Consider the following 56,136-nt stretch of genomic DNA (forward strand, 5'->3'; position numbering starts at 1 on the left):
GGAATCGTGAAAGTTACACTAAATTTTTAGAGCCGACCTTCAGAATTAAACCAGACCTGAAGGTTAGTTTGCTTGAGGATTTTAAGACCTTAAAACGAGGCTTCTTCCCAGACATTTTTGGCAAGAACGAACCTTACACTGCTCCAAATGCTATTGTCACATCGCGTGTATACCACCTCCATCTCCTGTTCACTAAGCAAGAGCGAAATAGCCACCGAAAAAGGTTCAGTTGCACGAGCAATCGGGCTCTCGTTTACACGCAACACGCCAAGTACCCGGACGTATATAGCTTGCTGGCTATATTCCCCGACAATGCCCATAAATTAGCTAATGACAACGACATAATGAACGAGATAGCCAAATACGCGGCAGTCTTCCAGAAATTAACAAACCCGTAGTTACCTGCAGCTCCATGCCTTTCTCATTCGTAGCGTGATTCCATTACGATAATTTTCATATTTTTTAGTCACTTAATCTAGTCTTTGCGCGTATGCATAAATATACAAGGAATAACGGTACAGAAAGCGGCATGCAAAATAACCACAAAATAATGAACATGCCATACACACCGCTATTCACGCCAATGTGACGATCCCAAAAGGGTTTGGTCATTATCTTAAGGGCTAGTTTCTCCGAAGTATAATATGAGAATGGGTACAGGACGGCGCTTAAAACAAGATATGTAACCACAAATGGCATATAAGGAGCATAGGCAGGGAAAATGAGTCCGTCATTCATATCGCGCACTATAAAATAGATCAGATAGCCATAACCACACCATCCCCATAAGCAGTGCCGTAAATAATATTTTAAGGTCATCCTCTATGATTCCTTCATAGCTATACCGTTAAAGCTATCATATCATGAATTGACGACGTACCCCCTTCGAGACCAGGCTGCATCGAGACAGCCATAGACGCAAACATGACTGAACTGGCACCGGACAACGATGGGACATAACGCATAGACAAAGGTGATGTCGCAAACAAACAAGCGGGAAAATGACACTGCCCAGATGACTAATTTTCAAAAAAAAGCCTTTCTATGATTCCATACTTGGTAGGTATGGAATCATTAGACAAAAGAGGGTATTTTAGGTTGATCTCAATAAAAACAATGCCTAATATACTGTATATAAACACAGTATAAAAAGCGTCATACAGTGGCCGGACTATGAAAAACACGTTTGACAGAGCACGCGCAGCGGAAAACACGTCACAGGAAGCTATCACCTATCTGGATCGGGCATCGCAGATGGATGCCAGGTCGGTCTCGATGCAGGGTGCCGATCTGACTTTCGCCGACGCATTTATGTTATTCACTCGCTTATCATTATTGATAACTCGCCGCCGGCCCGAGATAGCTGTCCATTGTGTTTTGATACACGTACTCCCGCACATTGCTCAGGAAAAAGTAAGTAAGCTTAATAGAATGATGGTGAATCAGCTGGTGAACCCGCTTATCCTTGAAGGGAAGATCGTGATGGGTCGCCGTGTTTTTTCCATCATGAAGCAATTCCTGGGCTGGTGTGCCTTCCAGGGGATTATCGAAACGTCGCCCCTGAATGATATTTCGCTGAACAAAGTTGCCGGCGGCGCGAAGACGACTCCGCGGGAACGATGCCTGACGGATGCTGAGGTTTGGGTATTCTGGAATGTCTGGGACTATTTCGACGTATGCCCGGGCACGAAATGGGCAGCAAGGCTTTGCCTCGTTGCTGCCAGACGTCCCGATGAAGTGCTGCGGGCCAGAGTAAGCGAGTTCGACCTTAAACTTAATGTATGGAATCAAGGGTCTCGCAACAAATCGGCCCGGCCGCACACTCTTCCGATGAGCTCACTGATGCGGAAATGCGTGGAAGAATTGATCGATTATGGCGCCGGCAGCCAGTGGCTCGTCCCGTCGAACAAAAAGAAAGCTGATGCACCTATGTCAAAGGTGGCTATAGCCCAGGCGTTGAGACGGATTCTGGAGCGGCCGGAGCTGGTGGAAGTTGAGTCGTTTACCCCACGTGATCTGCGTAGAACGGCGCGCAGCTACTTCCCGGCCCTTAAAATTTCGCAGGAAGTATCACGTAAGATCATGAATCATAGTCTGGAAGGTATCGACCGCGTTTACGACCGATATGACTACATGGATCAGATGCGAGAAGCCCTTGAGAGCTTCTCATCGTACATCTCGTCGATTGTTGAGCAACCGGATTTAGAAGAAATTGACCACAAAATGAAGGGAGATCGCCTATCCACCGAGCTGATCAGAGTAAACTTCTCATAGCTTTTTAATTGCTTCGACAACCTGCTCAACACCATCTGTCTGGCTTGGAAAGCGGTTTCTAAAAGCCTCGAGAACCTGACGTTCTTCGGGGGTTAGTGGCGCAATGCCTTCATCTCGTAAAAATTCTGCGAGTTCTGGCTGGCGAGCTTCAAGCACCATCATCATGAGCCGCACTGGATCTGCATTAAGCGCCTCAGCCAGTGGACGAACTTTATCGACCGGCAGCGGGATTTTTCCCGATTTAATCAGGGATAAGTTGTTCGGATTCTTGTAACCCATCTCACGGGAGATCGCCGACTGACTTTTTGGCGAGACAGTGATTAAAGAATCGATGTAGGCGACGTAACGAGCGGTCTTCTCATCGGCCATTGTCATTGTAGTTACTATCCTCGTGTGATCTTATTGTATGGTAAGTACTTACCGATATTACAGCAACGGCCAATATTGTAAAGTCTTACCGGCGGCTATTTGCAGGCACTTATTGTCCATAAATTACACAAAACAAGGCATAAACGAATGTAACCCGGTACTTCTGTTGATTTTTTTGATTATTTTTGTTTAAGACATTACGATACATTTTTATTAACTTTTATATCAATAGGTAGTACCATCTCCTCCAAATGAAACCTGTTGATTAGGATGCTATTAATGGAAAAATTGTCATCTAATTTACTTGCTCTGAATGTAGGCAATGTTTTCGCGCTGACACACCTGGAGGCTGCTGAAGTACTATCTGAGTTACCCAATCGCCAGGTAAATGTCAGAGCGCGTGATGCGACGGTTTTCCGGTTCTCTCTGGAAAATGGCTCTTACACGCTGATCAATACTGGCGACCTCTCTTTCGCGGTTCGAATCAACTAAAATATATAACCCGCCTATAACTCATTGATCCCCTGCGCGAATTGCTACATTCCCTGTTCGCGCAGTGATATTTTCTTATATCAGAAAACAACTTGTTTACTCGATAAGGAAAGCACATGGCAACCAAACCCAGCAAAACTGTACTCAAAGAGGTACAGGACTTCCGCGATTCCGTAAAACGCGTCGTTGGTCTTCTTTCGGGAAAGAACATACCTGTAGCTGAATGCGGAGATACAGCATACGTTCGCTACAATAAAAAGGGTGAGCCAGTCATGGTTAACATCCCATCCATACCAGATGATGCCAACCCTGCGCTTATGAATGCGATACGTGGATTCCTTGATCACGAAGTTGGCCATCTCCTTTTCACAGACGAAAAAGTCGTCAAAAAAATGCGCAACACTAAGGCATTTGGTCTCTGGAACGCTCTGGAAGACGTCTACATCGAGCGTCGCATGAGTGAAGTGTTCGCCGGCAGCCGGCGGAACCTTCTGTCCACACGTAATCTCATGATTGACAAATATTTTAATCCCCATATTAAAAAGGCAGTTGAGATGTGCCGCGGGGATCAGCGAGAGCTGTTCCTAAAGTTCTTCCTTTGTCCTGTTCTCCGGGCATGGGATGGCCAACCAACCTTTGTAGATTTCATGGAGGAGCACTGGCGCCTCATCGATAAGCCTATTGCCGTTCTGAAAGAGTTCGGCGTCGATGAAGCTGTCCGTCGTATGGATAGCACTGAGGATTGCGTCAAGGTTGCTGCAGCCATGGCTAAGATCCTGCGAGAAATGACGGAGAACCCAGAAGGCCCGTTGCCTGAGCGCGAGTCCTCTGCAACCAAAAAGAGCAAACGCGAGAAAAAGACCAAACCAGAGGAAGACTGTTCAGACGAGCCAGCTGCTGGACACGATACTGAGGCTCATGACGAAGAGGAGCCCGACAGGACACCAGACGACTTTAGCGCTGACGATGATGGTGATAAAAACCCAGACAAATCGATAGGTAAGCACATACCTAATAAAGATGAAGATATAAATGATACAGAAAGTGATACTGGAGATAGAGATTCCGGCTGTGAAAAAGTTGATGACTTGCCTGACGGCGGAGAAACGGCAGTAGATGAGCCTGCTACAACTCTGGGCTCGGATGCAGGGGAAGAAGTGGATGATGAAGGTGATTACAACCCATCCACGGATGATAGCGCTAAGGACAGGCCCGGCAGCTCCTCTGATGATAGCGAAGCTGTCGAGGACGGTGAAGGTGAAGGCAAGGCAGACAAAGACGGTGGCAAGGAGAAGGATGAAGGGGATCGAGACACCTCTGATGAATGCGATGCCGGCTTTGCCCCACACGCTGACGATATGTCTCTTGATGATGCTCTCAAGGCATTAGAAAACGTCGATGAAGAGATAGGTTCTTCCACCGAAGATGCGCTGGCGTCGGCAATCAAGTCGGAGCTGGCCAGCGCATCATTATCTGATTACCGGCCATACAATCGCTCCTACGACTTCCTGGGGCCAATTGACGAGGCGGAAGGGCATATTATGCGCGCCAGAAAAGCTTTCGGCGCAATCCCTATGTATTCGCCCGTAGATCGCTACCGCATTGTTCCAGAGGGTAGAAAACTGTTTGAGATGAAGGTGGAGAAGCATCTGTCTTCCTCGGTGTCATCTACCTTGGCCAAAGACCTGGAGCGCGCGATCGCCAGTCGCAACCGTGTTCAGTTCATCCCTGGCCAGCGTCGTGGACGCGTACATGGGGCGAGTCTTTACCGACTGTCGATGAATGACGATCGGGTATTCCGGAGAAAAGAAGACCACAAGGCCGTGAACGCGTGCGTTCAACAGGTCATCGATTTGTCAGGTTCAATGGGCGGCCGCAAAATCGAGCTCGCGCTGGCATCCGCATACACACTGGCTGACGCCCTAGATCGTATCCACGTGCCGAACGTCATAACCGGCTTCACTACGTATGGCAATCCGGATGTAGCAACTATGTCGAAACGTGGGTTTAGCCGCTTTGAAGCGCTTATGCTGCCGATTATTAAAAACTGGCATGAAAAAGCGAACTCCCCAGAGATACGTGCTCGTATGGGATGTGTGGCGGAGACTTTCCCCCTGCTAAACAACGTGGATGGCGAGAGCATCGCACAGCTGGCTTCTCTGTTTGCAGGGCGTATGGAAGACAAGAAGATCATGATTGTGCAGAGCGACGGCGCCCCATGCGCTGCGGGAGATGGCTTTAGTAACCATCTGCGCTCTGTAACGAATGACATCGAAAGCACAAGTGACATCAATCTGTTGGCCATTGGCATTCTAACGGACGCGCCGCGCCGGTATTACAAAAACTATGCGCTAGTGAATAAGGTCGAAGAGTTGGGTACGTCAGTTGTCAGCGAGTTATCTCGTATCATTTTAGAGTAAACCTTGCGCCCTATAAAATAAGTAACTAGTTACTATAAAGCCTGATACATTTGTATAGAATAGAGCCCAGAAACGACAACAAGTAAGGAAAAACACATGACCGCGACTGCGCTACCACAAGACGCCCACTCTGATGCCGTCACCTGCAAATGGTGCGGAAAATCCTTCCATCACCTCAAATCCCACATTTCGATGGGTCGGTGCGAAGGAATTCCGGAAGAAGCCAAAGGGCTTGGTGTGGATGACGTAGTGAAAATGTACACCACAACATTCCCCGGGGAACCAACGCTGTCTCCAAAGGCCATTGAAGCGTTAAAGAATAAACGCTCTGAGAAGGCTGGCGCAGACGGCAAAATCGCGGATATCAGTTCCCCCCCTGGCTATGCAGGGACAGTCGAATACAAAACAGAGCTTGTCGCCGCGCACGAACTGCTTGGCCTGACTATCAAGGAACTTGGCACGCCCCGAGGCAAACCCCTTCAGGTGACGGTCAACATCAACACGCCATATCCGGAGTTCGTGCCAGAAGTGAAAGCCGGCTATGTATACGGCGACTTCGATCTGATTAAAGACATCTTCATGATGCTGGAGATCGGCATTCCTGGTTATCTGTGGGGTCATGCTGGTACGGGGAAAACCTCCTTGCCAACCCAGCTTTGCGCGCTCCTGAATCGCCCGGTTATCCGCTCACAGCATACGGCATCAACTGAGGAAGCCCATATTACGGGCCAGATTCTGGCGCGAGAAGGCACAACCTACTTTGAACCAGGGCTTCTGTCGCTGGCGATGAAGAACGGTTGGGTCTATCTGGCAGACGAATACGATTTTGCATTCCCGCAGATTCTGGGGATCTACCAGCCAGTTCTGGAAGGCGAACCACTCGTAATCAAAGAAGCGACACCAGACTGGCGTCGCGTGGCGCCGCATAAGCGCTTCGCCTTCATCGGTACAGGCAACACTAATGGTTCAGGTGATGAAACGGGGCTTTATCAAGGAACGAACATCCAGAACGCGGCTAACTTCTCTCGCTTTGGCATCGTATCTCACGTCAAGTACATGAAGCCTGGTGCTGAGGTGAACATGCTGGTTGAAGCGGGAATCATCCGTGAATACGCCGAAAAAATGGTTAAGTTCGCCAATCTTGTACGAGACGGATATGAGCAACACCTGATCAGCCAACCAATCGGCCCGCGTGAGCTGCTTCTGTCCGCAAAAATCGGAATGATGCGAGGTGATTTCGCAGCCGGCATCGAGAAGTCATTCATCAATAAACTCCCCTCCACCTCTGCGCAAGCGGCGCGTGAAGTGGTTCAGAAAATCTTCGGTTAATCGTGCGTAAAGGTTGTTTTGGATCTCTTATCGCAGCTTCTGAAACTGGCGCAGCCTGTTTGTCATGCGCTCACAGGCCTGACTGCCACCAGGCAGCCAAAGGAGTTGCGATTTCGATATACGGGAAGTTCGTCGGCTTCCCCAACGACAAAATTAAGAAAAAACAGAAGGTAAAAACACATGAAAGCACTGATGGTCAGGACTGATTTTTCCCTGGGAGAATCAGCACTGAAAGCAGAGCACGCAGTAAAGGTAGCAAAGGAGGCTGGCTATACCGCGGTTATCTCTGCTGACACGATGAATATCGCCAGCGTTATCCCCCTGCAGCGAGCAGCTGGCGATGAGATGGCGGTGATCTGTGGTGTTAAGCTGAATGTTGTCGACGATCCAACATACGAGTACCGGGCTAAACTGGCTAAAGAGTCTAATGGATGTATGGAATCATTGGAGCGTGGACGTAACTACTGCTTCACCGCACTGATTAAAAACGAGCAAGGTTATCGCGACATTTGCGAACTAATGACTTTAGCCAATACCCGCGAGCAGTTTTACTTCGTACCACGCCTGGCGCTCGAACAGCTGGCGGCTACTTACGCTAAAGGCAATATACTGTTGCTGACTTCGGATATCGGCAGCGTATTCCAGCGCCCGGACTTCGCTAAAATTATTAGCGCGCTGATTACTGCCGGCGGACGCGAGAATTTCTACAGCGTGGTTTATCCGCACCCTACGCCATTTTATGACCAGATCAACGTGCGAGCCATGAAAGTGGCAAGCGCACTGAAAATCGAGCCCGTTGCGTTTTACCCAGCTTATTACGAAGGGGTTGATGACGCTGACATCAAAGACATCGCCTACATGGTGATGAACAATATCAAAGTCGATCAGCCACACCGGCTGCGTATCCCCCACCAGCGCGACAATGCAATAAATGGTCGCCGTCATCTGCTGCAGGCTCTGAAAGAGTTTTCTGTCCGGATGGGCGTATCTGTGTCTGCCGCCATGGCTTCTACAACGCAGGACTCCATCGTTAAGGCGTGCGAATGGCGCTGGCACGAAATGGCACCGGCACTCCCAAAAATGGCAGACGATGAGCCTGCAACGTTGATGAAGCTGGCTGTCGCAGGGCTTCGAAAACGTCTCAGCAACAAAGAATTTGGCTACACGCCACCAGCTTCCGAGCACCGCGTTTACGTCGATCGCCTCAAGTATGAAATGGAGACGCTCACTCGCCTGGGATTCTGCGGTTATTTCCTGATGGTTCGCGATCTGATGAATCATAGTCGCGAGACTGGTATTCCTGTCGGGCCAGGTCGTGGTTCATCCGCCGGCTCTCTGGTGGCATGGTGCATCGGCATTACTAACGTTGACCCAATCCGTCATGGTCTTCTGTTCGAACGTTTCATTAACCCTGAACGTCTCGACTTGCCGGATGCGGATTTGGACTTTAGCCAGGCGCGGCGCCATGAGGTGATCGAGTATCTGAATGCCCGATATGGCGAAGAGTATGTTGCAGGCATTCCGAACTTCACTTATCTGGGCGCCGCTTCCGCGCTGCGCGACACAGCGCGTATTTATGGCGTTGATACGGCTGATATGGCGGTTTCCAAGGAGCTTAAGACCCTGGAGGATGACAGTCTGTCTCTGTCGGAGCTGCTCGAGCAGCTGGCCAGCCTGGACAAATACGCCACCAAACATCCGGACGCATTTAAGGCGGCGAGCAAGTTGCAAAACCTGATGCGTGGCTTCGGCCGTCATGCTGCAGGGATGATTGTCGCTGGCGTACCTCTGACGGAACGTACCCCAGTAGAGCGACGTGGAGACGCGCGTTGCATCGCATTCGATAAACGATACTGCGAGGCCATGGGGCTGATCAAACTGGACGTTCTGGGCCTGGCCACTCTCGATCTGCTGGATAGCGCAAAACGTTACATCAAAGAGAGCACCGGTAAGGACATCAACCTCGATGCCATCCCACTGGATGATCGCAAAGTACTTGATGGATTCGCCGCGGGGTATACGCAAGGTGTGTTCCAGCTTGAGTCCGGCCCCATGAGGAAGCTACTCAAAGATCTGGGTGGTGGTATCGAGCCAATGAGCTTCAAAACCGTTGTGGCCACAACTGCGCTTTTCAGACCAGGTCCAATTCAGTCAGGCATGTTGGACGACTATGTTGCTGTGGCCAAGGGCTTCATGCCACCGCAATCACTTCACCCGGTACTTGACGAGCTGACTGCTGAAACAAACGGCGTCATTCTCTATCAGGAGCAGACGATGAACGCTACGCGACTGCTGGCTGGCTTTACCATGGCCGAAGCTGATGGCGTGCGTAAGGCGATCGGCAAGAAGGATATGGAAAAGATGAAGAGCATGGGCGAGAAATTCATCGTTCAGGCTCAGGCTGGGTGGATCGACGTCGTTATGGAGGATGGCACGGCGCAGCGCATACACCGCGCAGAACATTTTAAATGTGAAGATGGCAAGTTGCGGACAGTAGAAGAGGCGTTGGATGCCGGCGTTCAGCTGCCGATGGCAGTTGTTAGCGTGACAGGGTCACATCCTGGGTTATCTGAAACAAAAGCCAGTGAAATCTGGCAAGCCTTCGAGAAGAACGGTGCGTACCAGTTCAACAAATCTCACTCAGTAGCGTATTCGTTGATCAGCTATCAATCCATGTGGCTGAAAACGCATTTCCCTGCAGAGTTCTTCGCCGCAGCGCTCACCATTCTTGGCGAGGACAAGCACCAGGGACTGGTAAAGGATGCCTTAACCTATGGCATCCGCGTACTGCCACCCGACATTAATATGTCCTCGAATCGCATCGAGATCCGCACGCTCGAAGATGGCAGCCAGGTACTTTACGCCCCGTTCTCTGCGGTTAAAGGATGTTCTGAAAATGGGTGCCAGGCCATTATGCGAGCGCGTGAGAAAGTTGGTGGCAAGTTCGAGTCGCTGGCGCAATTTGAGGAAGCGGTCGAGAAGCGAGCCTGTAACAGCCGAGTACGTGAGTCTCTGCAAAAGGTTGGGGCATTCGCCTCTATTGAACCTGGCAGTATGCCGGCGACCGATCCGGAACGTCTGCGCGATCAGGCAGAGCTGATGGGCAATCTAGTGATCGATGCGGTGAAAGCTTCACGCCCATTTGAAATGAACCCAAAACGCTCTGCAGAGGTCAATGTGCTGATGACTCGCATGGCCGCAGAAATGGGTCTGGGCGATGAGTTGATACGACCAAGCATCGGCATTAAGCCGAAAATTATGGTCATACTCGACAATGCCAATGGCAATGATGCACGTACCGGCTACTTCATGGAGAACGGCTACGATGACTTCAAAGCCAAGTTGCTGGTTTCTGGTGACCTGCGTATGGGTGATTTGTATGTCACTGGCGTGTGTAAAAAGGTAAAGGATAAGGAAAAAGACTACACCAAAGATGAGATCGGCCAGTTTATCGATTTTATGCGGGAAGAGATAAACCTGGTTCGTCCAACCTACGTGCTGACGTGCGGCAGCCGGGCGACATCGCTTTTCAATAACAAGAGCAAGCCATCCGATCTTGTTGGGCGCAAAGAATATCTGCCAGACCTGGACGTTACAGTGTTCTATGGATTTAACCCGAACATTTTGTACTTCCGTCCAGAGGAAGGAGAAAAGCTGGAAGCCATTCTGGCAGAGGTAGCGGAGACTATTAACAAATGAATAAAGGAAAACACATGAGCGCAGCGGATAAAATTGCTCAAGAGCTCACAGCAATACCACAGGAGTTTCAGGAGAAGGCGATTGAAGCCACTCTTCGCTCCCAGTTCTGGGAAATCATTGACTGCCCTGTCACGCTCGATCTGGCATTGGCGTTTGCAAAGCAGGATGGCGCCGATCCTATTTGTCGATTACGGAAATGCGCGCGTGCGCTGGCATTAAAAACACAAGATCCAAAGGCGTGCCAATATCTGCTGGAGATTTATGAATCTGACAAACCAGAAGAAGAGCTGGCTTCATTTAAAGCGTTCCGTGCCCGTCTTGTCCTGAAGGTGGCCAAGGAGTTCATGGAGGTGAGCAAGATAGGCGACGTCAGAAGATACCGGCTTAAGAGGCAGACCAGAGTCACTCTATCAAACATATTCGGTAAAAAAGTAGCATAAAGAATGCCCCGCCCTATGGCGGGGCATTCTTTGGAATCAGTGTAAAATTTACTCCGTTCTAACAGAATTGAGACATAAAGCCACATATTTTCAAGGGATGATCTTGTTTATTCTCGTGAATTTGGGAACATATTTGTAGCACCAACAATGGTACTTAACTGGACTACACACTCTCATAACGGAGCCTTTGGGTTAGGGATATGTTAAAAAAAACGCTAATAACGGGGATGAGTTTCATAATGGTTGGCTGTGCTGGCATGAAGATACCGAATTATGATGAGGTCAAAACAAGCCCGCACTACACTGAATGTCGTGAGTTCGCTGCCGATGTTTACAAGAATAATGGATACAGTAAAGAGGCCAACACGGTGATTTTGAACATGGACGACCGCAAGGCCCAAGCGATTGTTTCAGGATGCGTCGTGACAATGAGCAAGAACAGCATCGAAGAAGCAAAGGCAGACTTAAACAAAAAGGCTGCAGCTTATGGAATGATCAGCGGTGCTTGTTATAACACATCATGTCGAGTCGACACTGAACAGCAGTTAAAGGCTTATACCCTTGGGAGCTATTACGCTTCATCTAAGAAATTTCCTGAGCAGATGAAACCTGAATTTTGAGGAAAAATAATGCCCCGCACGATTAAAGGCATAGCCATCGTCGCTACCTCACTAATACTTTCCGGATGCGCCTTCCCAGACAAGGATGGCGACTTTGGTGCATATGTACACAGCTGTCAACAATACGCCTATGGTAAAGCCTATGCTTTTGAACATAGAGATTTAGCTTATAAGATTTGCAAAGATGCGGCGAAACTCTGGGGCGACGAAGTCCCTGCCTATGTTATTCGGCAAATCAAGCTTCACCCCGAAATCCCAGAAGATGAGATTAAATACGCGGCAATGGCCGGGTCATTGGGAAATAACTAAATTCACAAAATATAACCCGCCAAACGGCGGGTTTTTTGTTTGCATACTCCATTTATAAGCCCCTCCGCACCCTCCACACCCTCCACACCCTCCACACCCTCACGACACATGTTCTACCAGCTGATTTCTTCATGGTAATATTAATACAATTTAGTAAGTGAACACTTAACAAAATGAGCACCGAAATTTACGAAAAAATCATGACCGATCTGGAGTTCGATCGCGACAATCTGGAAGAGGTCTGGCGGCAGCAACCGAGGCTGTTGATGGAGTACGGCGCAAGACTAGCGCGCGCAGAACGAGAGGTTGCAGATGCTAAACTCTCCCTCGATGCCATAGAGGCAAAAATCTACGACATTGAACGTAAGAACTTGAGTATGAACGGAATAAAGTTCAATGAATCGGTACTGGAAGCTAAGGTTCGCACAAGCCCACAATACCTTGCGAAGCGCCAAAAACTGGATGACGCACGTCTGATCGCTGACATCTATAAGCACGCTGTCACCGCCTTCTCTCACCGTAGAGACATGATCGTGCAAGCCTCGAAGATGGCCATCGTAGAGATTGAACGACTGGGCGCCGAACGTTTCACAACCACCCGATAATTTTTGATAGATAGTAAGTAAGTACTGATCTATTATTATGTACGCTTTTAAGAGCCACGAACAAGCGAATGCCCCAAGCGCAAAGCGCCCATGGCCATAATCACAACAAGGAGAAATACATGTCTAAGTCATTACTTGATCTGCTTAACAAGACCCGCGGCGATATTGCTTCCAAACGAGGCAATAACGTCGACCTAACCCGTCTGAAAGACGGTAATAACTATCTGCGCATCTTCCCCAACAAGGACGATCAGAACGGTGTGTTCTTCCAGACTTTCGGTATGCACTACGTTAAGCATCAGAATGAGGAGGGCAAAGAAGTTACCACTGCCTATATCTGCGAACAGCACACCCACAATCGTGCGTGTCAGCTGTGTGAGATGGTGATGGAAGGTCGCGCTCGCTACAAAGGCAACAAGGCAATGGAAGAGCGTATCGGCCAAATGCGCGCTACTCCACGCTACCTGGTCAATGGCGTACTTTCAGCTCGTGAAGACTTTGGCGACGCAGAAAAATGCCAGCTGATTGAGCTCCCGTCCACTGTGTTCGACGATATCTGCAAAGTGATGTCTGAGGATATCGCAGATGATATCGGCAACCCGTTAAGCAAAGAAGAAGGCTATGCGTTCCTGATCAAACGCACCGGCTCCGGTCGCGATACCAAGTACGACGTATCCCCAAAACGTAAAGTCTACAAGGGCGATATCCCAGAAAAACTGTGGTCGACCCAGCATGACCTGATCGCTTACGCCAATCAGGCTGATGAAACTCGTCTGCTGTCCACCGTTCGCACCATGGGGCGTCTCATTGGTATTGCTGCACCTGCCGCCGCCACCGCTGCCATTTTCTCACCAGCTGCAGCCAGCGCAGCTACGCTGCCTGGTTTTGGCACCATCACTGGCCATACGGAAGGTGCAGCTGCTGTAGCCACGACCTCTACCCCGGAACCAGCAAAAACATCTCTGGTAGACGAAGAGATCTTACGTGCCGCAGAGGCAGAGTTCGTACCAGAGCCGGAAGAAGTTAAAGCATCAGCTGCTGCCGCCACTACAACTGCGGCCGCGACCAGCACCTCTAATGACGATGAAGGTCTTGACGATCTGCTGGCGGAATTAGAATCGCTTTAATCCCAGGCCATGACTGTTAAGGCGTCTACGGACGCCTTACTTTTTGGAAGGAGTTTTCCGGTGAATTATCTCTTAGTGGATGGTAACAGCCTGGGCTATTACCACCAGCAATCTGACAAATTACATAACGGCGAAATGGAAGTTCAGGCGGTGTTTGGCTTCGTCAAAAACGTTCGTCGCTATGCGTCCATTCTTCACGCACGCCCCATGATCCTGTGGGACGGCTTTAGCGACAAGCGTCGCGACTATTACCCGGATTACAAAGCAAATCGCGATGAAGATCCGGAAATGAAGAAGATGAAAGAAGGCTTTGCAGTCCAGAAGCCTTACATCCTGAAAATGATGGCAGCCCTTGGCGTCAACCAGCTGATCGCCAAAGACGCCGAGGCCGATGACCTGGCGGGGATGCTGGTTGGTCGTCTTGCGCCACAACCAACGGTCGATCATATCTACCTGCTCACCGGCGACGGCGACTGGCTGCAGCTGGTTCGAGAAAAAGTCAGCTGGGTGAGCCTTCGTGAAGACGCCAAACACAAGCAGGTGAACTTTGAGCAGTTCCCAGAGCTGATCGGCCTGCCTACTCCTCGTGCTTTCCTCGAAGCCAAAGCTCTGCAGGGGGATACCTCCGACAACATCAAAGGTGTAGGCGGAATTGGTGACGGTGGCGCCAAGGAGCTGCTGCACGAATGGGGAAGCGTCGCCGCTATGGTGCGCGGCATTAACGACGGCTCGATCGTCATCAATAAAGGCCGATACAAAACGGCATTCAACAAACTGGCCAAAAATGTCTTCAACGAGAAGACCGGCTGCCGGATGCTGGAAGCCTTCAAACGCAACATGACGCTGATGAACCTCATCGATACCAAGTTCCCACCCAGCGAAATCGAAAAGATAAAAGGCGCACGTGATTTGAAAGCCTTCGAACTGCTCTGCCATGAGCTGAACTTCCGGTCATTCCTGGAAGATCTGGACGTGTTCGTTTTGCCTTTTGAGAGGTACTGCTGATGTTGAAATCACTCATCAACGGCAATACGACCACGCCTACGATGCTGGCTAAGGAGATTGTCTTCTTCCATGGAGAACATGCCGTTGTTGCTCTGCCGCGCATTCTCGGCGCGGCCGGCATGAGCGTGACAGAACGAGAGTACGGGCTCGCAATAAAGTTTGATGAAGCCGCCGCTTCCAAACGCATCAACGAGACAAAAGGAGCCTAAGAATGGCAAAAGGAAAATCAGCACTGGCAATGGCATTAAAAAAGAAAATCGGCAGCAATGACGAGATCCAAAAGGTTTCACACTGGATTGATTCCGGCTTCCCTCCGCTGAATAAAGCCATCTCCGGGCGCTATGACGGCGGTTTCCCAAGCGGACGTATCGTTGAGATCTTTGGGCCGCCAAGTGCTGGTAAAACCTTCCTGGCGACGGCCGCCATGGTCTCCGCTCAGAAACAGGAGGGTCTGGCTGTATTCCTCGACCACGAAAACAGCTTTGATGTTGGTCTGGCGGTGGCAAACGGCCTGAATGCGGATGAGGATGACGGCCAGTGGGTCTATAAGCAGCCGGACACGTTCGAAGAATCGGTTGAGCTGATAGGCACCATCCTGAAACTGGTGCGAGACGAAGAGCTGATCCCCGCAGACGCCCCTATTTGCATCGTAGCCGACTCCCTTGCGTCAATGGTGCCAAACTCCAAAGCCGAGAAGTTCGACAAAATGGCGGAAGGTACAGCGAAGGATAAAGATCAGCTAAACATGAACGATAATACGGCCCTGGCTCGCGCCACGAGCGCCAACTTTCCAACGCTCGCGCTATGGGCGCGCAAGTACAATGCCTGCATTATTTTCCTTAACCAGGTTCGTACAAAAATCGGCGTGATGTTTGGCGATCCGACCACCTCCCCTGGTGGTGATTCTCCGAAGTTCTACGCCTCAGTACGTATTCGTCTTGGCGCTTCTGTCATGAAGGATGGCAAAGATAAGATCGGGCAGGACGTGGGCGCCGAGTGCATCAAAAACAAAGTGGCACCGCCATTCGGCAAATGCTCATGGAAATTCTACTTCGACCCGACCCGCGGTCTGGACGTTATCGAGTCACTGGTTGAGCATATGCTCGAAGAAGGATACCTGCCAAAGAATGCCAGCGGCCGCGTAGAGATTGGCGACAAGAAGTATACCAAATCGCAGATCGTCGACATGTATAGAGAAAAACCTCTTTCGGAAATTATTGCTGCTCTGCAAGCTATTGAAGACAGACGTACTAAGGAATCTAAGATATTGGTTGAGGGTGATTAAGTTAATTAAAAAGGCGCTAGTATGCGCCTTTTTAATTAAAAGAAATCTTTACTATCCTTAAAACGTTCATAGACCTCTTGCTCCCTTTTATTCCAAGATTCATCTGTTATGTAATTAGGTTTCCATTCTAAACTTTCCCAACCACTAATTAAAAAAGCAATAGCAAAACGGTCGTCGTTATTAACCATGGTGTTCGAGCCAACGTCGACTTTAGCCACTAAACCTATTGCTTTTAAATACCCAACTGCATTAATTACCTCTTGTTTTGATAGAGTCAACTTACCACAAATGATTGATAAATTTACTGAAATATAAACCTCCCCTCTAGACCTTATCATCAAAAGATAAAGGTATACCTTTAGAGCATTTAGTTCATTAACTCCCCGGTTAGTCATTGCTTCAAAAGAAGGGATATGACTCTTGTCGTCTACCACTCCCTTGTAGGGCATTTTGCACCAAAAACCATGACTTGTGCTGAAGTCAGCCAAATCTCTACCTTTTTCTCTTGGCTTGCAATTTATTAGTATGTATCTTTTCTTTCTCTCGCCTTTTGTACGAATAATCTTAGCCTCTTCGAGGGCACGTAAACCAGAGTTGATCAATTTTCTGCTCAAAGAACACATTGCAGCAAAGTCGTCATAGGTTAAGTTCGCGCCGATCTTGCCTTCTTCATCAATATCTGACTTTAAACAAATTACGATAAAGAGCTTAAGAACAGAAATTCCCTGAGAAACTTTATTTTTCTTTAAGCTTTGTAAGAATTTTTTATCTCTCATTATGTAGTAAGGCATTGGCTTCCAAAGTGGGTTCATTTCACTTCCCCATGACCAAATAGTAAACAAACAAGAGTAAGGCAGCCGCGACAAACAGTTTCGTTAACTCATCCGCTACGTCAGCAAGACGTAACAAGCATTTTACTATATTTTCCATAGACATACTCGTATCCTCGTTCAAATATTTGGTTTGTTGAAATTAGTATGCGGCTTTACCTAAAGACTTAATAGTCTTTAGGTAAAGCTCTTTCTAGAATAGAGGTACACATAAACTTCTTATAAAACAGAAGGATAACTAAAATTTATAGTTCACGAGAATACTGTTAGAGTTCACGAAAGTATTACTCTAGCTTTCACTCTCTAAGAAATTTCATGACGACATCAACACTCTTTTCTAGAAGTGCATATCAGTCCGCATAACAAATGCCTTGCTTGACGCATTGAACGCCTCTAGGAGATCACTAAGATAAGTAAGTACATACAAAACAAAGGAGAAGTACATGAGGATGATGTAAAGCCAATCTGTGCGGAAGATGCTTAACATCTTGAGCGAACACTAGGCATTAGCACTCTTTTGCAACCATTTACAGCTCAAAATATATAAGTTAGTATTTACCTATTATGAAGATATACATAGATATCCTGTTACTCATCTTTTCAATACTGTTTATGTTGGACTGCCTGATGATCGGGACACTCAAGAAAGCTCTGTCTCCTGTCAACGGAACCACTGTGAACATGCTCGCACTGGTGCTGGTCGTCACCTCTACAGCACAGGTCTACACAGGGATAGTGGTATGAGAAAAATAACGCTTCTGCTGGCCGCCCTCTCCTTTTCTCTGCTGGCGGATACCCGGATTTACCAATGCGATATGACCGTATCGCAGATGAAAAATGATCAAATCAGCAGACCTACTAAAGCTGACTTCGGCGCGCTGGTCGTTGATAGCGGAGAGCAGTTCTATGTCGTCCGCGGCGATGAGGTTCTCTCATCTCCATATCTGGCTAAACGCAACGGTAAACTGGTTGGCGTTGGCGAGGACAAGCTTATCTACAACAAATCCCACGACGTCTACGGCGTTCATAGCAAAGACCAAAGTTTCTTTTTCGACGGATGTAAGGAGGTTGGTTAATGGCTCTCACAATGACTGGTCTGGAGATTGAGAAAACAAGCGGCTACTGGAGAGCGAAAGGCTTCCGAAAACCGGACATGCTGGAGCGTCTGGAACGCGAAGACGGTTACATCATCCACCAGCGTCGGGAGTGGCGCATGTTTGATCCTGAAACCGGGAAACTCACATCGAAAGCACAAACGCTTTGGGGTTTGCTCAAGCAGATCCACTAACCGATGTTTCTGCAGCGCGTTTTAAGTGTGATGGAATAACATTTGTTAGTAACCACCAACCTAGCATTCATGCGGGTTAACAGGTTAGTGACCACTGGGGAAGCCATATTGTTATCTACGCGGGCCTGACGCAAAGCAACGACTGCGTCGCCCGTTTTCAGGATATCTAATTCAGTGCTGTATTACCGCTCACAGCATACGTTGCCAGTGAATTACCGCTGGCAGCATACCTTGTGCCGTTCACAGCATACGTTTTACCGCTGACAGCATATCTTTCACCGCTGACAGCATACATTCATAGGGCAGCAGTTGCCCTTAGACGTTAGCCATGTCGATTTATAAAGACCGCAGATAGTGGAAATTTACCGCTGACAGCATACGTTTTACCGCTGACAGCATACATTGAGACAAAAGAACCGCTGACAGCATATGTTGAACCGCTGACAGCGTATCAAAGCAACTTGAGGCTATTGGTGAGTATCTCGATCAGCTTGATATTCTCTGGCGTCAGGTTCTGCGACAGCTCAGAAATTTTGTTTTTGAGGTTCTGTTTCGCATCAATTTCACCCTTCGCTTCTTCTGCCTGCTTAGGCGCCTCTGGCTTCTCGGGTTTGCTCGATGTTACTTTCAGTTTTGGGTTACGACTGTGGATCTGGATGTAGACAGAGCGGCCACGCTTAACCTCGCTATATTCGAGATAGCCCAGCTCTTGCAGTGACTTCAATCCGTTCCTGATAGTCTGGTTTTGCGAGCTGACGTTGCGCGTGCTCAGATTGAGCCTGGCGCGCAGCCGGGCAAGAGATACCGGTGCAGGCTTAGGAGGAAGACTTTCGATGAAAGTATACAGCGCCTGGGCCGTCTCCTTGCGCGGGAGCTTGTTGATGACCTTTAACTGCAGCAGAACTTTGTGGTCAAAGCGATAGAGCTCAGACAGCTTAGGTTCAGCATAAAAGACAATAGAGTCTTTCTTCTCGTTGTAATCAACGCTGTTTATGAGGTGAACCATCAACAGGGATATCTTGTTGGTGTCGTCGACGTTCTTCTCTTCATGAGTGCGCTGGAACGACAACGTCGTGCGCATGATCTTGAGCAGGCTGTTTGTCAGGCGGTCTCGCAGGGTTTTACGGATCTGCGAGGACGGGTAGCCGCAGAACTTGGCGAACTTCGTGATGCTCAGCTCAACGCGCCCGGTTGGCTCGCCGTATTCAGCCAGAGAGCGAACAACACCAACCCAGGTTTTGAAGTCATGATCCATATCCAGTCGCGGACCGGTGATTTTAATGTTTGAATAACCCTCTGACCGCGCGACTTCCAGCTGGACAAGCTCTCTGGATGCGTCGATCATGTTGGACTTGTTGCGAGAGCTATTCTTCGTTCCTTTGAGTGTCGGCACGAAGAGGCCAAGACGCATTAAAGCGATTGGCTGCACCGTGTTGTTGCTGTTAGGAACTAAATCACCTGTGTACAAAGTGAGAGCTTCTTCCTCAAGAATTTCGTTATCTTCAGGTATTTCTTTGATATCGCTCTCTTTTTTCTTTCTTGTGGACATGTGGATACCTTTTGGTTCTAACCGCTGACAGCATACGTCAATTACCGCTGATAGCATACACAAAACCGTTGGCAGCATATACCGTACCGCTGACAGCATATCGTTTACCGCTGACAGCATACACGGATCAGTCCTTAGCCCAGGCGTGGCGCGGCCTGCGGCGATCGGGGATCTCTTTGGATCTATATGGGGATCTGTATAGGGATCTTATTATTGGGATCTAACCAGTGGATAAGTGGATAAGTAAAACAGGCATTTGCGATTACAGGTGTGCCTAGTAAGCTATCGTGGTTCCGGTCAACAATCACTAAAACGAGAACATGGACTTAAAACGCACACGTTGGGTACGCCGTCTGGAAGACGGAACCTACACCATAGAATCAAACTCCACACTGAGCAACGAGAAGGTTCTCTGCAGCCTGTGCGGCATAGCCTCGAAGTGCAACATCAACGAGACCCGACTCAAGTTGCGTGACGCCGGCGTTAACTTCCACCTGAACAGCTGTGCCAGATACGTACCGCTGCTGGCATTTCGAAAACCGATCATCGGTCTGGATACCCCATACTTCAACACTATGCGTTCAGGCGTTACCTGGCGTGACAGATTGACCGAGGGGAAGATTGTCTGCCTGGTTGAAGCTGATACTGCGAAGATCCTTCGATTCGGTGTCGTGGATAAGGTTTACTCTGGGCCAGTTGATGAAATGCTGAGAAAGCACAGTCGATTCAATCACCTCTGTATGGGCGGAGAGAAGATCGAAAAAGTAGGTGAACTGATCCGCAGATCTTATGGCCACTTCCTGAAAGAAGACAGCCTGCTCACTGCGATTTACATCAGACACATCAAACGGGACTTTGATATCGAGTATCACAGCGAAGAAGAACTCGATTTAGTCGACCCTCGGCCAAAAGCGGAAGTGTTTAGCATCGCAAATGCGCGTCAGAAGCTCTCTGACGAACCCTAAACGAACAAAGGGGTCTTTACGCGAATACAAAATAGCGTAGCTTAGAATGCATCTGAGAAGCCAAGGGGGTGATATATGGACGATTTTTACTCAAGAGAGATTACTCTGGCTGATATGCCCTTTCTGATGCATGAATTCGAGGAAGGAGCACGTCTTGGTCACTTTACAAATGAGATCATCACGCCAGCCGGTGGGAAGAAGTTTGAAAAACAAACGCGAGAAGCGATTAAGACGCGCGACGCTGAAGGTTATTCATGCCATTTCATCTTCATCCTGCTTCGTCGTTCAGACGATAAAAAAATTGGCCTGATCTGGTTTACCCCTGCGATTGATCCAGCTGGAGATCCACGTCTTGAACTCCGTGCCGTCTGTATCACCAAATCTATGCAGGGTAAGGGATATGGTTCGATGCTCCTGTCGGACATGATTGACTCAAACGCACAACAACCAATGATGGCAAAGTGTTACGTCAAATCAACAAAAATGGCTGAAATGCTTAAACGCCGAGGCTTTCACCTTGTTGATACCAGCCCCACAGGTACTCAACTGCTTTTCCGCAACCCACGCTGAGACCACACCTAGAGCCTAGATCTTACTTGAATGTCTAGCTCTACCTTATAAAAATAGGTATGTACTTACTTATCTATTTTGCCATAATATTCCGCCTGTAGATTTTCTAATGTGCCGTGTTTACTTGGTTGTTGGCCTGTTTTACATGCTTAGAATCTATATCAAAATAACCACAAAGGAAAATACACATGACGTTGCCATATGGGGTAATCTCCGATCCCCATTACCACAAATGGGATTCATTCTCGACGACCGATGCAGATGGTCTCAACTCTCGGCTGGCCATTCAGCTGGAGGCCACAAAAGAAGCGGCCATCGCTATGAAAAAAGCGGGCTGCAGCCACATGCTGGTGGCCGGCGACACATTCCACGTCCGCGGAACCGTATCCCCTACCGTACTCAACTACGTCTCCGATGCCTATGAGTGGATCGTCAAAGATCTGGGGCTCAGTGTTGCGATGCTGGCCGGCAACCATGACCTCGAAACGAACGACTCTGTCTACAGCGCTAACGCCGCTGCGGCGCTAAAGTCGATTGGCGTACAGATCGTCTGCGGCCGTAAGCCACACAGCATCAAATTGGGTGACGTCACAGTCCATATGGTGAGCTGGCGAAACAACCACGCCGAGTTAATTAGTGACCTGAAAGCACTTCGTGCGCGGCTTGACGGGGATCTGCACGACGTCGTGATTCATACCGCCATCAACAAAGCTATCCCAACAATGCCTGATGTTGGCATCGATGCGCAGGAGCTGAAAGACATAGGCTTTCGCCTGGTACTGTCCGGCCATTACCACAACCACAAGGAGGTGATCCCCGGAGTCATCAGTGTCGGCGCGCTGACTCACCAAAACTGGGGGGACGTAGGTTCGCTGGCGGGCTACATGATTGTGAACCCTGACGGCTCGTTCAGTCATTTCGAAACCTCGGCGCCGAAATTCGTAAACCTGGAAGACGATGTGGATGACAAGCAGATACGCGGCAATTACGTGCGCTTCCGGGCCGTCGTCGAAAACGATGAGGAAGGCATCAAGCTGCAGAACGTCCTGAAGTCCATGGGAGCGAAAGGTGTTGTATGCAACTTCATCCGCAAGGGCTCAATGATGGAGGGTACTGCCAGCACCTCAGAGACCAGCAAAATCGACAGCCTTGGCGAGTCTGTTTCTGCTTACTGCAAAATCGTTCATGACACAGACGGTGGATTTGACCTAACCAAACTGAATGCCTTGTGTCAGGAGATCCTCACCGAAGCGGAAAGTGCGGAGGCGGTGTAGTGACTTCCTCCCACAATAATTTCTGGGATTTCATCCAGATGATTAAACGGCTTGAAAGCGGGAAGCCCGTTTTATTCCAGAAGCCCTATCCGCCAGAAGGAAACCCACAGGCGTTTTACCTTGGTCAACTAACGAAACGTGGCCTCCTGTCACGTAACTCCTTCCCGGCACATACGGAATACCGCCTTCGCAAAGGGCAGAAATTGACTAAAGCAATTCGAGGCAAAGCATGAAATTTTTAACGCTCGAAGTGGAAAACTTCATGGCGCTGGCAAACGCCAAGGTCGAGCTTGATCAGCGTGGGCTGGTGCTCATCCAGGGTGTTAATGCCGGGGACTCATCGGCCGCCAGCAATGGCGCTGGTAAATCAACCCTCATGAATAGTTTGATGTGGTGTATTTATGGCGAGACATCACATGGTGTTAAAGGTGACGACGTTCTCTCTACGGGCCATGAGAAGAACTGTCGCGTAAAAGTCACCATTGAAGACGAAGGTAAACGCTACGCCATTATCCGCCACCGCAAGCATAAGGAATTTAAAAACCGGCTTATCGTCCGTGGCGAAGACGGCGACATGACAAAGGGTAAAGATTCGCTCACCCAGGAGTTTGTAGAGCGACTGATCGGTGCGTCAAAAGAAGTATTTATGGCATCGATCTATGCCAGTCAGGAGGCGATGCCTGATTTGCCTGGCATGTCGGATAAAAACCTCAAAACCATCGTAGAAGAGGCTGCCGGCGTCGATCGTCTCACCAAAGCCTACGCGATTGCTCGCGAACGAGCCAACGCAGCTGCCGCACGCATGGAGACCACTAAAACCAAGATGGACGCCTGCTTATCTCTGGTCGAATCGGCCCAGAATGAGCTGGAGTCTGCCAAAACCTCCTCTGAAGCCTGGGAGCGAGACCGCAGCGAACGGCTTGATGTCGCCCGTGCCGATCTGGTTGGAGCGGAAGTCACGCTCACTGAGGTCGAAATGGAGTTGCGCAGTCTGCCGGAGCAGATCCGCGATACTGAAAATGCCATCGGTAAAGAGCGGGAAAAACTTGCGTCCAAAGAAGAGCACGACGCCAAGCTGGTTAAGGTTCGTGGAGCGATCACTGATATACGCGCCAGCATCCGCATTACCGAAAACATCCAGAAGGAAGCGATGCAACGTGCTCGCGCATTCAAGGTGAAAGCGGAAGAAGTAAATACCAAAGTCGGTGAGCCGTGCCCTACCTGTGGCAAGGCTTATTGCGTTGAAGATCTGTCCACCGTGAAGGAGAGTTTTGTTGAACAGGCGCGCAGTGAGATCAGCCAAGCGCAGGCATCTGCAACGTCAGTGGCTAAATACCAAGAGCATCTTGAGAAGGCGCTCAAAATCGAATCATCACTTGTCGCTAGTACACCAGATGTGTCTGCCATTATTTCCCGAATCGAACAACTGACTAAAGAGCTTGGAACGCTTCGTCATCGGGAAAAAGAAGTCGTGGCTGTAGAAGCTTTGGTTGCCCGGGCGCGGAGCGAAGTAGATCGCATTACCAAAGAAATTAACCCATTTCTGGCTGTCATCAAACGCCATGAAGAAAGCCTGGCTGCCAATAAATCTAACTATGGTGTACTTAAAACTGAGTTAAAGAATATACAGGAGCAGGCTCTGCTGCTTGATAAAGCGCGCCAGGTCTACTCTCCTGCCGGCGTTCGCTCGCATATCCTGACCTCCGTGACGCCTTTCCTGAATGCCCAGACAGCGGAATATCTCAATACACTGTCGGACGGAAACATTGTGGCGGAATGGTCAACGATGGAATCAACCAAGAAGGGCGAGTGGCGCGATAAGTTCAATATCAGCGTGCGCAAGATCGGCGCCAGCAAAACCTTCCAGACATTGTCAGGTGGCGAAAAACGCAAAGTGCGCATTGCGTGCTCCCTGGCTCTGCAGGATCTGGTGGCCAGCCGCGCGAGCAAGAACATCGAGCTGTTTATCGGTGATGAAATTGACGATGCGCTGGATACTGCCGGGCTGGAGCGTCTGATGGGTATTCTGGAAGCAAAAGCGCGCGAGCGCGGCACGGTGATGATCATTTCTCACAAAGAAATGAAGTCATGGTTCCGGGAAACCATCACAGTGGAAGTGAAAGAGGGCCGCAGCTATGTCGTTTAACCTAAGTCGCACGCAGTTTTTGCAAATGTTTGCTGTGATGCAGTCATTCAGACTGATTAACAGCTATACCGCTGCTGGGGCGGCTCCTGGTGTCGGTTGGCAAAATCTCAATATTGAGACGGAGCAGTTTACGGCTCTGAAAGATCTACTTTTCAAGACCCCGTTAATGCCAAGTCTGAAATCGATGCCGTCAGGAAGTACAGCGCCCATTCTGATCAACCCATTTTCGGAAGGTGGCTATCTTCCACACACTGGGCCTGGGTTCGTGGTGATCCCGGAATCACCTGAGATGGTTATCAAAGATGATGCGCAGTACGGGGCTATAGAGGCGCATACCAGCAGCGCGTTTACTAACCTGACTCGACTGGCAAATGCACGTGCTGGGCAGGTTGCAATGCCAGGCATTGCATTTGCTGGCATCAATTTCAATTGCGATTCACATGGGACATTTCCAGAAAATGGTAAATTAAGCTTCGAGACTGAAGATGGCGATAAGGCAATTGTTGAGCTCTCTGTCCCCTATGTACTTCGTTCTAACAGGATGGTTGCGCGTAAGCTGATGGATATCATGTCCTACTTCATCGGGCAGAGCATGATCGACGCAGACATAGAAAATGGTGTGCTGACCAGTGACAACATACACGTGGTGAGCCGCATTCCAGAGCCCGTTCGCAAGTCTCCAGTTAAAACCCTGGAAGAGAAATTAATGGAATGCCCGGTATGGGCAACATGGTAAGGAAACTCTATGAGTAAAGTGATCAAAGTAGTTGGCGTCGACCCTTCAATGAGCAACTTCGGGCTGGCCATTGGTACGCTGGATCTGGATACAGACAAACTGGAAATCCATGGTCTTGAACTGGTTGAAACCAAAGCCGGCGGAACGAAGAAAACCGTCAGAGTAAACAGCGATGATCTGCGCCGGGCTAAAGAAATCTGGCGCACCGCCAGGCCCATCATTGAACAGGCCCACATGGTATTTTGTGAACTACCGGTGGGTAGTCAAAGCTCTCGCGCGCAGACTTCTTACGGTGTATGTATCGGCGTTCTTGCTTGCGTTGATAAGCCACTTATCCAGGTTACGCCAAATGAAATTAAGCACTACGTCGGGAATAAACTGACCACATCTAAAGAAGAGATCATCCAGTGGGCGATTACAAAACAGCCTGATGCCCCTTGGTTGCGTCGGAAACAAGCGGGAAAAGACGTACTCGTTGCCAAGAATGAGCACCTGGCTGATGCCATAGCTTCGATATATTCTGGAATGCAGACAGACCAGTTCCGACAAGTGCGCGACGTTCTTAAAGGGATTTTATAATCCTCAATTGATAGGTAAGTACTTATTTAATACTATAGGCCACTACATTTAGTGGCCTTTTTTGATGGGTGATACATGATAAGGATTGTCAAACGTAATGGCTCCACAGAGCCGCTATCCGAAGAGAAGTACAACCGCGTCGTGATGTGGGGTGTTGAAGGTATACGTAACGTAAGCGCCTCTGCCGTAGCCATGGGCGCTGCCGCGAGCATTTTTGACGGCATGACAACTTCGCAGCTTCATGAGGCATTGGTTAAGTCGGCTGCAGATCTGATTTCGCCTGAAACTCCGAACTACTCCCAGGTCGCAGCACGCCTGAACATGTTCAAAATTCGCAAAGATGCCTTCGACGAATACGCTTACCCAAGTTTCTATCATCATATCGTCAGCAACGTCAGCCGCGGCGTTTACGATGAGGATTTGCTTAAGTTTTACTCCCGCGAAGAGATCGCTGAACTTGGCGTGTATATCAAACCCATGCGTGACGAACTCTTTGGTTATGCCGCGACTGTTCAGCTGGCGAGTAAGTACCTCGTCCAGAACCGAGTCACCGGCGAAATCTACGAAGCCCCGCAGCAGCTGTATATGCTGGTGGGTATGTGTCTTTTCCAGAATTGGGAAGATGGTTGTGCCGGTAAAACACGGCTGGAAATGGTGAAGGGGTTCTATGACGTCACCAGTACATTCAAATTGTCTCTGCCCACCCCAATCATGGCCGGCGTCCGTACCCCGACGCGCCAGTTCTCCAGCTGCGTTCTGATTGAGTCCGAAGACAGTTTGAAAGGGATCAGCGCTGCGTCATCTGCCATTATCGATTACGTGTCGCGTCGTGCTGGCATTGGGATTGGTTTTGGCCGACTGCGTGCATTGGGGAGTGAGATCCGCAATGGAGAAGCCACTCACACTGGCGTAATCCCCTTTCTGAAACACTTCCAGACCGCTGTGAAATCATGCTCGCAGGGTGGCGTTCGCGGGGGCGCCGCGACGGCTTTCTACCCAATTTGGCATCTGGAAGTTGAAAGTCTGCTGGTGTTGAAGAATAACCGCGGCATCGAGGAGAACCGTGTTCGTCATCTGGACTATGGCGTAATGATCAACCGCCTGATGTATCGCCGCCTGGTACGCAACGAGAATATTACGCTGTTCAGCCCGCATGATGTGCCGGGGCTCTATGATGCTTTCTTTGTCGATCAGGACAAATTCGAAGCGCTGTACCTGCAATATGAAGCTGACGAGAGCATCCGCAAGAAATCCGTTCCTGCTGTTGATCTGTTCTCAACCCTGATGCAGGAACGAGCCTCTACCGGCCGCGTGTATATTGCTAACGTTGACCATATGAACGAACACGGCGCCTTCGATCCGAAAGTCGCTCCAGTTCACCAGTCAAACTTATGCATGGAGATTACGCTGCCAACTAAACCGCTGGCGTTTACCGATGACCCCGATGGTGAGATCGCCCTTTGCACGCTGTCTGCGTTTAATCTGGGGGCATTACGCTCACTGGACACGCTGAAAGAGGTTGCATTCTATGCGGTGGCTGCGCTCGATTCCCTACTCGACTATCAGGATTACCCGATGGCCGCAGCGGAAATTCCGGCAAAAGCACGTCGTAGTTTGGGCGTCGGCGTTACCAATCTTGCGTACTATCTGGCGAAGAACGGATTTAACTACTCTGATCCGGCCGGCAACCAACTGGTGCATGAAACGTTTGAAGCGATCCAGTATTACCTGCTTGATGCAAGTTGCCGGCTGGCGGAAGCCAAAGGCGCCTGTGATTGGTTTTCCCAAACTAAATATGCCCAGGGACAGCTGCCGATTGACCATTACCGCAAGTCGCTTGACGCTAACCCTGATACGTCCTTTGAGCTGAAAATGCCTTGGGAAGAGCTGCGCGACCGCATACGCGAATATGGTCTGCGTAACTCTACCCTGACAGCTCAGATGCCGTGCGAAACGTCCAGCCAAATCACCAACTCCACAAATGGTATCGAACCGCCGCGTGGCCCTGTTTCCGTGAAATCATCCAAAGACGGCATTGTGAAAATGGTGGTTCCGGACTTTGCGGCACTGAAAGATCAGTACGAGTACCTTTGGGATATGCCGGATAACCGCGGCTATCTGACCAAAGTTGCGATCATTCAGAAGTTCTTTGACCAGGCTATTTCAGCCAACACCAACTATGACCCTACTCGCTTCCCGGGCGACAAGGTTCCAATGATGAAGTTGCTTGAAGATCTGCTCTTCGCTTATCAGCAAGGCGTGAAGACGCTTTATTACCACAACACACGAGATGGTGCCGGTAAACGCGAAGACGATGATCTGGCCTCTGTTGCGTTGGTTGAGCCAGAAGATGAGTGCGATGGCGCATGCAAAATCTAATAAGCGTGGGGAGATATCCCCACCTTTCACTTCATTGAATGCCTCATTTTAACCAATAAGATAATAACTTGTTTAGAAGTGCATCTAATCAAATTGTTTAATAATACCGATAACATTCAAAGGGAAACACATGAGTTACTCCACTTTCCGTTTGGGCGCTAACGACGCAACCAAAGAGCCTATGTTCCTCGGGCAGTCTGTCAACGTTGCGCGTTACGATCAGCAGAAGTACCGCGATTTCGAAAAGCTGATTGAAAAACAACTCTCCTTCTTCTGGCGCCCGGAAGAAGTAGACATAACCACCGATCGCATCGATTTCAATACTAAGCTGCAAGAGCATGAGCGACACATTTTCCTGAGCAACCTCCGTTACCAGACTCTGCTGGATTCCGTTCAGGGACGCAGCCCAAACGCAACGCTGCTGCCGCTTATTTCAATTCCAGAGCTCGAAACATGGGTGGAAACATGGTCGTTCTCTGAAACCATTCACAGCCGCAGCTACACCCATATTATTCGCGGTATGGTGGATGATCCGAGCATCGTCTTCGATGGCATTGTGACCGACGAGGAAATTATCAGCCGGGCTATCAGTATCTCTACAGAGTACGACAAGCTCTATGAGATGACCTGCGCGCGCCAACACCTGGGAGAGGATGAATTTGAACAGCTCTACGTCTCTGAATTTGACGGAAAGCCCTACCCTCTCCAGCGCCAGCTGTTCCGTACTTTGGTATCCATCAACGCGCTGGAGGCCATTCGTTTTTACGTTAGCTTCGCCTGTACGTTTGCCTTTGGTGAAAGGAAATTACTTGAGGGCAACACCAAAATCATGCGCTTCATTGCGCGCGATGAGGCACTTCATTGTGAAGGCACAGAACGAATGCTCCGTTTTATGCGTGCGGGCCGCGAAGGCTTGCTATGGGCCCAGATCGCTGCGGAGGAGGAACCATTCATCTATCAGACCATGATGGACGTTGCCGAACAGGAAATGCGCTGGGCTGATTACCTGTTTAAAGATGGCTCAATGATTGGTTTAAACGCCGATATCCTGAAAAGCTATGTTAAATACCGTACCAACCTTGCGATGCGTCGTCTTGGCCTGAAACCACTATACCCGGAGATAAAAGATGATCCGCTGGTGTGGATGAACAAATGGCTGTTGTCTGACACCTTGCAGATTGCGCCGCAGGAAGCTGAGCAAAGCACATACCTTGTTGGCCAGATTGACTCCGCTGTTGATCGCGCTGGATTAAGCCAGTTTGCCGATTTGTAAGCCTGAATAAAGATTTTGTGGCCTGGTCGCTCTGGGCCACAATGAACGCGAAAAAAAGCACTAAGGAAAGAGAAAGCATGAAATTAACGAAACTGACCGACCATCTCAAGCTGGCCACCGATAAGCTGGTGGGCTTCAAACCAGAGCCATATGAGCTAAACCCCGGCTTTGGAGAAGCGACTGAGAGTATTTACAAGATGGTCGACCAGTTCCACGAGCTGTTTCAACACCCGCGTCGTGTAATGCCCACTCCGGAGCTGCTGCGCCTGCGCGCTAAGCTGATCCATGAAGAGGCGGTAGAAGAAGGGCTGCCTGCAGCGAAAAATGGGGATATACAGGGATTGTTGGATGCAATGGCTGACTTCCTGTATGTGGGCGTCGGGACGATGGTAGCCATCAAAGGTGGGCTATCAACTGGTATGAGTTACTACACTCAGGAGCAAAGTGTCGATCGCTTTATTCATACCATTATGGTGCCTGGAAATACCGTCTTCGACGATATGGCCATCCCCTTCAATGAAGCAGAAGAAGCTGCGCTTATGCTGGCCGCGCTGGCCGATAAACTTGAACATAACAAGGTAGGTGATGCTGAGCTGATTCAGGATCTGCGCCGCGTGATGAACAAAATCTATGTGGCGTGCATGATGGTATATCGCCTGGCTGAATTCCTTGGCGTCGACGTCGTGGAGCTGGTGGCGGAGATCCACCGTTCTAATATGACAAAGCTGTGGCCGGCGGATGCTGAAGCGCGTCGTCTTGCCGTTGAGAGCTGTAAATATGATAAGAATGACCTCGGATTCCGCCATGCTGACGGCACTGACATGATGATCGGCTATCGCCTGTCTGATGGGAAAATCCTTAAATCGCCGACATATAGCGATGTCGTTCTGTCTCACTTCCTTGAGCAAGCACAGGCATCTTCGCTGTATGAAGTAGTAAAAAACAGCTTGTAAGTACTAACTTATCAATATATATTGAACTGGACGTGTGATCTATTGTCCATTTCTATCCTTATCAATCTTTATTTTCGATAAAGTTGAGCGTTGGTGGCCCTTTGGCCACCATTTTTTTACTTAATTTCTAGCCTGGATGTCTTCTCTGTGTTTAAAATGATAGGTATGTACTTACTTATTTCGTGGGGTCATCTTGTCTTTTTTACTTAATCGAGAATTCAGTAACGGTCAGCTGGCTTCGAGCTCTTATGGCCGTGTAATCCAGACCGTTGTTGATACCGGCGTTCCCTCCGACGATCGCACCGGCACCGGTACGCTTGGCGTTTCTTATGTGCCTTCCTACTACATGCTTACCGGTGGGGCTGTTCCGCTCATTTCTTCAAAACAGGTAAACCTGAAACCGCTACTGGTTGAGCTTGAATGGTATTTACAAGGTTCAGGCAACATTGGGTTCCTTAAAGAGCATGGTGTGAAGATCTGGGATGCTTGGGCCGATGAAAATGGCGATTTAGGGCCTGTATATGGCAAGCAGTGGCGCCGATGGGAGGACACCAGAATTGTCCCTTACAGCGAGTATCGCCTTAAGGAGGACATCTTCTTAGAACGTGGTTATCGCGTTGAAGGTTACATTGGGCTGAATGAAGATCGCGTCGTTATCACTCGTGAAATCGATCAGTTACAACGTATGGTTGATCAGTTGCGCAACAACCCGACCGATCGCCGCATACTGCTTAATGCCTGGAATGTTGGTGAGCTGGAGGACATGAAGCTTCCACCTTGCCACTTTGTGTTATCCGTATGGAGTCGTGAGCTCGATTTCCAGACCCGTTTGTCTATGGCCACCGATATTGGTATCCAGCATAACCGGCATGGCTATGAATCGATCTATACCCAGATGCTTTGCCTGATAGAGCAGCGAGGCAGTATCTCTGAGCCAATGCTGGATGAGCTTGGTATCCCTAAACGTATCCTGAACTCCTGCCTGGTGCAGCGGAGTGTCGATACTTTCCTTGGTATGCCATTCAATATTGCCGGTTACGGCATCCTCACGCAGTTCATTGCGAAGATTACGGGTCACATGGCTGGCGCCTTCGTCCATTTCGGCTTTGATGTTCACATTTACAACAACCACTTGGAGCAGGTTGAAGAGCTACTGGCTCGCGAACATCCGGAGTCGTCCGACCCCATCGTCGTCTTCCCGCACGAATGGGAAGAGTTGGATGACTTCAAATGGGACGGCGTGCAGATCTTCGGCTACGAACCACTTCCATGGATTAAGGCTCCAGTGGCGGTGTGATATGGCCAGAGGCATGTATGTGTTATGTGAAATTGAAGATGTGCTGGCGAGAGCCGGCCATCGTAAAGCCGCTGCTGATGAAAACGCAGACACTCTCGTTGCAGGTGATGAGCTCATATACCCCACCAGCCGCATGTTGCGTGGCTTTGCTCGCTCCGGTGCTGAAGTGGTGCTTATCAGCCACCGTCCGGAAGCGCTCGAAAGCGCAACCAAAAAATGGCTGAGAGATTTCGGCATTGATTATGACTGGCTGCACCTGGCACCACGTGGAGTCAATTACGAAACCCATATAAAGCGCACGCTTGCCGCGCATAAAGATGATCTGATGATCGCGGCACTGGTGAGTTCGTCACGTCTACGAGCTGCTCTGTCTGGTTTTCACCAGCGCCCGGTAATGTATGAGGTGTCTCAATGAAGATGATTGCAGCTGTCGGTCGCAATTATGAGATCGGTAGAGGAAACGAACTCCCCTGGCGCTGCCCCTCAGACTTAAAACTGTTCAGAGAGCTCACCACAAACGCCACAGTCGTCATGGGCAGAAAGACAATGGAAAGTCTTAAGCGCCCGTTTCCGGAGCGCCACAACGTCGTTCTTACGCGCTCATCTGGGTTCATGCCCAATGGTTTTTACCCTGCCACTATGGACGATGTAATGCAGCTTGATGGTCCCGTTTGGGTTATCGGCGGTGCGCAGATCTATTCTCTGTTTCTGCCTCACGTCGAGGAACTCTGGCTATCGCATATGGGCGTAGACGTTCCTGACAGTGATGCTCATTTTCCGCGGCAAATGATGCGTAATCTCGGCTTCTTTCCTGTGTTAACAGCTCATACACAACGGGGAACGGAGGATGAGCCCGGTTTCCAACAGATTGTTTACAGAAGGTGGTAATGGATTACCGAATTGGGATCACTGGCGCTCAGGGCAGTGGAAAAACAACCCTGGCAAAGTTTATCGACGAGCATTACGGCATTCCGTATGTGGATGCTGGCGTCGGCGCACTAATGACAAGGCTTGGAGTCAACGTAGGCGATCCAATGCCGCTCTTTGAGCGTCTGCAGGTGCAGATGGAAGTTGCCCGCCATATTGAGCTGGTAACACGCGGAGCGGAAGGCTTTGTAATAGACCGTACGCCTGCTGATGTGATGGCTTATACGCTCGATTTGGTCGGCCAGACCAATGACCAACGATGTATTGATCTGGCGCTGGAAATTGAGCGTTTTTGCCACAAGACCGCGTTGTCCAATTTTAATGCCATTGCGGGGCTGCGCCCAGGTATGAATTTGAGAGCAGAAGATTATGAACGTGCCCAGAGAGGTTCGCTTGATCTCCTTTATGTCGCTCGTATCGACTCGTTGATGTGTGGCGAGCTGACAAAAATTAACTCTCTGGCCAAATCCGGAGATCTGCAGGTTTTCGTCCTGTCGGGAACCTGCATTTCCGTTGACGCAAGAGCACGCTCGATCATGCGAGTAATCGACCGCCATGTGGAACGTATAGAGAGCCGTATCTCAAATTGCGTCACCTTCCACTGATTCTTGTTCCCCTGTGAAGGAATGCCAGAATAACGTCACGAAAAATAGTTTCAGGAAAACAGAATGTTAGGCGAAATATCTCTGGCTGATGAGTTAGATCGTAAAACGATAGAGGCGCTGACACGCATCGCAGACGAGCAGTCCCGATCGCTGATGACAGAACGAGAGGCCAGGCTGGCTATTAGAGCTGTTTTTGAGTCCGTTCAGGGATTGGTAGGCGATGATGTGGGAGAGGTTCTGAATGTGGCAATGTCCCAGTTCAGCGAACGCGGCAAGCGACCTATCTTCCCCATGCATATCAAAATGGCTGCCGGCACTGTTCTGTATGTGTCGATTTGTCTGGATACCAATGAAATTCGCATTCTCAACGTCACCACTGGTGAGTGGCGTGCGCCGGTAGAGTGCGAATCGCAGGAGGAGACCGTCAAAAAAGCAGCTCAATTCGTGCGTAGCGCACTGCTTAAAGGTGCCAAAAAGCTGTAAGGAGTAGTTATGACAACTATTGTTGCTGGGCTTGATATTGAATCCACAGGGTTGGACTTTAGGGCTAACCACAAGATTATTGAAATAGCCATTACCCGCTATGAACTGGAGACCCAGAAGCACATCGATAGCCTGGCGATGCGTTTTAACCCGCGGCGGAGTATCGATCCAAAAGCCCAGGCAGTGCATGGCATTTCGCTGGAGGATCTTTCCGCAGAGCCACTATTGTCTGAACATGCCGGTAAAATCGCTCGCTATATTAGCGATGCAAGCGTTTTGGTTGCTCACAATGGTGAAGCGTTCGACCTCCCCTTTATTCGCCATGAATTTGCAGAGTACGGTGTCACTCTCCCAGAGTTGCCTCTTGTGGACACTATGTTATCCGGATTATGGGCGACAGAAGACGGCAAACGGCCGCGACTGGAGGAACTCGCCTTCTCATTGGGTTTTGTCTATGACAAGGCTAAGGCGCACAGCGCGCTCTATGATACCGATCTGATGATGCACTGCTTTTTCAAAGCACGGGAAAAATACGGCTTCTATAAGCTCCCATTCGAAAGCGCCTGACGGCGCTTTCGCCCCTCTAATTATCACAACTGCCTGTATTTACTTCTTTTCCGCCTAATAGGTTTTGACAAAATGCTCTCAACCCAAAAACGTATAAACGCTCACACAACGTAAAGGAGAGAGACATGAGCAACCTCAACAATACAGTCAAAAAAGATGATCTGGATGAACTGACCGCCATGCTGCAACTGCTCGATGAGCCTGAAAAACTGGCTTCGGAGGCCGTTGTAGGGGAGGAAATAGACGACCTGCTGGCAGATCTTAACGATGAGACGATCGTGCCGGTGCCGGCTGTTGCTGAAACTGTAATGGAAGCGAAAGACGGCGGCGATCTCTCCGGTGTGTTTGAAGAGTTGGAAAACGAACATGAGTCGCTGAAGGTGGTTGATGTTGAGATACCTCAAGTCGAGTCGATCTCCCCTCTTCCTGAGATCGACTCGACACAGGGTGATAAACCTCAGACTGATGAAAAAAAGGAGAAACACGCCAAAGAATCGTCAGTTGCGGCTCAGCCAAAAGAGTCGAAGGCGGCGAAAAAAGAGCGTGCAGCACCCAAGCCCCGATTCAGCCTGAACGATAAGGGCGATGATTTTTATGCTGTGGCTGGCCTGAAACGTGAGGTCTTCATCGAAACTCTGAATGCGGCGCCGGTCAAGGCAAAAGACAAGATCTCTAACCTGCTAAATTGGTTCAATGGCGGACCGGATATCAGCATCTACACGGTGATTGCATTGCGGCATCTTATTGACACAAAAGAGGCAAGCAGCAATAGCATTAAGCTGGCGTTAATGAGCTATCCGGAAAAGCCATATCCACTCAGCACCGCGTCGACTCAGGCTGGCCAGATGATGGCTGTTTTCCCAGTCACGGGAATCGCTACGAGGGATGGTGGAAGATTGCTTCTTAATGAAGAGTCCCCGATCGTAAGGAAATTTATCGCGGAGTATTCCATTGGCTGACGATCCGTTTCGCGCTCTGAAGCCCCCTGATAGTTTTAGAGCGTTGGACAGTTATTCGTATGCCCCAACAGTAAAAAACACGCCAGAGCGTCTCCCGTTAAGCAATCTGGCGTGTTTTTTCTTTATTTGCCATTCGTAAGACGACATGAAAAAATAGGTATGTACTTACCTATTGGGTTGTAAAATGATAGCAGCCGAAAAAATCAAAAAGCGAGAGCGAGATGCCTCTCTTCGAGACCTTTGGCGCACACCGAAATGGTTGTTTGTCGCCATTCAGCGATATCTCGGCATTACGTTTGATGTTGATGTCGCCTGTAACAAAGAAAACGCGCTTCTTCCGAGCTACATAGGTGTGGAACGAGATGCTCTTAAGTCCAGCTGGGGTGATCCTGGTACGGTGGCCTTTCTCAACCCGCCCTACTCCAAAATAACCCCCTGGATAGAGGCGGCTATCCGAGAGCAAGCGCGTGGTGTAACCACCGTTATGCTCATTCCGCAATCGCTCGACACGATGTGGTATGAGCGCGCCACCGAGTGCGCAAACCAGACGGTAGTTCTGTCTGGCGGCCGCGTAGCGTTCATGGAACCAGACGTCACATTGGGTTTGGTTGAGGTCAATATCAACCCAGGCGGAAGTATGCTAGTGGTCTTCCGCGGATTCTGTCAGAACGCTGGTCACTTCATGAATAAAGTCCCGCTGACGGTGATGAAAAGTCTGGGTGGTTACGATCCTGCCACAGTGATCAGGAAAAAAAGACCACGGAAACAGGCTGCTTAATCCGAGTCTGGGAGCGTTTCATAACCTGCTTTCGTATATATAAATAACTAAGTACTAATTATAAACATATACGAAAGCAGGCTTTTCCTTGTCGATTTCAAACCACTCCCAGACCGAAACAAGACGCCCAGACCACTCTGGAACCCCTTTCCAGACGCTATAGAATCGTTTTTGTGAAGACAAGTAAGGAAACCATCATGGCATACCCGACCAACGTTGTAGCGCTCGTTGAGAGCGATTTTTTGGCTAACGCTCGCGAACTCATGAAGGATCGTGAAAAGGCATTCAGTCTTTACGAGTGGTCACTGAAATGTTTGCACACTGGCGAACACAAAGACCTGATTGAGCAGCTCCTTGGCGAGCTAATCAACGAGGTTTTTGCTCTGCAAGTTCAGCTTCGTGGTAGACAAAATGATCAGTCAGAAAAGTAAGTAAGTAATTACCGTTTACGATGTATCATAGTGGTTGTAGAATGATGTCGATTTCGACCTGAGTCGAAATCTCGGTCTGGTGGGTGGAGGATAGCGTCACTGGCACCAGACTTAAAAAAGCCCACAACCAGCGCAGAACCAGCCCTTTTGGGGTCTGGGGAAGGGGGAACCAAAGTGGGCAGAGAGAAGGGTCACTTTATGATTGTCGAGTCTGGGTATTTTGAGAGGTTGAATCCAGTACTCCCCTTCATGAAGTGTGGGAAGATCTCGGTTCTGGGGTGCTGTCATCCATAACTTCCCAAGCCTAAGCTGGCAGTAGACTTAGGTCATAACTTTTCAGGTTATGAAACGACCAGGTTGGTGAGGATTTTTTTACTCACCTCCCTGGGAGAGTATTACCTGAAAAGACAACCTCTCACTTCGTTCGAGGTGAACTTCACTCACTTCGTTCGCTCAGTTCAGGTAAAAATAAACCCGATCTGGGAAGTAATTCATTGAAAATAAATATGTATAAACACGCGTGCGCACACGCGCGAGGAAAAACGGGCGGCGGCGCACGCTTTGGAGTTAGAGATGACGACAAGCACACACGCCAGACGAAAAACGGCAGCCGGCCGTGCGCAGCACCAGTATCAAAAACACCCCCGCAAAAACTTCAAAACGCCATTTGTCGAATTTAATCCCCGGTTTAAGACGGTCAAAGTTTTCAGTGATGGCTCTTGTCTCAGAAACCCAGGCGGGCCCGGTGGATATGGCATCGTCTTTCAGTTCCGCGGCGAAGAACGCGAGTTTTCCGACGGCTTCCACAGCACCACAAACAATCGCATGGAGATGATGGGCGCCCTGATAGCTTTGGAACGCCTTAAATTCTCCTGCAACGTGATCCTGCACTCAGATAGCCAGTATCTCAAAAATGGTATGACCCTCTGGATGAAGGGGTGGAAACAAAATGGTTGGATCACTGCTGACAAGAAGCCTGTTAAGAATGTCGACCTCTGGAAACGACTCGATTTAGCCGCCAGTCGCCACAATGTCAGGTGGAACTGGGTAAAGGGCCACGCCGGGCATCGAGAAAACGAAATATGCGACAGGCTGGCCAAGATCGCAGCATATGCGGCAGCGGATACTCCACACAAAAAAGATGCTGGTTTTTTGGTGTAAAATGATAAGTAAGTATTTACCTATCATTTTGTATCATGTATCTTACCCATCGTCAGGATGACAACGTGCTGGTTAGGCACGGTTCCAAGGATGGAACGCAAAAAACGGCGGCTGGACATTCCAGCCGCAACTCTTTCTGACATTGAAAGGATTTCAAATGGCACATCAAACGCCTTCCTCTTCTCTTAAGAAACACCCCCGTTCGCTACGACTCATCCTGGCGGAGTTATTCTCCGGCCGCGTGTCTGCACGCCTGTCCGAACTGGAAGAGAAAGTTGGTCAAATGGAGCATCGTCTGGATGACCATGCGGCGGCCATCTCTAACCTGGGGGCTCGTGTGGCAATGGGGGAGGTGATGAAGACCCGAACCGCAAAAATCCTGCGAGACACCTGGGGCGTGCGAGCCAATCAAACGCGCAAGGAGAGCTCAGATGGATCAATTTCAACGAAAAAGACTACTTCCAATGGTCTACGGGCTGATCACGATTTGTCTGGCAGCCGTAGCAATACCGTCGACTCAGGCGTTGCTGATGCCGGACTCATGCAAAACGGTTTCGCAGCAGACGCCGGCACCAGTCACGGAAAGCACAACCAGCATCACCACCATGCCCCGGTCTGCCACTCTGGATGGGATGCGGTTGGATTCGATTCCTCAAGTTCGTCCTGCGACTCCGGATCTTCTTCCTGCTGCGACTGAGGTGATGGCGTGATCTTCTTACTCAAAAACTGGTCATTCATTTGGATAGCCATTCTGCTTTTGGCGGTGGGTGGCTGGATCTCAAACATCGTTAAGCTGGCACTACACGGTGATTTATTTCTTCACTCAGGTATGACGATCGCTCGTGTTGTGGGGATTTTTGTCCCACCGATCGGCTCTGTTCTCGGGTTCTGTTAATGGGCGTAGGGGTAGAAGCCTTCGAGGCTCTCTTTGCTGCCTTAATGTTTTTTTGTATACGAAAACAATTTGTTTAAGCACATAACATATAGGGAAAACACATGTTAGGTTTCTTCAAAAAGAAAACTCGTAAAGCGGTTATTGAAGTTAAAAAAATGGAGAACCGCAATGCGGTCGAAGCTACTGTCTGGGGCGCATACATGATCGCTTATGCAGACGGCAACTGTGATGCAAAAGAAATCGCTATTCTGGAGAAGACCATCTCCGCATTGCCAGCTTTCTCACCGTTCGCGGGTGAGATCGCGCAGATGAGCAGCAATATTCGTGCTCGCTATGAAGCTTCTCCTCGTTCCGCCAACGCACAGGCTCTTCGGGAGCTTGCTGATGTCGCCGGCACTCCAGAAGCCGTTGATGTGTTGTGTCTCTGCCTGGATATTGCCGATCAGGATGGCATCGGCGAAGAAGAAGAGGTTGTGCTGAAGAAAATTGCTCAGGCGCTGCAGTTATCTCTGGATGCGTACATCTAATGGCAGAGAAATTAAGGCTGGCCGTCGTCGCCATTCTTCTCGTGCTGGTCGTGCTGGTGGACTTCACTGGCAAACTGATGTCTATCGCGGCAGATGGCGTGTTGGTTGGATTGGCTATCTACTTTGCCCAACCTCTACTTAAAAAATCGAAGTGATCGCCGAGGGCCAGGTGGCCCTCGATTCTTCTGGTTTAACCGTTATGACGCGTTTGCCCACCTCTTCTGAATTGTCAGAATAAAGCCACCAAGAAAACAAATTATTTTAACAATTAAGGAAAAACACATGTGTGATAAATGCACCGCCGCTAACGCTGAAGTAAAGAAGATCATTAATGAAGTCGGGGCTAAAAAACTCGTAGGAATGCTTGATTCTATAACTGGTCATGGTGACGCTCATCCTCTGGAACGCATCATGGCCATCGTCCAGGTCATGGACTTATTTGACGAACCAATGAAAATCCTGATGCTTGCTCGTCACTTTGGCGGGGCGTATGCGGAAGAGCAAGAACGTGCCAATAAACTGCAGGCAACCCTGAACATGATGAGCGAACCAAAATGCGCGCCGGCGCCAGATCTCTCCGGAGACAATATCGGCATTGAAAGCAAAGAGCGGGAGATCGCCAGCCTTAAGTCTTCTTTAGGCATGTTAATTACCGCCTTTAAACTAATGGCAACCCATAACGGTTTCAAAATGCCAGAGCTAACCGGCGATGAACATCCCGCTGCTATTCGCCAGCTGCTTGGTGCGATGGCGGATAATATGGATGAAGCGAAGAGCCGTATCGAAGACATGATGAGAGAACTGGCCCACCGCCACGATCTAAATGACCAGCCGCACAAGATGCAGCAAGTCAATCACTTAAGCTGACATCGCAAGGAAAATCTATTTATGTTCAAAATGTGATGCTTACCAGAAAAATAACATGGTTTTTTATACATGCATTTATCTTTTTTGTTATAAAAATCAGTTGAATAATATTCATGGTGTGATGGTGGCTTCGAAATTTACAAAACTTTTACTTGTAAAATGGAGTTAGATTGCGTATAAAGAAATCCTCTAGAAAAGGGATTGTCCTTTAACCAGACTGAGATTTATTCTATCGATAGAAGCCACATTCATAAGTGTGGCTTTTTTCTTATTATTTTTACTTAACCGTAGTTTCTCTGTGCAGAGTACATTGCTTTATTCAGATTATCTACAAAAGTATATCTAGATTCTTTAATTGGGTTAGTTCGCCACTCTTTCGGTAACGCTCTTTTGTTTGCTTCTTCAAGTAAAGAATCATATAGCTTTTGCATGTAATGATAGAAAGCCAGTGCCCTATCTTTCCTGAATCCTAATCTTTTGATCACGTCACTTGACGAGTTGGTAATAAGTCTTTCATAGCTTTTAAGCTCCTCCCAGACAGTTTCATCCGCAATGAATGTATCCATCATTGTGCATTCAACAAACATGAAGTTGCTTATTAACTCTCTTGTAATATATCCGCCTAATCTGGTCGGATAAAAACTAGATTTAAACTCAGGTGTATCATGGCCGGCAGTGTTAATAAATCGAAGTTTACACAAATCTTTCAGGATGTTAAGTGTATCATCATCACCAACACCAATTTTTCTAAGGTTTGTACGGATCTCTACCCCTTCGATATACTGAAAAGCAGGGTCTGCGCTATACTGAACTAAAGCAGCCAAAACAAAAAGACGTAACAACTGGAAATTTGTTTTTCCTTGGCGGGAGTCAAAGGGATTGCCAACTAAAGAATATGCTTCAGAATATACTGCCTGATTTCCTAAAAGGATGGCCCTTAAAGCTTCATGCTTTGGTAATACATAATTCCCATGTTCTTTATAGACTCTCATTGCTTTTCCTGGGTTTGTATAACCATGTTCGATAAATTCTCGAGTCATTCTTAGAGCATTCCTTATGTCCCCAGCGGCAAGCACCTCAAGTAAGTTCCCTATTTCAGTACCTAATACTGAGCTTTGAAGTAAGCTGATTAATTCTGCTTTGTTATCAACATGGAATCTTATACCATTATCTGATTCAAAGTCGCCTTGCTCTCCTTCTAGCATATTTTTTGCTAAAAAGAATCTTTTTGATAATACTGCTTCGACCTTAGGTGGTTCAATAAGAATTGGGTCGAAGTCAAATGCATTAAATGCGGGAGAGTTACGGTGCTCAACATAGGTTGAGTTTCTTAATGAAATAACTAAATTACATTTTAATCTTTGAGAAAATGCTACGCAATCAGTGAATATTTGTGACTGAGCCTCCTCGTTCAACTGATCAACGTTATCTACTACTAAAAAAACAGGAGTATGTTTTGTTGCATACTTAATTAGTTGATCTGCATATGGTTTTACTTTATCGTAGTCAGCGCTTAACTTTTGGGTAATCAGTTCGTTGATTTTCTCTTCATCTTTGGCTATTAAGAATGCAGGGCCTTTTTTGATCGAGTTTATCTCGTCTTTATAAGCATTCTGAATGCAAAGTTCGTAGTTGGAAAAGAACTCGTCGTTGATAATATAATCTTTTATCGTTTTATAAATGTAATCAATTGGTGATGTATCATTAGTGTATTGAAGGAAGTCAACTTTGACCCAGTGCGGATAAGGTGCATTATTATGCTTTTCGAAAATATCAGCAGCAGAGATATTTCGAGTATAATGAAGGAAGGTTGTTTTACCAGCACCAACTGTGCCCAAAATAACTATTGCCAATGGCTTTGAGTTTTTCTTTGCTTGGATTAAAGAGTTTCTGAAAGTATTGGCATCTCGTTTTTGCATAGGCCTGATCGGTGTAGAGCTAAATAAATGTTGGCTTTTAGAGATGTGCATGTTTATCCGCCTGTCAAATTTAATTCTGTCAGGGGTATTCACATAGCATCTTTCAAATAAAGCCGAGTCTATCTCAGTTATTGTATCAGAGAACGATGTTATTATTGCTTCTTCAACCAGAGGGTAGATTGGATTTTTAGCATCGTAAGATATGCTTTTTCGTAATGTATTCTTTAATCTGCGCTCTTCAATCTGGTCCTCTCGATTGCCCAATAACGTTACTTCTAGGCTGGAGTTAATTACTGCTTTTCTGGAAAGTAAATCATAAAATTCAGTGTAATCATCTTTCAATGCGCTTTGAAGATTGTTAAAAACAATTGCATAAGATGAGTTGAATGCAACTTGATCTGTCCGATTTGCGGGGAAAATTATCCATTGTTCGCCATTTGTGACTACCGCAAATTGTATGCTTAGTTTTCTACAATAATCGCGAGCTTGAATTACCGCCTCGCCAAAAGCGCCTTCTAGATTATTATTGTTCAATTTTAGACGTCTATCGAAATGTTTTGTTTTGAATGATTCACCAATTTTCTTTGCTTCTACTATAAATGCAGTGCTTGCTGTTTTTATTACGTAGTCAGCAAATGTGGTTTTACCGTCCTCACTTACTCTATGTTCGACTGAAACATCCTCTTTTGTCCATTTCAAAATATCAAATAAAATGACATCAATAACTTTAAGGCGAGTTTCTGCTTCGTTTGCAGATGATAATGCGATTTTTTGAGCGTCTTGAATAATTTTGTTTACGGTATCCATAATCTAAACCAACCTTAGTGAAGGTTATACATGCTATAGCAGCATAAATATGCATCTATGTCTGTGACTTTTTTTCATTGTAGCAAGTCTTGCTGTGCTTATTTTTTATAGCATGTATATTTATTAAAATCGAGTTATCAGGCTGGCAAGTGAGACGGAAAAGCATAGCGCGCCAGCATACTTTTGCGCATTTATTTTGCACTCGAGCGTGAAGTTGTTATGCGCGGGTTTAGCTAGGATGTCCGCTGAGTACCGGGCAAATGTCTGCTAGACGGGTGATTGGATCAACGTGGATGGTAACCTCATGCGCGTGAAAATGTTCAAGAACGGTAATGTGCATTTTGAGATCCACCCAGATGTTGCCTGGAAGCTTAATGAGGTGCTGGCGTACAGTATGCCGGCTGCTATTCCTGCCCCCTGCCGAACAGCCCCAAAAACCAGAGCGCCTAAGGAGTTTGGCCTCATTCAAAAGACCATCTCTGAGCCCGTTCGATCCACTTTACGTGACGGGCGATTCAGCAAAGACAAGGGGGTTTGGTGCTTCTCTGATTCCAGTCTCCAGAAGTCGCAGGTTGAAGAATTGGAGCGCACATTGAGCTTCATTGGCGGCGTACAGGATAAAAAGCACTGGCAGTTCCCGTATGAGATCGGTCAAACACTCAATACGATTGTGGCGACAGGTTTGATCCCGTATGCAAAATCACATCAGTTCTACCCTACCCCTCGTGTAATCGCGGAGTACGTGGCCAAGGTCGTTGACTTGAAATCTGGCGAAACATTGCTGGAGCCGGAAGCTGGTCGCGGAGATCTGCTTACGTTTATTGAGGCGAATCCTGAGGACGTGACCTGTGTTGAGGTTGCGCCGCTATTTGCTGACATCCTTCTTGGAAAAGGCTACGTGAACACAGTCTGCTGTGACTTCATGAAGTGGTCTGCTGACAATGAAGGCTACCTCTTCGACAAGATAGTCATGAATCCACCCTACTCTCTCGGACGCCACAAAGAACACACGCTGGCCGGGCTGGGACATCTGAAAGTCGGTGGGCGCCTTGTTGCTGTTTTGCCGGGTGACTCACCAACAATGAACTGGATGATGCTGGAGAATTTCGTCTACGCCAAAGGTAAGTCGTTCACAGGTGAGTTTGATGACACGGGGATAACCGTCAGTGTGTATGTGTTCAAACGCACAAAATAATAGGTAACTACATACTTATTTTATGTAAGAATAATGACGCGAAACTTAGAGGGAAACACACATGGAAAGCAGGAATAAAGCCACTTTTATGGATATACAGGCTGTATCACTGATGAGCACGGACATTCCTTTCAGATTTTGCCTTCAGGGCAACAACACAACCGCTGCGGGCACGATTATTGTCGATAAGGGTAAGGTCTCATTTGAAGGCGACGCCGACGAATCAGCGCTGATTTTTATTGAGCACCTGGTGCGTCGAAATAGTCAGCAGTGGGCAGAGCTGGAGAAACGCGCCAGACATTATGATGAGTTTATGAATGTCATAGAGGCTGCGCGTACCGCTCTTGCTGCCGGCACTCCTGTAGATCTGGAGTCGTTGTTTAACGGAGAGCTGGCCTCTGCCATGTTCGCCACCATGTTCGCAGGCGAATTTGTTCGACACGGTGCAAAAAACTATCTGGAATTGAGCTACGACGTTCCTGAACTTGGATTTTTCACGGTTACGACTCAACGTAAGGATGGCAAAACGCCAGGCGAGCGCATCGCAGAGCTGGAGGCTGTGGTCGACCAACGCAATGGAGAATGTGTGCGGCTTATGAAAGAGCGTGACGAACTGCTCAGTGATCAGCTAACTAAAGACTCAAACATTCGCGCTGCAGCCGACGTGTACTATCAACTCATGGAAGAGTGCCAAATACCGCTAGGCGGATCTCTCGTTGAGTATGTGCGTGAGCTTGAAGAACAGGTCAAGACACTGCAGCGGCAAAACCCACACGCCACCGAATCATGATGAGGTCGTAACTGGTTTCACCAATTTAAGGCTATTGGTATAGCCTTAAACAATTTGTTTTCACCAATAAGTTATTACCCCCGCCGTCAAACTTGACCGTATTTCATCAAAAAACTACTGTTTAAATATACAGTATTATGAGGTGATCAAAATGGGCGGAAAAGACACCAGTTATCAGATCGTCTACAGAGGCGAGACACTTAAACATTTCAAGCCTGGCCAGTGCGTCTTTTTCCAGCGAGAGAGACAGTATGGTGGCGGCTATTGGTTGGGCAAGACACATGTGGACGGTTTTGAGTTCCTGCTCGAACAACCAACTTCTCTAAGAGAGGAGATGTTGTTTCTCCTCACTCTTGCAAAGGTGGAAGCCAGACATATGGAGTTCGTCGATTTCGATGACTTCAATTTAACGTAGTCACTGCTTGGGACAGACTATGTGCAACAGCAAAGTTGTAATGTCCGCTTTGAGCGAGGAGCGGACGTTCGCGGTAGCGCAACAAAGATGAATATTTGAATCAGATAGTTCATATTAAACGGAAATAGGTTACTTCCTCTAAACGTATCAGAGTAACAAAGGCTGAAAATGGCAAAGCTTGAAGAATTAAAAAACATTTATCCCGGTGCACTGGCATGGAAATTTGGCGACAGCCCAGAACTTGCTGACGAACTCGTACAACTGGTTTTGAGTGGGAGTAAAACAGCGACATGCTCTTCGATAGCATCTTTTCACCATGAACATGAACGAGGCGAAGCTCCCTGCGTTGGAAGTTATAATATCATTCTTAACGGAGCCGGGCAGCCAATGTGCGTGATCAGAACTCTCAGGATGCAAGTTATCCGCTTCAATGAAATGACGAGTGAACTTGCCAGTAAGGAAGGTGAAGGTGATTTAAGTCTGGAGTATTGGAATGAAGGTCATAAGCGTTATTTTGAGCGTGAAGGCACTTATTCTGAAGAAATGGAACTTATATTTGAGGAATTTGAACTTACAGAGATTTTGTAACTGTCAGCTACTGGCACAGAGCGGACTTTTCAGCTTTGCTCTGCCCCGGACATCTGAACTTAGCTTTGACACTATGCGGCTGATTATCGTGATGACAGTATCGAGACAGCCGCACTGCCTCAAACAAAATGTTTTCTACCTTTTCTTATCGCTGATAATAACTAATACAAGGAAACAATTAGTTAAAAGAGTTAAGTAATGTTGAAAATCACTGAAGCCTACAAGACAGCTGTTATCAGCACTGCGCACGTTACCGCGGAAGACTCCGAACAGTTGCCGATTGCCTGTTTTGACCCAATCACCGATCGCGGACTGAACTGGGTACACGGAACAGAATATGGTTGGATTGTTCGTGCCGGAATGCGTGAAAATAGCTGGGCAGATGAACTGCGTACATTCAACATCTCCGAAGCGGCGATCGCCAATATCAAGATGATACTGGATGCCGGTTATGACGTGGTTCACTTTGATCGTGATGCCGAGCTGGTGGATGGAATGCCAGCATGGGACTGGTAAGGGAGAGAAAAAGATGACGGCAGAAGACGTGATTAATGATGTGCTGGTGGAGCTGGGTAAGCTACCTGATCATCTCCTCATAGCCACCGTATTTGACAACATACCTGCTGAGTTAAAGGCACTGGCCAATGAGTGGGGATGGATGGATACGGAAGTTAGAGAGCAGCTCTATGCGATAGCCTGGCGGATAGTTAACGAGCAACCATAGCCTGCAACGCGTTGACATTGGCGGTCACTAATTGAGGATTTCTATAAGAACTCGTTGATCGCCCCACTTCCCTACCCTCCAACCCCATACACTCCAGGCGTGGCAAGGCTTTTACGCACATAACACCCACAAGAAAACAAATAAATAACACATCAATGAAAAGTCAACGCTTTACCCTGATTTGGTCCCAAAAGTTGACGTTTTGCCATGCCACTTCTTATATCCGTTAAGCAGCGCACCAGAGACCAACACCCTGCGACGAAAACGCCAAAAACAACTCCTGATACCACCACAAAACAGACACGCTCAGAATGGCTCTCGTTGCGTTTAATGAGCATATAAACAAATTGTTTTGAGCAATAAGAAAACAACAAAACAAGATAACGAAGAAAAGGAACTGCCATTACCCCACATCCAGGCAATACCCACCTCTTCCTGCCAGGCTACCGAAAAGACCAACCTCATTGCCCCAGGCTACCGACCCCATGAAGCAAATCTCGACCACCACCAAAAAGCGGCGAGAGAAAGCCAGTTTCTCTGAACTCCATTCCCCAATACACGGAAGAGAATACCCGGGAAGAAACTCCAGACAAGACCAGGCCAGAACAGTCCCCGGCGCCATATCGTTTACCCACTCTTACCTCGAAAGATAACGCAAATTCCTGATAAGCAGGGAACGCCATTACTTCACATGCGGAGAACGACAACAGACCAGAAATCACATCACCCACACTTCCACCTCTCAAGATGAACGAAAGGAAAAGCGCACACGCCATCACTCCATACACAGAGAAGAACTATCCCCACAACGAAGAATACAGACCAGAGGAAAACCACAAGACAACCACCTCTACAACATCTGCAAAATCACTTACTGGCAGAGAGAAGAAAGTCGCCTTTTCTCCCATACGAATGGTCACCGTATAGAGCGTTAATAAGAGATATACGAGCCCCTCATAAGAGAGGTTATTCGAGTCAGGAAAGAGCACAAATATAAGAGAGAGGGGATGGAGGGGGATCGCTCCCTTTCCCGTATTTATTCAAGTCATGATTTTATCCCCCGTAACATCCCTGCGGTCGAACGAGTGAAAGGGCCACCGCGAAAATCCATAGGGATCGTCCCGCAGGGAAAAGGCTGGCTGCCTGAGTAGAAACGGCTGGAGGTTTTTCGGGAAACGGCTGGGTTCCCGTCATGGAAAGGGTGTGTGCCGGTATAGAGACAAAATGCCGCGGGGACGGCTGATTCTGTGGCGGTACACCCTTTGGTGCGCGGGTGGCTTTCTTCCCTCTGCGCGCAGCTGATGATACGTATTCTGCCAGAGCGTTCGAGGGTCACAAGCTGTTTCAGTAGGTTTTTGGGAAGAGGAAAATACTGCCCACCAGCCCTGTGGTGCGCGTTGAGAAGAATAATGTAAAAAGTGCTCCCGATACACTCCCGGATACTCACTGCTTTTCCAGTTATTCCCGATACAAAATGCTTTTTCGCCTATGTCTTATTGCGATAATAACACCAACAAGAAAACAACGTGTTTAGACAAAGGAGAAAAACATGTACAAGCATTTGAACATCAGCATCACCCTTTGCGGAGAAGAGACGTGTACTGACGAACTCCAGATCTCTCTGGATGACGTTATCCGCTCTGCGGATGTCGCTGGGCGCATTGGTACGCTGATTGGCGAAGGGTATCGCGAGGGCACGTTTGATTTTCATATCGAGGACAACGCAATGTCCGTCGCGTGGAACTGCACCACGTCAGAGTCCAGATAAAGGAGAGAGACAATGGATATGCCTGTGATTGTGGAAGTATGGAGCGTGGACTCGCTGGCTGAGTGTCTTGATGGCGTAGGACCAGCACTGACCCGTAAATTATGGTCATTTGTACCAGCTGAGGGAGAGTCACCAAAAGGGAAGGACGTGTGGCACCTGCTGACTGATGAAGAGAAGCGGGAGCTGGTGGCCGCAGTGAAAGAGGAGTTCCCTGACGAAGATTAACAACGGCCACCAGCAGGTGGCTTTTGAGTGATTGTGGCCTGCGGCCAGCTGAATGCCGGAACGCTTTGCTTGGTGGCCGTTTTCACACTGGTATTATTTACACCAACAAGAAAACAAGTTGTTTACGGAGTGTGTAATGAATACCGAGATGATTTTGAAACTGGATAAACTCCAGCCTCGCAAAGACAAACCTGCAGTACTCGGTTCGATCACTTTACTGGACATTGTGGCCAACGGCACAGTCATCCGACTTTTCAAAGAGACCGTTGTCGTCTTCGGCGAAACTTCTCGCAAGCGCATCGTAATGAGCGTCAGGCGCTATAGTGCAAAAGGGTGGGTAGCTAAACAAGTTATCTGGCCGGAGTCAGATCTGGAGTTGGCTTTACTGGAAGTTAACAAGGTCGCCCAGCAGGAAATTCAACGCGCAACAACCCTCGCCATAGCATAGTCATGTGCAACACAGATTAGTCGAATTTACGACAGCCCCGTCGATCCTTCGGGGCTTTTTTGTATTGTAAGTACTTACCTACGGAGATAGTATTACGACGCATCTACATGGAGGTAAAAATGAGTTTGACCAAAGAAGATTTAGTATTTGACCTGTATTACGCATCCAGCACTGACGAAGAAGGCAATAAACTGGCCCAGCTGACCGTTCAGTTCCGTGACGAATCGGCTGTTCCGCATGTGACCACCCAGCTGGCCCGTACAACTCTTAAGCGCGATCGCTCGAAGGCTTATGCCGTCGGCGAGCAATCCGTGAAAAATGGTTCGGACACTCTGCTGGCCGCCATTGAAGCCTATTATCGAACAGACCCGAAGACCATTTTCGAAAACCTGATGGCACAGGTTCAGGATATGATCGAGGGCAACCTGTGCGCCAACAATACCTGGGTTGGTTCATACGGCATCACCATTGTGTCTGGCGGCTCTCTGGAAGAGTATCTGCCTGAGTCCGTCTACAACGTCCAGTAAATCAGCCAATGGCGCGTAACCCGCGCCATTTTCCCCAACCCGTAAACAAGTTGTTTTATGCCTCTCCTGCGTTGCGATAATAACACCAACAAGAAAACAAGTTATTAACGCAGTGAGGAAACGCACATGACCGATTTCACCATCTCCCCGAAAGCAGAAAACGTATGGCTGGAATCCTGGCTTGACCTGTCGCCGGCCGAGCAGAAAGAAATGGATCACGTCGAACCGGACGAACAAACCAGCTCCCGCTTCTTCCATTATCAGGATAGCGTTTATGACATTACCGACTTCATGCGCGATGACCGCTTCCCGGAATGGCACGCCGGCTATCCACTTAATGCCTTCGCTATGCTGATGATCCGCTTAACTGATTCAGGCGATACCATCGACATCGGATTACTTCATTGAGAGGGGAGGGCCACCGATGCTGGTGGCCTACCTTGGTGCGAAGCCGGCTTCGGCAAGGCTCTTCTGCAATTTGGCCACCGCATCACTGATCGTATAGGCTTCATCATCATCAACGGCGCACCCTCGCATATCAGTCCAGGTTAACCGCTTCACGAGTTGCGCCAGTGCAAGCGCCTCTTCCTTGCTTAACTGCAGATTGTCCAGGGTATCTAACATATCGCATCTCCTTTATCGCCTACGGGCAAGATAGCACCGGTCGCCCTATAGATACACCAACCTCATCACACCAGGCTAAAAACACCCACCTCTTACCGCCAGGCTACCGAAGCACCCACCGACTTCCCGACGGCCACCAGCTGCCGAAACAGAACGCTTGGACGCCTCACACCCACTGCGATAATTAAACCAACGAGAAAACAAGTTGTTTAAAGGATTATCACAATGAACTATATCGCCACTGTAAACACTCCCGCGCATGGCACCATCTCTGTCACATACTCCGACATTGAAAAGAACATCCTGGGCGCCTGGCGCGAAGAAGAGACCATCCAGCTGTCCGGGAAAGAGAAGCAGCAGATCGCCAAAGACATCATTTGCAACCGTCGATTCACGCGTGTCTTCGAAAAAGCTTTTGTCACCACCTCAGGATTCGGGGTGTTTATCTTCCCGGTTCGAAGCGGGCGGTTCTGTCAGTCAAAACTCATCGAGCTCGCAACACAGATTGCTGTGTGGATCAAAACAGAGTCAGGGTTCGACTTTACAGACCAGGAAGCAACCGCGCAGGGTGTGCGGATCGCTGACAATGCTCTTAAGTGCAAAAACGTCATTTACGAAGCCGGTATCGACTCGTGGAAGGTCACTTGCGGGGAGTTCGTGAAAGAGATGCACGCCAGCAATCGGATTCACATACTGGCTGGCAAGTAAGAGGGGAGGGGGCTGGAAACGCCCCTTTCTTTCCGTCCACCAGCTCCCGCAGGGAAATTTAGGAACGGGCAGAAAGCCATCCGGGCAACCGACGGGAAACGGCCAGAAAATTTTCGGGAAACGGCGGGGGTCGCCTCATGGGAAAAATTTGTATAGAGGGAGACGCCAGAATCGTCGCCAGCTGGTGGGCGTAAGCTGTTTTTGCGCCATACGTCCAGCGCTGTGATCTGCGCTGCATTGTTAGCGCGTACACGTTGCGCCAACGTGCTAATGATACGTGAGCGCCCACGGATCGCGCCAATATTGCCGACACGCCCCGAAGGATAGCGCGGATCGCGTCACCAGACGATCACGCCCACGACACGACAAAATAAGCCACGCGCTATAACGCTTTTAAACGCGCTATAACGTGTTTTTTACTGTGTGTAATGGGTATGTACTACCACACGTAAAAACGCGTTAAATTGGCGCGTTTATGGCGCTTATTTTTGGTGTAAATGAGTGAACGCCAGATAAAAGAAAACGCGCCAACAATGGCGCGTTATGGTGGAGATCCTGAAACGGAAAAAGCGCCCATAGTGGGCGCTGGTGGCTAAATGCTGTTTTGCAGCTTTCCGATCATTTCAGACAAGCGCAAATATTCTCTTTTCCGTTTACAGTCTCGCTTGGTGTTAAGCAAATCAGAGAACGTAAAGTTTAGCGCGTCACGCTGGGCGCTTAATTCGTCGATGAGTTCAAGTTTATAAGCGCGATATTTAGCGCGATACTCCGCGCGGATCTGGTCATAGCTAATCATGATTTTTATCCTTAAAACTAGCGCCCATAGTGGGCGCTGAATCCGTCTACTTATGCTTTGAAAGCGTCAGCCAGATAGTTATAAAAATCATTTTTGATAAAGCGATATTGCTGCGATCCGTTTTTGGCAGCGCCCATTCCTTTAATCTTCTCGACCAGTCCCAGACGTTCACACAGATTGATCAGCTGGTTGGCTTGCGTATATCCTGCGTCTAACTTAATTTCATTTGCTTGTTTTGCTTCATTCATCAAATCGAAAACAGCACCATTTGTGAACGTGTCGATCTCATCGTTAATCATATCGATTAAAGCGAACACGCGAGATCCGGACATATCAGCGACTGAATACACACATTTACCAGACTTGATAGACTTAACCAGATAAACCAGCTTTTCGAGAGAGTAGCTATTTGTCATCGCTTCGCGGAAAAACACTTCTGGCGTTTGCTTGCTTGCTTTAATCGCGTAGTAGAAGACACCAGACAGCTTATCGTCGTTTACTGCGTTTACAACGTTATTCACGAAGTATGCAAGTTTAGTAGACGCTGCAAGCATGTTAGCTTTATCTGCTTTGGTGTGCGTGCCATTCTGATAATGTTCGTTGTAAGTCTGAGTAGCTTGATCTGCTTTTAATTGTAATTCGTCAGTGATAACTACAGCAGCATCAATGATGGATTTTTTAGAAATGGTTACGTTAGACATGATTTTAATCCTTATGTAATATTGAAAACTTATTTTGTTTTTCGTCTATCGTCAGCATGTTTGCTTTCGATGTAAGTAATTATCGACATACAAAAAATAAAATCAAGCGTTTTTCGCAAGGGGTGATAAAAAATTTATTTCACAAATAAATCAAAGTCTTAGAAATAAATCGCGTTTTCTCGAAGGTGTTGCCTAAATAAATTCCGCACTCGGTGTATTACCCTTATATATTTAGCGATGACAATACTTATGGTGATTTGATTTATCGGGGAGTGACCCATAAAATAATAACCGGACATAGCCGGCTATTACCCTTATAGGAATTTACATCTTTTTTGCATAGTTCCTGATTTCTTTTATTATATACTCCCCAAAACGTTCCGAGTTTTCGCATTTGTCTTTCGAAGGCTCATCAAGCCCCAACTTGCATCCCGAAACGATCAGTCCATCTTGATATGCAGCGCCTAAAGCCATGCTTAGCTCTAACATGCACAAATCGTAGTCTTCCGCCTTTGAACACACCTTTGTAGTGACACGTTGAGCTCGTTCAATGCTATTTTCTTGAGAAAATGCGGAAGAGCTAAAAATGAAAGTTAAGAATGTTAATGCTGCTACAATTTTCACATCAATATCCTAAAACGGCAGAATACGTTCAACCCAATCAAACAGGACGATCATTTTTCGCCCGTTCCCCACGGCAAGTGTGACCTGACAAGCATCGACGCCGAGTGACACACCTTCAATTTCGCGGCCGTCCGCCATGTAGACCCTTACTGATTTCTGGTTCTCGTGGGCCTGGCGGCAAATTTTAAAGAAATCACGGCGAGATGGCCGGTTATCAACATAGTCTGGATGTACGGTTACGCGACCAACGAAATCATGGGTGACAGCGTCATTTACACCTGACTCGATAGTGCTGATTCGCTCAAGTGGCAACCTTACACGATTGTCTTTGTCGAACGGCGCCGGGCATAGATCTACCTTGTTGCGGGAGGACATCGTCCCCTGAACGTACATGCAGAACACCTGGCCATCTTCCATCGTAACCCTTACAGGGATGATAGCCTTACGCCAGAACATTAACGACTTCTCCACGTTGGAGTAATCGCGTGGCCAAACCTCAGCAGGTATCCCGTAGGTGATATCGGTAATGGTATTGGGCATATTTTAAACGCCTCATGTTATGCGATAAAAATTACCAGAAGGTACGAGTCACCATTATCTTCTATTTCCTTGGTTTTGACAGGCGAAAAAGCGTTACCTTGTTGCAAATACTTAGAATTGTTATAGTTTGCAGGCAAGTTTCTATATGGTGAAGAATGATGAACAAGTGCGCATTAATAGCTTTGCTAACCTCCAGTTTACTGGTGGCCGGATGTTCAACCCAGGCGGTCAGGACGAGTGCTGCCGACCCAGTCCCAGCTTCTAGAATACTGTCGACCAAATACAATACGCCGTCAGAGAATACGCAAAAAATCATCGTGAAACGAGACTCTGGCAGTAAGGGCGCGCTTTGTACCAGCCGGCTTTCTGTTGATGGTGAGCCAGTTGCTGATATCAAAACATCTGAGAAGGTTGAGTTAAACCTGCCTTATGGCGAGCATATTCTGTCTGCCGATCTGCAGGGTATGTCTATTATGTGCGGCAAGATGAACACCGAAAGAGAAATCATGGTGTCAAAAGATAAGCAAGACGAATATCGGATCGGGGTGACGGTGTCGGCAGAGCTGTTCATCATGAAAACAGCCTATAAATAAATGGTAGAGGAGGGCGAGAGCTTTTTACCCACGCCCTCCGTAAGTACGCGTTAGAGACGTTTGAGGATATCTTCCAAGTCTTCCTTGGTCATCCCGGAGTTCTCGTAGATCTGCAACACTTTCTGTCTAGCGTTCTCAGCCGCTGCCATCGAGGTCGCGATCTTCTCAAACTCTGCTGTGCTCATCTTGGTCAGAACAAGGTTAATGATGTCTGACTTCGACATTTTGATGTTGCGCTCTTTCAGGCGCGTTTTGAACGAACCAAGCTTTTCGTTGGCTTTTTCGGTGAGCTTCACCTGACATGAAATTGAGCGATTTTCGGTCATAATTAATCTCTTTGTAATACACCAAAGTCAAAACTGCTCCCGACAGGCAACACGCCTTCCGCAAACCCGGGAGTGGTGTCAATAATGTGTTTTCGTTCGTATGAGTGTGACATCAGGTGTTTGTTGCTTATATCGATAAAATCCGAAATAAAACACACATTTGCCTGATTCTTCTTGGCACGAAGGCCGCGACCAACACGTTGACGCATTTCGACTTCGGCCTTGCCTCCTCCGGCAAGAATTACGGCGCCAACACTTGGCACATCGACACCGACATCCAGTATCGTAGAGCCGATCAGCACATCAATTTTCCCTGCAGCCAGGCTGTTAAGCTTAGCCTGTCTGGTACTCTGGTTGGATTCACCGTAAATAAAATCTACCCGTAAGCCGCTCTCTTTCATCATTTCCATCAGTATCTGACCGTGGCGTTTGATCCTCACCAGGGTCATACAGTTCAGTCCATGATCACGGTACATCAGCGCGTCGCGAACGACGGCCTCGTTACGTCCAATATTGTAAACGATACCGAGCTGATAAGCTTTCTGATACGGCGTGCTCATACCAACTCTGAAGTTCAGATGCTTGGAAGCGAGCTCCGCTCGGATACGAGCCTCATCCGGAGTGTACGCGATTTTATGGTATACGAAGTAAGGTTTGGCCAAAATACCTCGCTCGATCAGATATTTTTCAGTGACCTTTATCTCGATGCGTCCTGCAACCGCCATCAGACGCATATTGGCCTCAGTTGAAGCCTTCATAAACGGGGTTGCCGTCAGCGCCAGGCGATAGTCTGCGTTAATGCACAGTCTGGCGATGTCATAAAAGTTTGAACCGGAGGATTCGTGGGCTTCTTCGAGGATTAGCAGTGAGACGCTTGAGAGGAATCGCTTAACCAGCTCCCGGCGCTTAAGATGATAAGCCTTTTTCTCCGCCGGCATATCGCGTGGAGGCTCTTCAAGAAAACTCGCCAGGGTTTGCACTGTTGCGACATTGATATGGCGAGACACCTGAAACTCACCAGAACCAATGATGCCAACCTTCTGACCTTTAAGCCACGGCTCTCCATTCTCAGCGCGATAGTCGATCGACTTCTGGAAGTTATCTGCCATTTGAAACATAAGAACAGAGCGGGTGGTTAAAAACAGCGTCATGCGACCAATACGCGCCGCGGCTTTGCAAGCTACGTTCGACTTTCCCCCGCCTGTGGCGATCTGCGCAATCATCATTCCTTCGCGAACCAGTGTCTCGACAGTCTGATCCTGATATGCATAGTCCGGATTATATGGGAAGGGGTTTACTGCCGGGTTTGGTTTACCAAGCGCCGGAACCTTGTCTTTGCGAATATGCACGCATTTAATGCCAGCCTTCACCAGATTTGCTGCTACCGATTTAGCAAAACCCGCGGGGAAGGCATTTTTGCTCCAGTTGAACATAGTACTGGTGCCTTTCCAGTCGCCAGCTTCGACTTCGTAACTCAGCATTTCCTGGACGAGTCGCTTCACGTTGTCATCAGCGCCGGAGACCATAGCGTTGACCGCGTTCGAAACAATCCTAACAGTCATAAATATCTTTCCTTCGTGCCTTTTATATGTTAATTGGCTAGAATAGTAAGTAAGTACTTATGCAATGGATTGTATCAAAAAGTATGGACGTAAAAATTACCATTCTGCAGGTAGAAGTGGCCAGACTCCGGCCAAATCCCTGGAACACCAACTCGGTTGGTGCTCAAAACTTCGAAAAACTGAAAGGCTCCATTGAAAAACTGGGTTTTTTCAAGCCAATTCTCGCGCGAGAGCTGGACGGTG

Annotated in this window: 66 protein-coding genes and 2 pseudogenes (1 of these 68 only partly in view); 54 read left to right on the forward strand and 14 right to left on the reverse strand. The window is 48.3% G+C overall.

The features are described 5' to 3' along the window. On the forward strand, positions 1–398 hold a 398-nt coding region (locus tag CWM54_RS24315), incomplete at its 5' end, for a type II toxin-antitoxin system YafO family toxin (protein WP_100698757.1). Positions 399–462: 64 nt separating this feature from the next. Here CWM54_RS24315 and CWM54_RS29550 read toward each other — a convergent pair. Beyond that, positions 463–819, reverse strand: coding sequence for a colicin E1 family microcin immunity protein (locus CWM54_RS29550; RefSeq protein WP_100698759.1), 357 nt, complete (start codon positions 817–819; stop codon positions 463–465). A 354-nt stretch (positions 820–1,173) separates the two neighbouring features. Between CWM54_RS29550 and CWM54_RS24325 the strand changes: the two genes are divergently transcribed. Then, positions 1,174–2,274, forward strand: a complete 1,101-nt coding sequence (locus CWM54_RS24325) for a tyrosine-type recombinase/integrase (RefSeq protein WP_046882040.1) — start codon at positions 1,174–1,176, stop codon at positions 2,272–2,274. On the opposite strand, the gene CWM54_RS24330 is transcribed toward CWM54_RS24325, so the two are convergent. Beyond that, a complete protein-coding gene (locus tag CWM54_RS24330; protein WP_046882039.1) occupies positions 2,269–2,649 on the reverse strand; it encodes a transcriptional regulator in 381 nt (126 codons plus the stop codon). The genes CWM54_RS24325 and CWM54_RS24330 overlap by 6 nt on opposite strands. Positions 2,650–2,922: 273 nt before the next feature. Here CWM54_RS24330 and CWM54_RS24335 point away from each other — a divergent pair, with 273 nt between their 5' ends. From CWM54_RS24335 to CWM54_RS24395, 12 genes are all read left to right on the forward strand, one after another. Further along, a complete protein-coding gene (locus CWM54_RS24335; protein WP_046882092.1) occupies positions 2,923–3,135 on the forward strand; it encodes a hypothetical protein in 213 nt (70 codons plus the stop codon). A gap of 116 nt (positions 3,136–3,251) precedes the next feature. Further along, positions 3,252–5,555: a cobaltochelatase CobT-related protein gene (locus CWM54_RS24340; protein WP_100698761.1), complete on the forward strand. Its 2,304-nt coding sequence runs from the start codon at positions 3,252–3,254 to the stop codon at positions 5,553–5,555. A gap of 96 nt (positions 5,556–5,651) precedes the next feature. Then, entirely contained in the window at positions 5,652–6,884 is a 1,233-nt protein-coding gene (locus CWM54_RS24345; protein ID WP_100698763.1) for an AAA family ATPase, read from the forward strand. Between the two features lie 180 nt (positions 6,885–7,064). Beyond that, entirely contained in the window at positions 7,065–10,583 is a 3,519-nt protein-coding gene (dnaE, locus tag CWM54_RS24355) for a DNA polymerase III subunit alpha (RefSeq protein ID WP_100698765.1), read from the forward strand. Positions 10,584–10,597: 14 nt separating this feature from the next. Further along, the gene (locus CWM54_RS24360) at positions 10,598–11,023 is read left to right on the forward strand and encodes a hypothetical protein (RefSeq protein WP_072196430.1); all 426 of its coding nucleotides are present in this window, start codon (positions 10,598–10,600) and stop codon (positions 11,021–11,023) included. 200 nt (positions 11,024–11,223) lie between these two features. Continuing rightward, complete coding sequence (locus tag CWM54_RS24365) at positions 11,224–11,643, forward strand: hypothetical protein (RefSeq protein WP_100698767.1); 420 nt, start codon at positions 11,224–11,226, stop codon at positions 11,641–11,643. Positions 11,644–11,652: 9 nt separating this feature from the next. Then, positions 11,653–11,952 carry a lipoprotein gene (locus CWM54_RS24370; protein WP_014342082.1) on the forward strand — a complete coding sequence of 100 codons (300 nt, stop codon included), beginning with the start codon at positions 11,653–11,655 and terminating at the stop codon, positions 11,950–11,952. Between the two features lie 173 nt (positions 11,953–12,125). Beyond that, on the forward strand, positions 12,126–12,557 hold the full coding sequence (locus CWM54_RS24375) for a hypothetical protein (protein ID WP_048331567.1): 432 nt from the start codon (positions 12,126–12,128) through the stop codon (positions 12,555–12,557). Positions 12,558–12,676: 119 nt separating this feature from the next. Beyond that, positions 12,677–13,684: a regulator gene (locus tag CWM54_RS24380; protein ID WP_100698769.1), complete on the forward strand. Its 1,008-nt coding sequence runs from the start codon at positions 12,677–12,679 to the stop codon at positions 13,682–13,684. A 60-nt stretch (positions 13,685–13,744) separates the two neighbouring features. Further along, the gene (locus CWM54_RS24385) at positions 13,745–14,689 is read left to right on the forward strand and encodes a 5'-3' exonuclease H3TH domain-containing protein (RefSeq protein ID WP_100698771.1); all 945 of its coding nucleotides are present in this window, start codon (positions 13,745–13,747) and stop codon (positions 14,687–14,689) included. Beyond that, complete coding sequence (locus CWM54_RS24390; protein WP_100698773.1) at positions 14,689–14,898, forward strand: hypothetical protein; 210 nt, start codon at positions 14,689–14,691, stop codon at positions 14,896–14,898. Before CWM54_RS24385 ends, CWM54_RS24390 begins: the two co-directional genes overlap by 1 nt. 2 nt (positions 14,899–14,900) lie before the next feature. After that, a complete protein-coding gene (locus CWM54_RS24395; RefSeq protein WP_047065815.1) occupies positions 14,901–15,974 on the forward strand; it encodes a recombinase RecA in 1,074 nt (357 codons plus the stop codon). 35 nt (positions 15,975–16,009) lie between these two features. Here CWM54_RS24395 and CWM54_RS24400 read toward each other — a convergent pair whose 3' ends face one another. Beyond that, positions 16,010–16,786: a hypothetical protein gene (locus CWM54_RS24400; RefSeq protein WP_206053116.1), complete on the reverse strand. Its 777-nt coding sequence runs from the start codon at positions 16,784–16,786 to the stop codon at positions 16,010–16,012. 758 nt (positions 16,787–17,544) lie between these two features. Here CWM54_RS24400 and CWM54_RS24410 point away from each other — a divergent pair. Next, positions 17,545–17,880, forward strand: coding sequence for a hypothetical protein (locus CWM54_RS24410; RefSeq protein WP_100698775.1), 336 nt, complete (start codon positions 17,545–17,547; stop codon positions 17,878–17,880). Next, positions 17,880–18,092 carry a hypothetical protein gene (locus CWM54_RS24415; RefSeq protein ID WP_014342074.1) on the forward strand — a complete coding sequence of 71 codons (213 nt, stop codon included), beginning with the start codon at positions 17,880–17,882 and terminating at the stop codon, positions 18,090–18,092. Before CWM54_RS24410 ends, CWM54_RS24415 begins: the two co-directional genes overlap by 1 nt. Before the next feature lie 451 nt (positions 18,093–18,543). Here CWM54_RS24415 and CWM54_RS24420 read toward each other — a convergent pair whose 3' ends face one another. Beyond that, a complete protein-coding gene (locus CWM54_RS24420) occupies positions 18,544–19,761 on the reverse strand; it encodes a RepB family plasmid replication initiator protein (RefSeq protein ID WP_162557652.1) in 1,218 nt (405 codons plus the stop codon). 200 nt (positions 19,762–19,961) lie between these two features. On the opposite strand from CWM54_RS24420, the gene CWM54_RS24430 reads away from it, so the two are divergent. The 24 genes and pseudogenes from CWM54_RS24430 to CWM54_RS24550 all read left to right on the forward strand — a co-directional run bounded on the left by CWM54_RS24430 (position 19,962) and on the right by CWM54_RS24550 (position 40,013). Beyond that, positions 19,962–20,606, forward strand: coding sequence for a hypothetical protein (locus CWM54_RS24430; RefSeq protein ID WP_080790184.1), 645 nt, complete (start codon positions 19,962–19,964; stop codon positions 20,604–20,606). 75 nt (positions 20,607–20,681) lie between these two features. Next, positions 20,682–21,176, forward strand: a complete 495-nt coding sequence (locus tag CWM54_RS24435) for a GNAT family N-acetyltransferase (protein WP_100698777.1) — start codon at positions 20,682–20,684, stop codon at positions 21,174–21,176. Positions 21,177–21,364: 188 nt separating this feature from the next. After that, complete coding sequence (locus CWM54_RS24440; protein WP_021313776.1) at positions 21,365–22,450, forward strand: metallophosphoesterase family protein; 1,086 nt, start codon at positions 21,365–21,367, stop codon at positions 22,448–22,450. Continuing rightward, positions 22,450–22,683 (forward strand): hypothetical protein, encoded by a 234-nt coding sequence (locus tag CWM54_RS24445; RefSeq protein WP_072196416.1) that lies wholly within the window; start codon positions 22,450–22,452, stop codon positions 22,681–22,683. Before CWM54_RS24440 ends, CWM54_RS24445 begins: the two co-directional genes overlap by 1 nt. Next, positions 22,680–24,596, forward strand: a complete 1,917-nt coding sequence (locus tag CWM54_RS24450; RefSeq protein ID WP_087749595.1) for an AAA family ATPase — start codon at positions 22,680–22,682, stop codon at positions 24,594–24,596. Before CWM54_RS24445 ends, CWM54_RS24450 begins: the two co-directional genes overlap by 4 nt. 25 nt (positions 24,597–24,621) lie before the next feature. Then, the gene (locus tag CWM54_RS24455; protein ID WP_165785965.1) at positions 24,622–25,332 is read left to right on the forward strand and encodes a hypothetical protein; all 711 of its coding nucleotides are present in this window, start codon (positions 24,622–24,624) and stop codon (positions 25,330–25,332) included. A 9-nt stretch (positions 25,333–25,341) separates the two neighbouring features. Further along, positions 25,342–25,911, forward strand: a complete 570-nt coding sequence (locus tag CWM54_RS24460) for a hypothetical protein (RefSeq protein WP_040177334.1) — start codon at positions 25,342–25,344, stop codon at positions 25,909–25,911. Positions 25,912–25,986: 75 nt separating this feature from the next. Continuing rightward, positions 25,987–28,290 (forward strand): class 1a ribonucleoside-diphosphate reductase subunit alpha, encoded by a 2,304-nt coding sequence (gene nrdA, locus CWM54_RS24465; protein WP_100698781.1) that lies wholly within the window; start codon positions 25,987–25,989, stop codon positions 28,288–28,290. Positions 28,291–28,420: 130 nt separating this feature from the next. Next, on the forward strand, positions 28,421–29,563 hold the full coding sequence (gene nrdB, locus CWM54_RS24470; RefSeq protein WP_046882089.1) for a class Ia ribonucleoside-diphosphate reductase subunit beta: 1,143 nt from the start codon (positions 28,421–28,423) through the stop codon (positions 29,561–29,563). Between the two features lie 77 nt (positions 29,564–29,640). Continuing rightward, on the forward strand, positions 29,641–30,516 hold the full coding sequence (locus tag CWM54_RS24475; protein ID WP_100698783.1) for a phosphoribosyl-ATP pyrophosphohydrolase: 876 nt from the start codon (positions 29,641–29,643) through the stop codon (positions 30,514–30,516). Between the two features lie 193 nt (positions 30,517–30,709). Continuing rightward, entirely contained in the window at positions 30,710–31,813 is a 1,104-nt protein-coding gene (locus tag CWM54_RS24480) for a thymidylate synthase (protein ID WP_047065804.1), read from the forward strand. A 19-nt stretch (positions 31,814–31,832) separates the two neighbouring features. Beyond that, the gene (locus CWM54_RS24485) at positions 31,833–32,228 is read left to right on the forward strand and encodes a hypothetical protein (RefSeq protein ID WP_165785966.1); all 396 of its coding nucleotides are present in this window, start codon (positions 31,833–31,835) and stop codon (positions 32,226–32,228) included. Further along, positions 32,225–32,701, forward strand: coding sequence for a trimethoprim-resistant dihydrofolate reductase DfrA50 (gene dfrA50, locus CWM54_RS24490; protein WP_100698787.1), 477 nt, complete (start codon positions 32,225–32,227; stop codon positions 32,699–32,701). Before CWM54_RS24485 ends, dfrA50 begins: the two co-directional genes overlap by 4 nt. Continuing rightward, on the forward strand, positions 32,701–33,345 hold the full coding sequence (locus tag CWM54_RS24495; protein WP_100698789.1) for an AAA family ATPase: 645 nt from the start codon (positions 32,701–32,703) through the stop codon (positions 33,343–33,345). Before dfrA50 ends, CWM54_RS24495 begins: the two co-directional genes overlap by 1 nt. A 63-nt stretch (positions 33,346–33,408) precedes the next feature. Beyond that, the gene (locus tag CWM54_RS24500; RefSeq protein WP_100698791.1) at positions 33,409–33,828 is read left to right on the forward strand and encodes a hypothetical protein; all 420 of its coding nucleotides are present in this window, start codon (positions 33,409–33,411) and stop codon (positions 33,826–33,828) included. 9 nt (positions 33,829–33,837) lie between these two features. After that, positions 33,838–34,395, forward strand: coding sequence for a 3'-5' exonuclease (locus CWM54_RS24505; RefSeq protein WP_014342174.1), 558 nt, complete (start codon positions 33,838–33,840; stop codon positions 34,393–34,395). Positions 34,396–34,520: 125 nt separating this feature from the next. Then, positions 34,521–35,354: a hypothetical protein gene (locus tag CWM54_RS24510; protein WP_100698793.1), complete on the forward strand. Its 834-nt coding sequence runs from the start codon at positions 34,521–34,523 to the stop codon at positions 35,352–35,354. A gap of 184 nt (positions 35,355–35,538) precedes the next feature. Continuing rightward, positions 35,539–36,132 carry a phage N-6-adenine-methyltransferase gene (locus tag CWM54_RS24515; protein WP_065811697.1) on the forward strand — a complete coding sequence of 198 codons (594 nt, stop codon included), beginning with the start codon at positions 35,539–35,541 and terminating at the stop codon, positions 36,130–36,132. A gap of 197 nt (positions 36,133–36,329) precedes the next feature. Next, positions 36,330–36,563 carry a hypothetical protein gene (locus CWM54_RS24520; protein ID WP_100698795.1) on the forward strand — a complete coding sequence of 78 codons (234 nt, stop codon included), beginning with the start codon at positions 36,330–36,332 and terminating at the stop codon, positions 36,561–36,563. 506 nt (positions 36,564–37,069) lie between these two features. Then, positions 37,070–37,724 (forward strand): annotated as a pseudogene (gene rnhA, locus CWM54_RS24525) (ribonuclease HI). 157 nt (positions 37,725–37,881) lie between these two features. After that, complete coding sequence (locus tag CWM54_RS28880; RefSeq protein WP_206053115.1) at positions 37,882–38,421, forward strand: hypothetical protein; 540 nt, start codon at positions 37,882–37,884, stop codon at positions 38,419–38,421. A gap of 299 nt (positions 38,422–38,720) precedes the next feature. After that, on the forward strand, positions 38,721–39,146 hold the full coding sequence (locus CWM54_RS24540) for a tellurite resistance TerB family protein (protein ID WP_100698801.1): 426 nt from the start codon (positions 38,721–38,723) through the stop codon (positions 39,144–39,146). Then, positions 39,146–39,301 (forward strand): DUF3927 family protein, encoded by a 156-nt coding sequence (locus tag CWM54_RS24545; protein WP_014342167.1) that lies wholly within the window; start codon positions 39,146–39,148, stop codon positions 39,299–39,301. Before CWM54_RS24540 ends, CWM54_RS24545 begins: the two co-directional genes overlap by 1 nt. A gap of 127 nt (positions 39,302–39,428) precedes the next feature. Then, positions 39,429–40,013: a hypothetical protein gene (locus tag CWM54_RS24550; protein ID WP_100698803.1), complete on the forward strand. Its 585-nt coding sequence runs from the start codon at positions 39,429–39,431 to the stop codon at positions 40,011–40,013. A 281-nt stretch (positions 40,014–40,294) separates the two neighbouring features. Here the strand turns inward: CWM54_RS24550 and CWM54_RS24555 are convergent, their stop codons facing one another. Next, entirely contained in the window at positions 40,295–42,739 is a 2,445-nt protein-coding gene (locus tag CWM54_RS24555) for a P-loop NTPase fold protein (RefSeq protein WP_100698805.1), read from the reverse strand. A 241-nt stretch (positions 42,740–42,980) separates the two neighbouring features. Here CWM54_RS24555 and CWM54_RS24560 point away from each other — a divergent pair. From CWM54_RS24560 to CWM54_RS24585, 6 genes and pseudogenes are all read left to right on the forward strand, one after another. Then, positions 42,981–43,934, forward strand: a pseudogene (locus CWM54_RS24560) (DNA modification methylase); the annotation flags it as partial. A gap of 61 nt (positions 43,935–43,995) precedes the next feature. After that, complete coding sequence (locus tag CWM54_RS24565; protein WP_100698807.1) at positions 43,996–44,724, forward strand: hypothetical protein; 729 nt, start codon at positions 43,996–43,998, stop codon at positions 44,722–44,724. 151 nt (positions 44,725–44,875) lie between these two features. Continuing rightward, positions 44,876–45,139, forward strand: coding sequence for a hypothetical protein (locus tag CWM54_RS24570; protein WP_100698809.1), 264 nt, complete (start codon positions 44,876–44,878; stop codon positions 45,137–45,139). A gap of 168 nt (positions 45,140–45,307) precedes the next feature. Further along, entirely contained in the window at positions 45,308–45,727 is a 420-nt protein-coding gene (locus CWM54_RS24575) for an ASCH domain-containing protein (RefSeq protein ID WP_012540023.1), read from the forward strand. Positions 45,728–45,925: 198 nt separating this feature from the next. After that, a complete protein-coding gene (locus CWM54_RS24580; RefSeq protein ID WP_046882076.1) occupies positions 45,926–46,243 on the forward strand; it encodes a hypothetical protein in 318 nt (105 codons plus the stop codon). Positions 46,244–46,256: 13 nt separating this feature from the next. Continuing rightward, a complete protein-coding gene (locus CWM54_RS24585; protein WP_100698810.1) occupies positions 46,257–46,451 on the forward strand; it encodes a hypothetical protein in 195 nt (64 codons plus the stop codon). Positions 46,452–46,603: 152 nt separating this feature from the next. Here CWM54_RS24585 and CWM54_RS28180 read toward each other — a convergent pair whose 3' ends face one another. After that, the gene (locus CWM54_RS28180; protein WP_133123772.1) at positions 46,604–46,855 is read right to left on the reverse strand and encodes a hypothetical protein; all 252 of its coding nucleotides are present in this window, start codon (positions 46,853–46,855) and stop codon (positions 46,604–46,606) included. A gap of 57 nt (positions 46,856–46,912) precedes the next feature. Beyond that, positions 46,913–47,182: a hypothetical protein gene (locus CWM54_RS24590; protein ID WP_133123771.1), complete on the reverse strand. Its 270-nt coding sequence runs from the start codon at positions 47,180–47,182 to the stop codon at positions 46,913–46,915. A gap of 818 nt (positions 47,183–48,000) precedes the next feature. On the opposite strand from CWM54_RS24590, the gene CWM54_RS24600 reads away from it, so the two are divergent. The 5 genes from CWM54_RS24600 (at position 48,001) to CWM54_RS24620 (ending at position 49,827) form a co-directional block, all read left to right on the forward strand. After that, complete coding sequence (locus tag CWM54_RS24600; protein WP_019704577.1) at positions 48,001–48,219, forward strand: hypothetical protein; 219 nt, start codon at positions 48,001–48,003, stop codon at positions 48,217–48,219. A gap of 12 nt (positions 48,220–48,231) precedes the next feature. Beyond that, positions 48,232–48,444 carry a hypothetical protein gene (locus CWM54_RS24605; RefSeq protein WP_023279445.1) on the forward strand — a complete coding sequence of 71 codons (213 nt, stop codon included), beginning with the start codon at positions 48,232–48,234 and terminating at the stop codon, positions 48,442–48,444. Between the two features lie 148 nt (positions 48,445–48,592). Beyond that, positions 48,593–48,892, forward strand: a complete 300-nt coding sequence (locus CWM54_RS24610) for a hypothetical protein (protein WP_072201200.1) — start codon at positions 48,593–48,595, stop codon at positions 48,890–48,892. A gap of 119 nt (positions 48,893–49,011) precedes the next feature. Beyond that, positions 49,012–49,419 carry a hypothetical protein gene (locus CWM54_RS24615; RefSeq protein WP_100698816.1) on the forward strand — a complete coding sequence of 136 codons (408 nt, stop codon included), beginning with the start codon at positions 49,012–49,014 and terminating at the stop codon, positions 49,417–49,419. Between the two features lie 126 nt (positions 49,420–49,545). Then, positions 49,546–49,827, forward strand: coding sequence for an ABC transporter (locus tag CWM54_RS24620; protein ID WP_099130667.1), 282 nt, complete (start codon positions 49,546–49,548; stop codon positions 49,825–49,827). A 27-nt stretch (positions 49,828–49,854) separates the two neighbouring features. On the opposite strand, the gene CWM54_RS24625 is transcribed toward CWM54_RS24620, so the two are convergent. Then, positions 49,855–50,043 carry a hypothetical protein gene (locus tag CWM54_RS24625; RefSeq protein ID WP_032439735.1) on the reverse strand — a complete coding sequence of 63 codons (189 nt, stop codon included), beginning with the start codon at positions 50,041–50,043 and terminating at the stop codon, positions 49,855–49,857. A gap of 225 nt (positions 50,044–50,268) precedes the next feature. On the opposite strand from CWM54_RS24625, the gene CWM54_RS24630 reads away from it, so the two are divergent. Continuing rightward, positions 50,269–50,751 carry a hypothetical protein gene (locus tag CWM54_RS24630; RefSeq protein ID WP_100698818.1) on the forward strand — a complete coding sequence of 161 codons (483 nt, stop codon included), beginning with the start codon at positions 50,269–50,271 and terminating at the stop codon, positions 50,749–50,751. Between the two features lie 592 nt (positions 50,752–51,343). Here the strand turns inward: CWM54_RS24630 and CWM54_RS24640 are convergent. The 4 genes from CWM54_RS24640 to CWM54_RS24650 all read right to left on the reverse strand — a co-directional run bounded on the left by CWM54_RS24640 (position 51,344) and on the right by CWM54_RS24650 (position 53,412). After that, positions 51,344–51,547, reverse strand: a complete 204-nt coding sequence (locus CWM54_RS24640; RefSeq protein WP_100698819.1) for a hypothetical protein — start codon at positions 51,545–51,547, stop codon at positions 51,344–51,346. 50 nt (positions 51,548–51,597) lie between these two features. Then, the gene (locus CWM54_RS24645) at positions 51,598–52,248 is read right to left on the reverse strand and encodes a hypothetical protein (protein WP_004109892.1); all 651 of its coding nucleotides are present in this window, start codon (positions 52,246–52,248) and stop codon (positions 51,598–51,600) included. A 324-nt stretch (positions 52,249–52,572) separates the two neighbouring features. Further along, the gene (locus tag CWM54_RS28185) at positions 52,573–52,872 is read right to left on the reverse strand and encodes a hypothetical protein (protein ID WP_123609186.1); all 300 of its coding nucleotides are present in this window, start codon (positions 52,870–52,872) and stop codon (positions 52,573–52,575) included. A gap of 9 nt (positions 52,873–52,881) precedes the next feature. Continuing rightward, entirely contained in the window at positions 52,882–53,412 is a 531-nt protein-coding gene (locus tag CWM54_RS24650) for a transcriptional regulator (protein WP_047065793.1), read from the reverse strand. A 155-nt stretch (positions 53,413–53,567) separates the two neighbouring features. Between CWM54_RS24650 and CWM54_RS24655 the strand changes: the two genes are divergently transcribed. Continuing rightward, the gene (locus CWM54_RS24655) at positions 53,568–54,005 is read left to right on the forward strand and encodes a hypothetical protein (RefSeq protein ID WP_100698821.1); all 438 of its coding nucleotides are present in this window, start codon (positions 53,568–53,570) and stop codon (positions 54,003–54,005) included. 50 nt (positions 54,006–54,055) lie between these two features. On the opposite strand, the gene CWM54_RS24660 is transcribed toward CWM54_RS24655, so the two are convergent. After that, a complete protein-coding gene (locus CWM54_RS24660; protein ID WP_004109887.1) occupies positions 54,056–54,331 on the reverse strand; it encodes a hypothetical protein in 276 nt (91 codons plus the stop codon). Positions 54,332–54,333: 2 nt separating this feature from the next. Beyond that, positions 54,334–55,893 (reverse strand): DEAD/DEAH box helicase, encoded by a 1,560-nt coding sequence (locus CWM54_RS24665; protein WP_023279440.1) that lies wholly within the window; start codon positions 55,891–55,893, stop codon positions 54,334–54,336. Between the two features lie 59 nt (positions 55,894–55,952). Here CWM54_RS24665 and CWM54_RS24670 point away from each other — a divergent pair, with 59 nt between their 5' ends. Then, positions 55,953–56,136 carry the beginning of a ParB/RepB/Spo0J family partition protein gene (locus CWM54_RS24670; protein ID WP_050484892.1) on the forward strand. The gene runs 521 nt beyond the window's last position, so only the first 184 of its 705 coding nucleotides appear in the window; it begins with the start codon at positions 55,953–55,955; its stop codon lies off the right edge, out of view.

Source organism: Klebsiella sp. D-Nf1 (genome assembly GCF_002810515.1).
GTDB lineage: Bacteria > Pseudomonadota > Gammaproteobacteria > Enterobacterales > Enterobacteriaceae > Klebsiella > Klebsiella variicola.

Coding starts and splice junctions, on each gene's coding strand:
- CWM54_RS29550 (WP_100698759.1), bottom strand. CDS start 819: ATGACCTTAAAATATTATTTACGGCACTGCTTATGGGGATGGTGTGGT.
- CWM54_RS24325 (WP_046882040.1), top strand. CDS start 1,174: ATGAAAAACACGTTTGACAGAGCACGCGCAGCGGAAAACACGTCACAG.
- CWM54_RS24330 (WP_046882039.1), bottom strand. CDS start 2,649: ATGACAATGGCCGATGAGAAGACCGCTCGTTACGTCGCCTACATCGAT.
- CWM54_RS24335 (WP_046882092.1), top strand. CDS start 2,923: ATGGAAAAATTGTCATCTAATTTACTTGCTCTGAATGTAGGCAATGTT.
- CWM54_RS24340 (WP_100698761.1), top strand. CDS start 3,252: ATGGCAACCAAACCCAGCAAAACTGTACTCAAAGAGGTACAGGACTTC.
- CWM54_RS24345 (WP_100698763.1), top strand. CDS start 5,652: ATGACCGCGACTGCGCTACCACAAGACGCCCACTCTGATGCCGTCACC.
- dnaE (WP_100698765.1), top strand. CDS start 7,065: ATGAAAGCACTGATGGTCAGGACTGATTTTTCCCTGGGAGAATCAGCA.
- CWM54_RS24360 (WP_072196430.1), top strand. CDS start 10,598: ATGAGCGCAGCGGATAAAATTGCTCAAGAGCTCACAGCAATACCACAG.
- CWM54_RS24365 (WP_100698767.1), top strand. CDS start 11,224: ATGTTAAAAAAAACGCTAATAACGGGGATGAGTTTCATAATGGTTGGC.
- CWM54_RS24370 (WP_014342082.1), top strand. CDS start 11,653: ATGCCCCGCACGATTAAAGGCATAGCCATCGTCGCTACCTCACTAATA.
- CWM54_RS24375 (WP_048331567.1), top strand. CDS start 12,126: ATGAGCACCGAAATTTACGAAAAAATCATGACCGATCTGGAGTTCGAT.
- CWM54_RS24380 (WP_100698769.1), top strand. CDS start 12,677: ATGTCTAAGTCATTACTTGATCTGCTTAACAAGACCCGCGGCGATATT.
- CWM54_RS24390 (WP_100698773.1), top strand. CDS start 14,689: ATGTTGAAATCACTCATCAACGGCAATACGACCACGCCTACGATGCTG.
- CWM54_RS24395 (WP_047065815.1), top strand. CDS start 14,901: ATGGCAAAAGGAAAATCAGCACTGGCAATGGCATTAAAAAAGAAAATC.
- CWM54_RS24400 (WP_206053116.1), bottom strand. CDS start 16,786: ATGAACCCACTTTGGAAGCCAATGCCTTACTACATAATGAGAGATAAA.
- CWM54_RS24410 (WP_100698775.1), top strand. CDS start 17,545: ATGAGAAAAATAACGCTTCTGCTGGCCGCCCTCTCCTTTTCTCTGCTG.
- CWM54_RS24415 (WP_014342074.1), top strand. CDS start 17,880: ATGGCTCTCACAATGACTGGTCTGGAGATTGAGAAAACAAGCGGCTAC.
- CWM54_RS24420 (WP_162557652.1), bottom strand. CDS start 19,761: ATGCTGTCAGCGGTAAACGATATGCTGTCAGCGGTACGGTATATGCTG.
- CWM54_RS24430 (WP_080790184.1), top strand. CDS start 19,962: ATGGACTTAAAACGCACACGTTGGGTACGCCGTCTGGAAGACGGAACC.
- CWM54_RS24435 (WP_100698777.1), top strand. CDS start 20,682: ATGGACGATTTTTACTCAAGAGAGATTACTCTGGCTGATATGCCCTTT.
- CWM54_RS24440 (WP_021313776.1), top strand. CDS start 21,365: ATGACGTTGCCATATGGGGTAATCTCCGATCCCCATTACCACAAATGG.
- CWM54_RS24450 (WP_087749595.1), top strand. CDS start 22,680: ATGAAATTTTTAACGCTCGAAGTGGAAAACTTCATGGCGCTGGCAAAC.
- CWM54_RS24455 (WP_165785965.1), top strand. CDS start 24,622: ATGTTTGCTGTGATGCAGTCATTCAGACTGATTAACAGCTATACCGCT.
- CWM54_RS24460 (WP_040177334.1), top strand. CDS start 25,342: ATGAGTAAAGTGATCAAAGTAGTTGGCGTCGACCCTTCAATGAGCAAC.
- nrdA (WP_100698781.1), top strand. CDS start 25,987: ATGATAAGGATTGTCAAACGTAATGGCTCCACAGAGCCGCTATCCGAA.
- nrdB (WP_046882089.1), top strand. CDS start 28,421: ATGAGTTACTCCACTTTCCGTTTGGGCGCTAACGACGCAACCAAAGAG.
- CWM54_RS24475 (WP_100698783.1), top strand. CDS start 29,641: ATGAAATTAACGAAACTGACCGACCATCTCAAGCTGGCCACCGATAAG.
- dfrA50 (WP_100698787.1), top strand. CDS start 32,225: ATGAAGATGATTGCAGCTGTCGGTCGCAATTATGAGATCGGTAGAGGA.
- CWM54_RS24495 (WP_100698789.1), top strand. CDS start 32,701: ATGGATTACCGAATTGGGATCACTGGCGCTCAGGGCAGTGGAAAAACA.
- CWM54_RS24500 (WP_100698791.1), top strand. CDS start 33,409: ATGTTAGGCGAAATATCTCTGGCTGATGAGTTAGATCGTAAAACGATA.
- CWM54_RS24505 (WP_014342174.1), top strand. CDS start 33,838: ATGACAACTATTGTTGCTGGGCTTGATATTGAATCCACAGGGTTGGAC.
- CWM54_RS24510 (WP_100698793.1), top strand. CDS start 34,521: ATGAGCAACCTCAACAATACAGTCAAAAAAGATGATCTGGATGAACTG.
- CWM54_RS24515 (WP_065811697.1), top strand. CDS start 35,539: ATGATAGCAGCCGAAAAAATCAAAAAGCGAGAGCGAGATGCCTCTCTT.
- CWM54_RS24520 (WP_100698795.1), top strand. CDS start 36,330: ATGGCATACCCGACCAACGTTGTAGCGCTCGTTGAGAGCGATTTTTTG.
- CWM54_RS28880 (WP_206053115.1), top strand. CDS start 37,882: ATGGCACATCAAACGCCTTCCTCTTCTCTTAAGAAACACCCCCGTTCG.
- CWM54_RS24540 (WP_100698801.1), top strand. CDS start 38,721: ATGTTAGGTTTCTTCAAAAAGAAAACTCGTAAAGCGGTTATTGAAGTT.
- CWM54_RS24545 (WP_014342167.1), top strand. CDS start 39,146: ATGGCAGAGAAATTAAGGCTGGCCGTCGTCGCCATTCTTCTCGTGCTG.
- CWM54_RS24550 (WP_100698803.1), top strand. CDS start 39,429: ATGTGTGATAAATGCACCGCCGCTAACGCTGAAGTAAAGAAGATCATT.
- CWM54_RS24555 (WP_100698805.1), bottom strand. CDS start 42,739: ATGGATACCGTAAACAAAATTATTCAAGACGCTCAAAAAATCGCATTA.
- CWM54_RS24565 (WP_100698807.1), top strand. CDS start 43,996: ATGGAAAGCAGGAATAAAGCCACTTTTATGGATATACAGGCTGTATCA.
- CWM54_RS24570 (WP_100698809.1), top strand. CDS start 44,876: ATGGGCGGAAAAGACACCAGTTATCAGATCGTCTACAGAGGCGAGACA.
- CWM54_RS24575 (WP_012540023.1), top strand. CDS start 45,308: ATGGCAAAGCTTGAAGAATTAAAAAACATTTATCCCGGTGCACTGGCA.
- CWM54_RS24580 (WP_046882076.1), top strand. CDS start 45,926: ATGTTGAAAATCACTGAAGCCTACAAGACAGCTGTTATCAGCACTGCG.
- CWM54_RS24585 (WP_100698810.1), top strand. CDS start 46,257: ATGACGGCAGAAGACGTGATTAATGATGTGCTGGTGGAGCTGGGTAAG.
- CWM54_RS28180 (WP_133123772.1), bottom strand. CDS start 46,855: ATGGCAGTTCCTTTTCTTCGTTATCTTGTTTTGTTGTTTTCTTATTGC.
- CWM54_RS24600 (WP_019704577.1), top strand. CDS start 48,001: ATGTACAAGCATTTGAACATCAGCATCACCCTTTGCGGAGAAGAGACG.
- CWM54_RS24605 (WP_023279445.1), top strand. CDS start 48,232: ATGGATATGCCTGTGATTGTGGAAGTATGGAGCGTGGACTCGCTGGCT.
- CWM54_RS24610 (WP_072201200.1), top strand. CDS start 48,593: ATGATTTTGAAACTGGATAAACTCCAGCCTCGCAAAGACAAACCTGCA.
- CWM54_RS24615 (WP_100698816.1), top strand. CDS start 49,012: ATGAGTTTGACCAAAGAAGATTTAGTATTTGACCTGTATTACGCATCC.
- CWM54_RS24620 (WP_099130667.1), top strand. CDS start 49,546: ATGACCGATTTCACCATCTCCCCGAAAGCAGAAAACGTATGGCTGGAA.
- CWM54_RS24625 (WP_032439735.1), bottom strand. CDS start 50,043: ATGTTAGATACCCTGGACAATCTGCAGTTAAGCAAGGAAGAGGCGCTT.
- CWM54_RS24630 (WP_100698818.1), top strand. CDS start 50,269: ATGAACTATATCGCCACTGTAAACACTCCCGCGCATGGCACCATCTCT.
- CWM54_RS24640 (WP_100698819.1), bottom strand. CDS start 51,547: ATGATTAGCTATGACCAGATCCGCGCGGAGTATCGCGCTAAATATCGC.
- CWM54_RS24645 (WP_004109892.1), bottom strand. CDS start 52,248: ATGTCTAACGTAACCATTTCTAAAAAATCCATCATTGATGCTGCTGTA.
- CWM54_RS24650 (WP_047065793.1), bottom strand. CDS start 53,412: ATGCCCAATACCATTACCGATATCACCTACGGGATACCTGCTGAGGTT.
- CWM54_RS24655 (WP_100698821.1), top strand. CDS start 53,568: ATGATGAACAAGTGCGCATTAATAGCTTTGCTAACCTCCAGTTTACTG.
- CWM54_RS24660 (WP_004109887.1), bottom strand. CDS start 54,331: ATGACCGAAAATCGCTCAATTTCATGTCAGGTGAAGCTCACCGAAAAA.
- CWM54_RS24665 (WP_023279440.1), bottom strand. CDS start 55,893: ATGACTGTTAGGATTGTTTCGAACGCGGTCAACGCTATGGTCTCCGGC.